This window comes from Paraburkholderia unamae (genome assembly GCF_003268775.1).
GTDB classification, from domain to species: domain Bacteria; phylum Pseudomonadota; class Gammaproteobacteria; order Burkholderiales; family Burkholderiaceae; genus Paraburkholderia; species Paraburkholderia unamae.
In genome coordinates, this window is record NZ_QLSU01000020.1 from 56,103 (window position 1) to 113,198 (window position 57,096).

General features: G+C 66.3%; 49 protein-coding genes and 1 pseudogene (2 of these 50 running past the window's edge). 17 read left to right on the forward strand and 33 right to left on the reverse strand.

The genetic code is table 11. The features are described from left to right. The 3 genes in view from C7401_RS28195 to C7401_RS44540 are tightly spaced (at most 12 nt apart) and all read right to left on the reverse strand, a layout consistent with a single transcriptional unit that may run on beyond the window. Window positions 1-614, reverse strand: partial view of an anti-sigma factor family protein gene (locus C7401_RS28195; RefSeq protein ID WP_181565714.1) — the 5' portion only. Its footprint begins 247 nt before the window's first position; the window shows 614 of its 861 coding nt (coding positions 1-614); the start codon lies at window positions 612-614; the stop codon falls past the left edge of the window. Next, window positions 611-1,162 (reverse strand): sigma-70 family RNA polymerase sigma factor, encoded by a 552-nt coding sequence (locus tag C7401_RS28200; protein WP_373864463.1) that lies wholly within the window; start codon window positions 1,160-1,162, stop codon window positions 611-613. Before C7401_RS28200 ends, C7401_RS28195 begins: the two co-directional genes overlap by 4 nt. A 12-nt stretch (window positions 1,163-1,174) precedes the next feature. Next, window positions 1,175-1,360 carry a hypothetical protein gene (locus C7401_RS44540; protein WP_133254609.1) on the reverse strand — a complete coding sequence of 62 codons (186 nt, stop codon included), beginning with the start codon at window positions 1,358-1,360 and terminating at the stop codon, window positions 1,175-1,177. 669 nt (window positions 1,361-2,029) lie between these two features. On the opposite strand from C7401_RS44540, the gene hfq reads away from it, so the two are divergent. Both hfq and C7401_RS28210 read left to right on the forward strand, forming a co-directional pair. After that, entirely contained in the window at window positions 2,030-2,506 is a 477-nt protein-coding gene (gene hfq / locus C7401_RS28205) for an RNA chaperone Hfq (RefSeq protein ID WP_112174715.1), read from the forward strand. A gap of 194 nt (window positions 2,507-2,700) precedes the next feature. Next, window positions 2,701-2,889, forward strand: a complete 189-nt coding sequence (locus C7401_RS28210; protein ID WP_112174716.1) for a hypothetical protein — start codon at window positions 2,701-2,703, stop codon at window positions 2,887-2,889. A 130-nt stretch (window positions 2,890-3,019) separates the two neighbouring features. Here the strand turns inward: C7401_RS28210 and C7401_RS28215 are convergent, their stop codons facing one another. Beyond that, a complete protein-coding gene (locus C7401_RS28215) occupies window positions 3,020-3,754 on the reverse strand; it encodes a DUF2968 domain-containing protein (RefSeq protein WP_112174717.1) in 735 nt (244 codons plus the stop codon). Window positions 3,755-4,094: 340 nt separating this feature from the next. Here C7401_RS28215 and C7401_RS28220 point away from each other — a divergent pair, with 340 nt between their 5' ends. After that, window positions 4,095-4,559: a DUF2147 domain-containing protein gene (locus C7401_RS28220; RefSeq protein ID WP_224038509.1), complete on the forward strand. Its 465-nt coding sequence runs from the start codon at window positions 4,095-4,097 to the stop codon at window positions 4,557-4,559. A 131-nt stretch (window positions 4,560-4,690) separates the two neighbouring features. Here C7401_RS28220 and C7401_RS28225 read toward each other — a convergent pair whose 3' ends face one another. The 6 genes from C7401_RS28225 to typA form a co-directional block, all read right to left on the reverse strand. Then, window positions 4,691-5,146: a transposase gene (locus C7401_RS28225; RefSeq protein WP_181565715.1), complete on the reverse strand. Its 456-nt coding sequence runs from the start codon at window positions 5,144-5,146 to the stop codon at window positions 4,691-4,693. Between the two features lie 166 nt (window positions 5,147-5,312). Then, window positions 5,313-6,410 (reverse strand): cell division protein ZapE, encoded by a 1,098-nt coding sequence (gene zapE / locus C7401_RS28230; RefSeq protein WP_112174720.1) that lies wholly within the window; start codon window positions 6,408-6,410, stop codon window positions 5,313-5,315. 118 nt (window positions 6,411-6,528) lie between these two features. Beyond that, window positions 6,529-7,959 (reverse strand): dihydrolipoyl dehydrogenase, encoded by a 1,431-nt coding sequence (lpdA, locus tag C7401_RS28235; protein ID WP_112174721.1) that lies wholly within the window; start codon window positions 7,957-7,959, stop codon window positions 6,529-6,531. Window positions 7,960-8,072: 113 nt separating this feature from the next. After that, complete coding sequence (gene odhB, locus C7401_RS28240; RefSeq protein WP_112174722.1) at window positions 8,073-9,344, reverse strand: 2-oxoglutarate dehydrogenase complex dihydrolipoyllysine-residue succinyltransferase; 1,272 nt, start codon at window positions 9,342-9,344, stop codon at window positions 8,073-8,075. 106 nt (window positions 9,345-9,450) lie between these two features. Next, complete coding sequence (locus C7401_RS28245; protein WP_112174723.1) at window positions 9,451-12,315, reverse strand: 2-oxoglutarate dehydrogenase E1 component; 2,865 nt, start codon at window positions 12,313-12,315, stop codon at window positions 9,451-9,453. A 339-nt stretch (window positions 12,316-12,654) separates the two neighbouring features. Beyond that, window positions 12,655-14,481, reverse strand: coding sequence for a translational GTPase TypA (gene typA / locus C7401_RS28250; RefSeq protein ID WP_112174724.1), 1,827 nt, complete (start codon window positions 14,479-14,481; stop codon window positions 12,655-12,657). Window positions 14,482-15,006: 525 nt separating this feature from the next. On the opposite strand from typA, the gene C7401_RS28255 reads away from it, so the two are divergent. The 4 genes from C7401_RS28255 to C7401_RS28270 all read left to right on the forward strand — a co-directional run bounded on the left by C7401_RS28255 (window position 15,007) and on the right by C7401_RS28270 (window position 20,269). Next, window positions 15,007-15,510, forward strand: a complete 504-nt coding sequence (locus tag C7401_RS28255) for a MarR family winged helix-turn-helix transcriptional regulator (RefSeq protein ID WP_112174725.1) — start codon at window positions 15,007-15,009, stop codon at window positions 15,508-15,510. Between the two features lie 89 nt (window positions 15,511-15,599). After that, window positions 15,600-17,189 (forward strand): efflux transporter outer membrane subunit, encoded by a 1,590-nt coding sequence (locus C7401_RS28260; RefSeq protein ID WP_112174726.1) that lies wholly within the window; start codon window positions 15,600-15,602, stop codon window positions 17,187-17,189. Window positions 17,190-17,252: 63 nt separating this feature from the next. Then, complete coding sequence (locus tag C7401_RS28265; protein ID WP_112174727.1) at window positions 17,253-18,521, forward strand: EmrA/EmrK family multidrug efflux transporter periplasmic adaptor subunit; 1,269 nt, start codon at window positions 17,253-17,255, stop codon at window positions 18,519-18,521. A gap of 179 nt (window positions 18,522-18,700) precedes the next feature. Beyond that, window positions 18,701-20,269, forward strand: coding sequence for a DHA2 family efflux MFS transporter permease subunit (locus C7401_RS28270; RefSeq protein WP_112174728.1), 1,569 nt, complete (start codon window positions 18,701-18,703; stop codon window positions 20,267-20,269). A gap of 111 nt (window positions 20,270-20,380) precedes the next feature. On the opposite strand, the gene truB is transcribed toward C7401_RS28270, so the two are convergent. The 9 genes from truB to C7401_RS28315 form a co-directional block, all read right to left on the reverse strand. Continuing rightward, the gene (gene truB, locus C7401_RS28275) at window positions 20,381-21,349 is read right to left on the reverse strand and encodes a tRNA pseudouridine(55) synthase TruB (RefSeq protein WP_112174729.1); all 969 of its coding nucleotides are present in this window, start codon (window positions 21,347-21,349) and stop codon (window positions 20,381-20,383) included. An 8-nt stretch (window positions 21,350-21,357) separates the two neighbouring features. Next, window positions 21,358-21,723, reverse strand: coding sequence for a 30S ribosome-binding factor RbfA (gene rbfA, locus C7401_RS28280; RefSeq protein WP_112174730.1), 366 nt, complete (start codon window positions 21,721-21,723; stop codon window positions 21,358-21,360). A 179-nt stretch (window positions 21,724-21,902) separates the two neighbouring features. Further along, on the reverse strand, window positions 21,903-24,860 hold the full coding sequence (infB, locus tag C7401_RS28285; RefSeq protein WP_112174731.1) for a translation initiation factor IF-2: 2,958 nt from the start codon (window positions 24,858-24,860) through the stop codon (window positions 21,903-21,905). A gap of 155 nt (window positions 24,861-25,015) precedes the next feature. Further along, window positions 25,016-26,491, reverse strand: coding sequence for a transcription termination factor NusA (gene nusA, locus C7401_RS28290; RefSeq protein ID WP_069267875.1), 1,476 nt, complete (start codon window positions 26,489-26,491; stop codon window positions 25,016-25,018). Further along, a complete protein-coding gene (rimP, locus tag C7401_RS28295; protein WP_112174795.1) occupies window positions 26,488-26,946 on the reverse strand; it encodes a ribosome maturation factor RimP in 459 nt (152 codons plus the stop codon). The genes nusA and rimP overlap by 4 nt, the downstream gene beginning before the upstream one ends. 531 nt (window positions 26,947-27,477) lie before the next feature. Beyond that, window positions 27,478-29,307 carry a 23S rRNA pseudouridine(2605) synthase RluB gene (gene rluB / locus C7401_RS28300; RefSeq protein WP_112174732.1) on the reverse strand — a complete coding sequence of 610 codons (1,830 nt, stop codon included), beginning with the start codon at window positions 29,305-29,307 and terminating at the stop codon, window positions 27,478-27,480. Window positions 29,308-29,369: 62 nt separating this feature from the next. Continuing rightward, on the reverse strand, window positions 29,370-30,359 hold the full coding sequence (gene scpB, locus C7401_RS28305; RefSeq protein WP_112174733.1) for an SMC-Scp complex subunit ScpB: 990 nt from the start codon (window positions 30,357-30,359) through the stop codon (window positions 29,370-29,372). A 382-nt stretch (window positions 30,360-30,741) separates the two neighbouring features. Continuing rightward, the gene (locus C7401_RS28310) at window positions 30,742-31,941 is read right to left on the reverse strand and encodes a pyridoxal phosphate-dependent aminotransferase (RefSeq protein WP_112174734.1); all 1,200 of its coding nucleotides are present in this window, start codon (window positions 31,939-31,941) and stop codon (window positions 30,742-30,744) included. A 109-nt stretch (window positions 31,942-32,050) separates the two neighbouring features. Further along, window positions 32,051-32,953: a LysR family transcriptional regulator gene (locus tag C7401_RS28315; RefSeq protein ID WP_112174735.1), complete on the reverse strand. Its 903-nt coding sequence runs from the start codon at window positions 32,951-32,953 to the stop codon at window positions 32,051-32,053. A 425-nt stretch (window positions 32,954-33,378) separates the two neighbouring features. Between C7401_RS28315 and C7401_RS28320 the strand changes: the two are divergent. Both C7401_RS28320 and C7401_RS44545 read left to right on the forward strand, forming a co-directional pair. Next, a pseudogene (locus C7401_RS28320) lies at window positions 33,379-33,774 on the forward strand (transposase); the annotation flags it as partial. 432 nt (window positions 33,775-34,206) lie between these two features. Continuing rightward, window positions 34,207-34,494: a hypothetical protein gene (locus C7401_RS44545; protein WP_133254608.1), complete on the forward strand. Its 288-nt coding sequence runs from the start codon at window positions 34,207-34,209 to the stop codon at window positions 34,492-34,494. A gap of 323 nt (window positions 34,495-34,817) precedes the next feature. Here the strand turns inward: C7401_RS44545 and C7401_RS28330 are convergent, their stop codons facing one another. Beyond that, window positions 34,818-35,132, reverse strand: coding sequence for a hypothetical protein (locus C7401_RS28330; protein ID WP_069267881.1), 315 nt, complete (start codon window positions 35,130-35,132; stop codon window positions 34,818-34,820). Window positions 35,133-35,481: 349 nt separating this feature from the next. Between C7401_RS28330 and C7401_RS28335 the strand changes: the two genes are divergently transcribed. From C7401_RS28335 to C7401_RS28350, 4 genes are all read left to right on the forward strand, one after another. Then, window positions 35,482-36,177 (forward strand): YdcF family protein, encoded by a 696-nt coding sequence (locus tag C7401_RS28335; RefSeq protein ID WP_112174738.1) that lies wholly within the window; start codon window positions 35,482-35,484, stop codon window positions 36,175-36,177. Window positions 36,178-36,336: 159 nt separating this feature from the next. Then, on the forward strand, window positions 36,337-36,573 hold the full coding sequence (locus C7401_RS28340) for a hypothetical protein (protein ID WP_112174739.1): 237 nt from the start codon (window positions 36,337-36,339) through the stop codon (window positions 36,571-36,573). Between the two features lie 281 nt (window positions 36,574-36,854). Next, entirely contained in the window at window positions 36,855-37,115 is a 261-nt protein-coding gene (locus C7401_RS28345) for a DNA-binding protein (RefSeq protein ID WP_112174740.1), read from the forward strand. A gap of 239 nt (window positions 37,116-37,354) precedes the next feature. Next, complete coding sequence (locus C7401_RS28350; RefSeq protein ID WP_112174741.1) at window positions 37,355-38,671, forward strand: sensor domain-containing phosphodiesterase; 1,317 nt, start codon at window positions 37,355-37,357, stop codon at window positions 38,669-38,671. Between the two features lie 6 nt (window positions 38,672-38,677). Here C7401_RS28350 and arfB read toward each other — a convergent pair whose 3' ends face one another. Continuing rightward, window positions 38,678-39,082 (reverse strand): alternative ribosome rescue aminoacyl-tRNA hydrolase ArfB, encoded by a 405-nt coding sequence (gene arfB, locus C7401_RS28355; protein ID WP_112174742.1) that lies wholly within the window; start codon window positions 39,080-39,082, stop codon window positions 38,678-38,680. A 202-nt stretch (window positions 39,083-39,284) separates the two neighbouring features. Here arfB and C7401_RS28360 point away from each other — a divergent pair, with 202 nt between their 5' ends. Together C7401_RS28360 and C7401_RS28365 are read left to right on the forward strand one after the other, a co-directional pair. Then, entirely contained in the window at window positions 39,285-39,938 is a 654-nt protein-coding gene (locus tag C7401_RS28360; protein WP_112174743.1) for a VC0807 family protein, read from the forward strand. Window positions 39,939-40,048: 110 nt separating this feature from the next. Continuing rightward, entirely contained in the window at window positions 40,049-42,559 is a 2,511-nt protein-coding gene (locus tag C7401_RS28365; RefSeq protein WP_112174744.1) for an FUSC family protein, read from the forward strand. 24 nt (window positions 42,560-42,583) lie between these two features. On the opposite strand, the gene C7401_RS28370 is transcribed toward C7401_RS28365, so the two are convergent. Together C7401_RS28370 and C7401_RS28375 are read right to left on the reverse strand one after the other, a co-directional pair. After that, a complete protein-coding gene (locus C7401_RS28370) occupies window positions 42,584-42,796 on the reverse strand; it encodes a hypothetical protein (RefSeq protein WP_112174745.1) in 213 nt (70 codons plus the stop codon). A 127-nt stretch (window positions 42,797-42,923) separates the two neighbouring features. Further along, window positions 42,924-43,385, reverse strand: a complete 462-nt coding sequence (locus C7401_RS28375; RefSeq protein WP_112174746.1) for an Lrp/AsnC family transcriptional regulator — start codon at window positions 43,383-43,385, stop codon at window positions 42,924-42,926. Window positions 43,386-43,510: 125 nt separating this feature from the next. Between C7401_RS28375 and C7401_RS28380 the strand changes: the two genes are divergently transcribed. Next, window positions 43,511-44,125, forward strand: coding sequence for a cysteine dioxygenase family protein (locus C7401_RS28380; RefSeq protein ID WP_112174747.1), 615 nt, complete (start codon window positions 43,511-43,513; stop codon window positions 44,123-44,125). 27 nt (window positions 44,126-44,152) lie between these two features. On the opposite strand, the gene C7401_RS28385 is transcribed toward C7401_RS28380, so the two are convergent. The 4 genes from C7401_RS28385 to C7401_RS28400 are packed head-to-tail and all read right to left on the reverse strand — an operon-like array spanning window position 44,153 to window position 48,911. Further along, window positions 44,153-45,517, reverse strand: a complete 1,365-nt coding sequence (locus tag C7401_RS28385; RefSeq protein ID WP_165842060.1) for an MFS transporter — start codon at window positions 45,515-45,517, stop codon at window positions 44,153-44,155. Window positions 45,518-45,571: 54 nt separating this feature from the next. Next, window positions 45,572-46,672 carry an NAD(P)H-dependent flavin oxidoreductase gene (locus C7401_RS28390; protein ID WP_224038643.1) on the reverse strand — a complete coding sequence of 367 codons (1,101 nt, stop codon included), beginning with the start codon at window positions 46,670-46,672 and terminating at the stop codon, window positions 45,572-45,574. Window positions 46,673-46,703: 31 nt separating this feature from the next. After that, entirely contained in the window at window positions 46,704-47,894 is a 1,191-nt protein-coding gene (locus C7401_RS28395; protein ID WP_112174749.1) for an acyl-CoA dehydrogenase family protein, read from the reverse strand. A 42-nt stretch (window positions 47,895-47,936) separates the two neighbouring features. Beyond that, window positions 47,937-48,911 carry an IclR family transcriptional regulator gene (locus C7401_RS28400; protein WP_112174750.1) on the reverse strand — a complete coding sequence of 325 codons (975 nt, stop codon included), beginning with the start codon at window positions 48,909-48,911 and terminating at the stop codon, window positions 47,937-47,939. 177 nt (window positions 48,912-49,088) lie between these two features. Here C7401_RS28400 and C7401_RS28405 point away from each other — a divergent pair, with 177 nt between their 5' ends. Beyond that, on the forward strand, window positions 49,089-50,312 hold the full coding sequence (locus C7401_RS28405) for a CaiB/BaiF CoA transferase family protein (protein WP_112174751.1): 1,224 nt from the start codon (window positions 49,089-49,091) through the stop codon (window positions 50,310-50,312). Window positions 50,313-50,392: 80 nt separating this feature from the next. On the opposite strand, the gene C7401_RS28410 is transcribed toward C7401_RS28405, so the two are convergent. The 6 genes from C7401_RS28410 to C7401_RS28435 all read right to left on the reverse strand — a co-directional run. Continuing rightward, window positions 50,393-51,634 (reverse strand): acyl-CoA dehydrogenase family protein, encoded by a 1,242-nt coding sequence (locus C7401_RS28410; RefSeq protein WP_112174752.1) that lies wholly within the window; start codon window positions 51,632-51,634, stop codon window positions 50,393-50,395. Between the two features lie 26 nt (window positions 51,635-51,660). Next, on the reverse strand, window positions 51,661-52,695 hold the full coding sequence (locus tag C7401_RS28415; RefSeq protein WP_181565716.1) for an acrylyl-CoA reductase family protein: 1,035 nt from the start codon (window positions 52,693-52,695) through the stop codon (window positions 51,661-51,663). 121 nt (window positions 52,696-52,816) lie between these two features. Then, complete coding sequence (locus C7401_RS28420; RefSeq protein ID WP_373864464.1) at window positions 52,817-55,198, reverse strand: mechanosensitive ion channel family protein; 2,382 nt, start codon at window positions 55,196-55,198, stop codon at window positions 52,817-52,819. A gap of 285 nt (window positions 55,199-55,483) precedes the next feature. Next, entirely contained in the window at window positions 55,484-56,128 is a 645-nt protein-coding gene (locus tag C7401_RS28425; RefSeq protein WP_112174754.1) for an NAD(P)-dependent oxidoreductase, read from the reverse strand. Window positions 56,129-56,234: 106 nt separating this feature from the next. Further along, entirely contained in the window at window positions 56,235-56,690 is a 456-nt protein-coding gene (locus tag C7401_RS28430; protein WP_112174755.1) for an Rrf2 family transcriptional regulator, read from the reverse strand. 119 nt (window positions 56,691-56,809) lie between these two features. Continuing rightward, on the reverse strand, window positions 56,810-57,096 hold the 3' portion of the coding sequence (locus tag C7401_RS28435) for a BCAL1086 family glycoprotein (protein WP_112174756.1). It continues 178 nt past the right edge of the window; the window shows 287 of its 465 coding nt (coding positions 179-465); the start codon falls outside the window, past its right edge — the gene reads right to left on this strand; the stop codon is at window positions 56,810-56,812.

Here is a 57,096-nt window from a genome sequence, read left to right on the forward strand (position 1 = left end):
CCGGGCAGCAGACGGCCGCCCACCAATGCGTAGCCGTACTCCGCCAGCGACGGCGCGGTGAGCGGCTTGCCGAGCCGTTTCGAGAGCCACGCGATCAGATGCGCTTCGTCGGCCGCGCCCACTTCGACGGGATGGCGCTGCTCCGGCGAATAGACCGCGTAGGCCACGTCGGCGCGGCGCGCGAAGGCTTCGGGAGACTCGGACGTTTCGATGCGCGCGATCACGCCCGGCGCGAGATCCGGCGCGAGCCGGGGCGCAAGCGCCATCACGGCCGCCGTGAGCCCCGCGCCCACGCACACCCAGGCCGCCGCGATGCCCGCGCGCCACCACCACGGCGCTCGCGCCCGCAGTACCAGCACGGCGGGCGCGGCATCGGGGGCATTGGGCGCATCGGGCCCGGCGCGCTCGCCCGCGCATAAGGCCTGGAGCGCGGCCTTTTGCGCCCGATAGGCGGCGACGCGCGCCGCCGCCTGCGGGTCGGCCGCAAGGCGCGCCTCCAGCGCCGCACGGTCGCCCGGCGGCAATTCTCCGTCGACGAAAGCACCCAGCATCGAAATCGCCTCTTCCTGCGGCGTCGCGCCTTCGTGCTCGTGGCCGAGATCGTCGTCGTTCATCGCATCGTCCCCACCACCCTGAGCGACGCCGTGTGTTTTGCGCCGTCCTGCGCCGGCCCTGTATCGAGCAGCGCGCGCAGATGTTCGCGCGCCCGCGAAAGGCGCGACATCACCGTACCCGGCGGCACGCCGAGCACTGCCGACGCCTCGCCGTAACTCAACTCCTCCACGCACACGAGCAGCAGCACCTCGCGCTGTGCCGCGGGCAACGCGTAGAGCGCGCGTTGCAGGTCACGCAGCACGAGGCCGTCCACCTCGCCGTGCGGCGCTTCGAGCGCGCGCCACGGCGCCGCTTCGTCGTCGACGGCGATCTCGCGGCGTCCGCGCAACTGGTCGATATAGAGATGCCGCAGGATCGTGAACAGCCATGCGCGCAAGTTGCTTTGCGGGCGAAATGACGTCCAGCGCGAGAGAGCGCGCTCGGCGGCGTCCTGCATGAGATCGTCGGCCCAGGCGGCATCGCCGGTCAACGCGCGCGCATAGCGGCGCATGGGCGCAAGCTGCGCCACGACCTGCGCTTCGAATTCGGGCGACGGATGGCGCAACACGCCGCGCGCCGCTCAGTAGCCGCCGCCGCTTGCCGAACCGCTCGAGCCGCTTGATCCGCTCGACGACCCGCCCGAGTTCATGTCGCTGCACGCGGCAAGCCCGGCTCCCGATATCCCGGCCAGCGCCGCACACATGAGACATGCAAGAAACATGCGAAACCGCTTCATGATCGCCTCCACCGGGGTTGCGTCGGGCATGCGGCCCATTTGCCTGGGAGAGCTTGAGAAACGACGGCCGCGCGCCGCACCGGCGCGCGCTCCCGAGGCAGGGTCGATATCGTGTTAAACGTCGCTGAGGGCGTGCTTATTCCGTGCAAGCGGAGATTTCGCAGGCGCGAACGGACCGCACGGCAACGGTGCGCATTGCGTTGCGCGCCGTTACGCAACGTTGCATGCCGCCACGTGCGCCGCCGCACGGAACGCAATGCGCACGAACCGTGAAAATCATCCGACGATGATCAAGGCGCCTGGCACTCGAATCCGTTGAGCATGCTGCGTCTTCATGAACTACGCTGTCTGAATAGGCGGATGAGCAGGCAAATCAGTGGGCAAATGGGCAGGCGGATGTGCGGCGTTATGTCACGATGTCACACGCGGCACAATCGTTGATCGTCGCCGCGCGCGCCCTTGAAAATGCCGTCGCCGCGTAGCGAAACCTGTCATCGGGACGCGCCCGCTTTGCGGCGGCCAACGACAAGGGACGCAACGCTGCATTTTTCGTGAATCTGCGGCTGCGGCCGCCAGCCGGTATAGTTGTGCAGTAAGCTTACTCCCCTGCACGCGCGCTTCGCCGACACAAGGTAGAATCGCGGCGAGCAAACGTTTCCAACTGATTGCGGCATTGCGCCGCCTGGCCAAATCTAGTCCATGCCTTCCGCAGAATCGCACCCGCAAAACGACTTCATGAACGCCGCGCGAAAGGAAAGAAAGCGCGTCGAAATTTATCTGGTCAACGGCATTCGCCTGACCGGATGCATCGAGTCGTTCGATCAGTACCTGGTGATGCTGCGCACGCCCGTCGGCCTGCAAGGCATCTACAAGCGCGCCATCTCCACTATCCAGCTCGACACCGGCACCCGTCCGGGTCCGCGCCCCGGCGGCGCTCGCAGCTCGCACGGCGAGCATACGAGCCGCGGCCCTCACGGCAGCCATGGCGGCCACGGTCCGCGCGAGCAAAGAGAGCCGCGTGAACCCCGTGAACCGCGCGAGAACTGGTCGGCGCCGTCCGGCGGCGACCGCCCGGCTCAAGACGGCCCGGTCGTCGTCACGCGCCGCCGCCGGCTGTATGGCGCCGTGAACAACGGCGGCAACGGCAACGGCGGCGAAGGCTCCGGCAACAGCTAAGCCTGCGCGCCGACTGGCGCGCTAACAGTCGCCACCGGCCGGATTTCAACAGAATGGGCGCGCCTCGGCGCGCCCGCTTGCTTGCGCGCGGCGCAAGCGCTTTCGCCTCCTCCCCGCCTCCGCAAGCTCCTTGCCATCATGGTTCCGGCCTTTGCGTTATTCTGAGCGTGACGCATCTCGCTACGGAGACCACCATGAGCGCTTCCAAGCCGAAGACCCCGCAACCCTCGCAGGACGATCCGCTCGACGAGGCCCTCGAAGAAACCTTCCCGGCAAGCGACCCCGTCGCCATCGATCCGAAGCCGGCCGCCTCGCAGCCCAAACCGCAATCTTCCGACAAATCCCACAAAGGGCACGACAGCCATCGTCACGGCAAGCACTGAGCGCCGGACGCGCGCGTTGGCGCGCTGCGTTGCGCACGGAAATCGCCCATGAAAAAAAGGCGGTGCGCCCTGATGAACGCTCCGCCTTTTTGTTTGACTCCTTGCGCCCTCGCGCCGACAGCAAGACCGATCAGCGGATCGGCAAGCCGCCTTCCACCTGCTGCTGAAGCTCGCGCACCTGGCGCTGCACCGTGCGCAGCTGCGCCTGGGCCGCCGACTTCTGGGCCTGAAGCGAATTGGCCTGATCGCGGGTCTGCTTCTGCTGGTCGGCGACGAGCGCCTGCTGCTCGCGTGCCACGGCCAGATCGGCCTGGAGCCGGTTCGCGTGGTCCTGGGTGAGCGCGATCATGCGGTCGGTGAACGCTTTCTGCGCTTCGAGGCGCGTGCGGCGGATCTCCACTTCGGCAAGTTGCGCGGTCTTCTGCGCGAAGTCGCGATAGATCCCTTCGGCGCGCGTCTCGTCACTCGTCTTGATCACGCGCCAGAACGTCTTGTTCTGGAACAGCGTGACGTAGTACGTCATTTCCTTGCCGTAGAACAGCAGGCTCGCCCCATATGAGCCGTTGTAGGTCGTGCGCAGTTCGCTGAGTTCCGAATTGCGCAGCATCTGCTGCAACTCGGCCACGTTGCCCGCCGCATTCTGCTTCGCTTCCTCGGGCGTGAGCGTGGTTGCCTGGCTCGCGGCCTGCACCTGCGCAGGTGCCGCTGCCTGCTCGTCCTGCGCCACCGGCGCGCCGCTGGTTTGCGCCACGGGCGCTGCTGTTGCTGAATTGTCAGGTGGCGTCTGTGCGCAACCCGTACCCATTCCCCCGATCAACACCAGTGCGGCCAAGGCGATGCGACGCACTCTCCACTTGTAGTCCATGTAGTAACCTGCTTTGAACAGTTCTAATTTTTACAAATCGGCACAATTATTACTCACTTTCACGGATTTCGGGATCCTCGTCGAAAATTTGGCGCTTGCGTATCTTTTCCTACAACACTTTGCGGGAATTTCCGAAGAATTGCGCCGTGTCCTTGCGTCTCCAGCCGTTTTGATCCAGCGCGGCAAGCAGGCGGCTGCGCGCACAGATGCGCCCGCTCAAACTAGAGTTCCTACTCTCAAACGCACACGGTGCTTTCCAGTATCCTGCCCTGACCCTCGGCGCACCACACGCGCCGCGCGGGCTGTATCGACATCACAAACAACATCAGTGGAGGAAGACATGAACCGATTCATGGGTCGCGCCGCGCGCCATTTCGCGCTGGCGAGCGCCCTGCTGTGCGGCGCCCTCGCCGCACATGCGCAAACGGACTCGCCGGTGGGCGTCTGGCAGACCATCGACGACCATACCGGCCAACCGAAGGCGCTCGTGCAGATCAGCGCGGACGCCAACGGCGAGCTGAGCGGCAAGGTCATCAAGGGGCTAAGCGCCAACGATCAGCCTGAGCGCCGCTGCACGGCGTGCACCGACTCGCGCAAGGATCAGTTGATCCTCGGCATGACGATCATCGACAGCATGAAGAAGACCAGCGAAGGTTGGGATGGCGGCCACATTCTCGACCCCGAGAACGGCAAGGTGTACCGCTGCAAGATGCACACCGAGGACGGCGGCCAGAAACTCGTGGTGCGCGGCTATATGGGCATTTCGCTGCTCGGCCGTTCGCAGACCTGGGTGCGTCAGCAGTAAGACCGGTGGGATCCGTGGCGTGAATGGCCCGCAAGCCGGTGCGCAAACCGGCAAGGGACCCTGAGAGACGAAGCGTGTACGGATGAATGCGAGGCGCGACGCGTCACCACGCGCCGTGCCTCGCGGCGGCATTACGCCGTATGGCGATACACCGAGCGATAGTTGAACGGCTGCAACGGCGAGGCCGCCGGCGCAGTCGGCACGAACGGAGAATTGCGGGGCACGTTGCGCGCCGCCTCCTGACGACGTGCGGCCTTTTCGTCACGGGTCGCGTGGCGGCGCATGCGCGTTTCAATGGTGTCGCACAATGTCTCGCCCTCTTCGCCGAAAAGCTCGCCCATCACGCGCTTGAGCACGCCTTCGTCGTGCCAGGCCTTGAAACGCCGATGGCAGGTTTGATACGACGGGTAGCGGCGCGGCATGGCCGACCAGGTCGCCCCGCTATACATGACCCACAGTACGCCGTTGAGTACCGAGCGCGTGTTGGCGAGCGGGCGGCCGCGCAATTCGGTGCGCGGGCGCAGTTCGGGCAGGAGCAGCATCACGCGCTGCCATTCGTCGTCGGTAATATCGCGATGCGGAGTCATGGAAGGTCCTTTGTCAGAAGCTGTACTGACAAACGATATCCACTCGCCCCCGCCGTCCATATCAGACGAGTCCGAATCTTGAAAAAGGTGCGGCAACGCTTTATTGCGACAGGCGCATCGCAACGGATGCGCCCTGGCTGCCCACCTCAATTGCGTTCTTTTACAGTCAGGTCAGGGCCGTATCGACGATACGACGCGGCGTTTCGAGATATTCCTTCGACTGCATTTCGACGATGCGCGACACCGTGCGCGTGAACTCGTTGGCCATCGGGCCTTCCACATAAAGCTCCTCCGGCGGCACCGCGGCCGACATCAGCAGCTTGACCTTGTGGTCGTAGAACACGTCGATGAGCCAGGTGAAGCGGCGCGCTTCGGACTGCATGCGCGGCGTCATCTGCGGCACGCCGGAGAGGATCACGGCGTGGAAGCGGCTTGCCAGTTCCAGGTAGTCGTTCTGCGAGCGCGGCCCGCCGCACAGCGTGGCGAAATCGAACCACACGACGCCATCGGCCTTGCGCAACGCCTTGAGTTCGCGCTTCTCGATGCGCAGCAACGGGCTTTCGTCGGGCACCGCGGCCAGCTCCGCGAACGAGTGACGCAGCGCCTTGTCCGCCGCCGCGCCCAGCGGTGTGTGATAGACCTCGACCTGCGCGAGCGTGCGCTGCCGGTAGTCGATGCCCGCATCGACGTTCAGCACGTCGAGCTTGCTCTTGAGCAACTCGATGGCGGGCAGCATGCGGTCGCGATGCAAGCCGTCGGGATAAAGCAGATCGGGATCGTAGTTGGACGTCATCACGAACTGCACGCCGTTCTTGAACAGACCGTCCAGCAGGCGATAGAGGATCATCGCGTCGGCGATATCCGAGACGTGGAATTCGTCGAAGCAGATCAGGCGATACCGCTTCGCAATGCGGCGCGCGAGTTCGTCGAGCGGATCGGCCGTGCCCTTGAGCTCTTCGAGCTCACGGTGCACCTCGCGCATGAATTCGTGAAAGTGCAAACGCGTCTTGCGCTGTAGCGGCACGACGGCATAGAAGCTGTCCATCAGGAAGCTCTTGCCGCGCCCCACGCCGCCCCACATGTAGACGCCGCGCGGCAGATCCGGATGGTTGATGAGCTTCCAGAACGCATTCGAGCGGCGCGACTTGTATGCAGCCCATTCGTCGTAGCACCGTTGCAGCCGGTCGATCGCGACACGTTGCGCCGTATCGGGCTTGTATCCCCGTTTCTGCAATTCGTTTTCGTAGTATTCGGTGACGTTCATTTTCTGGGCCGCAAATGAGGAAAGGCGGGAGGGCTAAAGCCCACCCGCCTCCGTACGTGATGCAAGGTACTTCGAGGCCAAGCGGTCGTCGATAAAACGGCCGCCCTGCCTCTCGCGCTTACATGTTGAGTGCGCGCTTGTCAGTGGCGAGTGCAGCTTCGCGCATGACTTCGGACAGCGACGGGTGCGGATGGCAGATGCGGCCGATATCTTCGGCGGCGGCCTTGAATTCCATCGCCACCACGGCTTCCGCGATCAGGTCCGATGCGTTGGCCGAAATGATGTGCACGCCGAGCAGCTCGTCGGTCTTCGCGTCGGCGATCATCTTCACAAAGCCGTCGGCCTTGTTGATGCCGAGTGCGCGGCCGTTCGCCATAAACGGGAACTGGCCCGTCTTGATGTCGCGGCCTTCGGCCTTGAGTTGCTGTTCCGTCTTGCCGACCCATGCGATTTCCGGTTCGGTGTAGATCACCCACGGAATGCAGTTGTAGTCGATGTGCGGCTTCTGGCCGTCGATGATTTCGGCAACCAGCACGCCTTCGTCTTCGGCCTTGTGCGCGAGCATCGGGCCACGCACCACGTCGCCGATCGCGTACACGTTCGGCACCGCCGTTGCGCAGTGGTCATCGATGTCGATGAAGCCGCGCTCGTTGGCCTTCAGGCCGATCGCTTCGAGACCGAGGTTGTCGGTGTTCGGCACGCGGCCAACCGACACGATCAGGCGGTCGGCTTCGAGCACTTGCGCGTTGCCGTCCTTGTCCGTGTAGTTGATCGTGACGTTGTTGTCGGTGGCCTTCACTTCGCCCACCTTCACACCGACGTGAATGTCGAGACCCTGCTTCTTGAAGAGCTTCGCAGCTTCCTTCGAGAGCGCCTGGTCAGCGGCGCCGAGGAATTCCGGCAGCGCTTCGAGCACGGTCACTTCCGCGCCCAGACGGCGCCACACCGAACCCAGTTCCAGACCGATCACGCCGGCACCGATCACGGCCAGCTTCTTCGGCACGGTGTCGAACGAGAGTGCGCCTTCGTTGTCGGCGATGATCTTGTTGTCGACCGGCATGCCCGGCAGATGGCGCGCCTTCGAGCCCGTCGCGATGATGACGTTCTTCGCCGTCACGACTTCGGTTTCGCCTTCGCCGCTCACTTCGATCTGCACGCCGGCGTCGTTCTTGCCGGTGAACTTGCCGTGGCCCTTGAGCCACGTGATCTTGTTCTTGCGGAACAGGAACTCGATACCCTTCGTCATCTTCTCGACGATGGCTTCCTTGCGGCCGAGCATCTTCGTAACGTCGATGCTCACGTCGCCCACGCTGATGCCGTGGTCGGCCAGGTGGTGCTGGGCGTTCTCGAACTCTTCCGACGAAGCGAGCAGCGCCTTCGACGGAATGCAGCCCACATTCAGGCAGGTGCCGCCGAGCTTCAGCGCGCCGGCCGGGTTCTTCCACTTTTCGATACACGCAACCGACTTGCCGAGCTGCGCGGCGCGGATCGCCGCGATATAGCCGCCGGGGCCGGCGCCGATCACGACGACGTCAAATTCTTTGGACATGGTCATCCTTTCGATACGTGAGCGCGGCGCGCGGACCCCGGCTTCCGGAGTCCGCGCGCGCAGCGCTCAGTGTGAGACTGGATGCGCGAGCGAGGCTCGCGCTACAACGCGTTTTACAGATCGAGCAGCAGGCGAGCCGGATCTTCCAGCGCGTCCTTCATCGCGACCAGCGACAGGACGGCTTCGCGGCCGTCGATGATGCGGTGGTCGTACGACATCGCGAGGTAGTTCATCGGACGGATGACGATCTGGCCGTTCTCCACCACGGCGCGTTCCTTGGTCGCGTGCACGCCCAGGATCGCCGACTGCGGCGGGTTGATGATCGGGGTCGACAGCATCGAGCCGAACACGCCGCCGTTCGAGATCGAGAACGTACCACCCGTCATTTCTTCGATCGAGAGCTTGCCGTCCTTGGCCTTCTGGCCGAATTCGGCGATCTTCTTCTCGATGTCGGCGAGGCTCATCTGGTCTGCGTTACGCAGGATGGGCACCACCAGACCGCGCGGCGAGCCGACAGCGATACCGATGTCGAAGTAGCCGTGGTAGACGATGTCGTTGCCGTCGATCGACGCGTTGACGAGCGGGAACTTCTTCAGCGCGTGAACCGCCGCCTTCACGAAGAACGACATGAAGCCGAGCTTCACGCCATGTTCCTTCTCGAACTTGTCCTTGTACTTGTTGCGCAGGTCCATGACCGGCGCCATGTTCACTTCGTTGAACGTCGTGAGGATGGCGTTGGTTTGCTGCGACTCGAGCAGACGCTCGGCGATACGCGCGCGCAGACGCGACATCGGCACGCGCTGCTCCGGACGGTCGTTGAGCCAGTTCGCAGCCGAAGCCGGCGCGCTGACTTGCGGCAGCGACGGCTTGGCGGCAGCAGCCGACTTCGCAGCCGGTGCGACTGCGGGAGCGGCCTTCGGTGCGCCTGCGCCGAGCACGTCCTGCTTCGTGATGCGGCCGTCACGGCCCGTGCCGGCGACGTCGCCGCCGGACAGACCCTTCTCCGCCATCAGCTTGGTCGCTGCGGGCGATGCCACGTTGCTGCTTGCCGTCGATGCGGCGGCTGCGGCGGCCGGTGCTGCGGGAGCCGCGGCAGCAGCCGGAGCGGCGGCGGCTGCGGGAGCCGCAGCGGCGCCAGCCTTGGCTTCCGTGTCGATCTTCGCGATCAACTGCTCGCTCGTGACGGTTGCGCCGTCGCCCACCAGGATCTCGGCCATCACGCCGGCTGACGGTGCGGGCACTTCGAGCACGACCTTATCGGTTTCGATCTCGATGACGACTTCGTCCTGGGCAACAGCTTCGCCCGGCTTCTTCTTCCACTGGAGCATCGTGCCTTCCGACACCGACTCCGAAAACTGCGGGACCTTGACTTCTACGATAGCCATGTGATTTTCCTGAATACTTTATCGGGGACTTCCCCGTAAGACGAACCGGGTCGCGCACGTGAGCGCGGGAAAGCACAAGGCTTTCCCGGTTCGGTTGCTCTAGTGCTTACTTCGCGACCTGCGCGCCCTTCAGGCGGCCGAACGCACCTTCGATCAGCGCCTTCTGCTGCTCGTAGTGCTTCGCGTAGTAGCCGACGGCCGGCGAGGCGGAAGCAGGACGGCCGCTGTACGCGAGCTTCATGCCTTCCTTCATGCCTTCCTTCAGGTGGTGCTCGATGTAGAACCACGGGCCTTGATTCTGCGGCTCGTCCTGCACCCACACCACTTCGGTCGCGTTGTCGTACTTCTTCAGCTCCGCTTCGAACTGCTTGTGCGCGAACGGATAGAGCTGTTCGATACGGATGATCGCGACGTCGTTCGCCTTTGCTTCGCGGCGGTGTGCGACGAGGTCGAAGTACACGCGGCCCGAGCAGGCGACCACGCGCTTGACCTTCTTCGCGTCGATCGACTCGTCCACTTCACCGATGACCGGCTGGAACGTGCCCTTCGCGAGTTCGGACAGGTCCGACACGGCTTCCTTGTGACGCAGCAGCGACTTCGGCGTGAAGATGATGAGCGGCTTGCGGAACAGGCGGATCATCTGGCGACGCAGCACGTGGAAGATCTGAGCCGGCGTGGTCGGCTGAACGACCTGCATGTTGTGCTCGGCGCACAGTTGCAGGAAACGCTCGATACGTGCCGACGAGTGCTCCGGACCCTGACCTTCATAGCCGTGCGGCAGCAGCATCGTGAGACCCGACACGCGGCCCCACTTCACTTCGCCCGACGAGATGAACTGGTCGATCACGACCTGCGCACCGTTGACGAAGTCGCCGAACTGGCCTTCCCACGCGACGAGCGTGTTCGGCTCGGCGGTCGAGTAGCCGTATTCGAAGCCGAGCACGGCCTCTTCCGACAGCACCGAGTCGATCACCGTGAACTGCGCCTGGTTCTCGCCGATGTTTTGCAGCGGCACGTACGTGCCGTCGTCCCAACGCTCGCGGTTCTGGTCGTGCAAAACGGCGTGACGGTGCGTGAACGTGCCACGGCCCGAATCCTGGCCCGTCAGGCGAACAGCGTAGCCCGAAGCGACCAGCGACGCGAACGCGAGGTGCTCGCCCATGCCCCAGTCGAGCTTCGCTTCACCCTTGCCCATCGCGCGGCGGTCGTTGATGACGCGCTCGACCAGCGGGTGAACCTTGAAGTTCTCAGGGACCGTGGTGATGCGCTCAGCCAGACGCTTGAGTTCGGCGAGCGGCACGGCCGTGTCGGCGGCGTCGGTCCACTTGCGGTTCAGGAACGGAACCCAGTCCACCGCGTACTTGCTCTTGTAGTTCGAGAGCACGGGGTCGACCGTGTGGTGGCCTTCGTCCATCGCGGCGCGGTAGGCCTTGACGTAGTTATCACCGTCTTCAGCCGTGATCACGCCCTGCTGCACGAGCTTCTCGGCGTACAGCGCACGGGTGCCCGGGTGCTTCGCGATCGTCTTGTACATGAGCGGCTGCGTGACCGCCGGCGTGTCCTGCTCGTTGTGGCCGAGCTTGCGGAAGCAGATGATGTCGACCACGACATCCTTGTGGAACTGCGTGCGGAAGTCGACTGCGAGCTGGATAGCCAGCACGACCGCTTCCGGATCGTCGCCGTTCACGTGCAGCACCGGCGCTTCGATCATCTTGACCACGTCGGTACAGTAGAGCGTCGAGCGCGCATCGCGCGGGTCCGACGTCGTGAAGCCGATCTGGTTGTTGATGACGATGTGCAGCGTGCCGTGCGTGCCGTAACCGCGCGTTTGCGCGAGGTTCAGCGTTTCCATCACGACGCCCTGGCCTGCGAAGGCGGCGTCGCCGTGGATCTGCACCGGCAGCACTTGCAGGCCGTTGTCGTCGCCGCGGCGATCCATACGGGCCTTCGCCGAACCTTCGACCACCGGGTTGACGATTTCGAGGTGCGACGGGTTGAACGCGAGCGACAGGTGGACCGGGCCGCCTTCGGTTGCGACGTCCGACGAGAAGCCCTTGTGGTACTTCACGTCGCCTGCCGGCAGGTCGTCGACGTGCTTGCCTTCGAATTCGGCAAACAGGTCAGCCGGCATCTTGCCGAGCGTGTTGACCAGCACGTTCAGACGGCCACGGTGGGCCATGCCGATGACGATTTCCTGCACGCCCTTCGCGCCTGCGTGACGGACGACTTCGTCCATCGCGGCGATGAAGGACTCGCCGCCTTCGAGCGAGAAGCGCTTCTGGCCGACGTACTTGGTGTGCAGGAAGCGCTCGAGACCTTCAGCAGCCGTCAGGCGCTGGAGGATGTGCTTCTTCTTGTCGTTCGCGAAATTCGGCGTCGAGCGGATCGACTCGAGGCGTTCCTTCCACCAGCGCTTTTGTTCCGGATCGCTGATGTACATGTACTCGGCGCCGATCGTGCCGCAGTACGTGTCGCGCAGGGCCTTGACGATCTCGCGCAGCGACGCGCGCTCGAAACCGAAATACAGGTTCGTGGCGCTGAACGTCTGGTCCATATCGGCTTCAGTGAAGTCGTAGAACGCAGGTTCGAGTTCGGGGATAGGCGGGCGCTCGCGACGCTTGAGCGGATCCAGGTTCGCCCATTGCGAACCGAGGAATCGATACGCGCCAATCAGGGACTGAACGTAGACTTGCTTGCGCGCCGTGGCGAGGTCTTCGCCGCCGCCGCGCGGCACAAAGGCGTTAGCCTTCGCGCGTTGAGCGAAGGATTCGACGATCGGCCCGTGGGCGATGTCATTGTCGGCAGTGCCACTCGACGACGGCACGTTTTGCAGTGCGTCGAAGTATTCACGCCATGTGTCCGGAACGGACGCGGGGTTGTCAAGATATGCTTCGTATAGCTCTTCGACATACGGAGCATTGCCGCCGAACAAATAGGAGTTCAGCTGGAACTGCTTCATCGTTTCCGACATTTACGCTCACCTTTCTTCGAGTTTCTCGAGAAATAGCGGGTTACTCAACCTTCCGCGCCACGGCCTGACCGTTTAGCGGATTGCGAATCAAGTCTGCTTGGAAGGACCTAAATCATGCATCCGCGGAGTATAGCGCATATGCGCATCTCACCACAGGTTGCAATGCGACCGAACACCACGCTGGAAGCCCTTTCCTATGGGCTTTTGCGGCGTTCGCAACACTCTCTTCCTGCACCGCAATGCAATCCCCGCCAGACGCAAAAAAGCCGCCCGTAAAGCGGCGGCTTTCCTGTGAGTCCGTTTGCATTGCAGTGCGGAAAAAAGCGATACGACTGCTAATTACTCGGCAGCGCCTTCGCGGCTTGCGCGACGACGCTCGTGCTCTTTCAGATGACGCTTGCGCAGGCGGATCGACTGCGGCGTGACTTCCACGAGTTCGTCGTCGTCGATGAATTCGACTGCGTATTCGAGCGACATCTGGATCGGCGGAACGAGACGCACAGCTTCGTCGGTGCCCGAGGCGCGCACGTTGGTGAGCTGCTTGCCCTTGATCGGGTTCACGACGAGGTCGTTGTCGCGGCTATGGATGCCGATGATCATGCCTTCATACAGCGCGTCGCCCGGCTTCACGAACATGCGGCCGCGGTCTTGCAGCTTCCACAGCGCGTAGGCGACGGCGGCGCCGTCGTCCTGCGAGATCAGCACGCCGTTGCGGCGCTCGCCGAGCGTACCGTCCTTGACCGGACCGTAAGCGTCGAACACGTGACTCATCAGGCCCGTGCCACGCGTGAGCGTCATGAACTCGCCCTGGAAGCCGATCAGGCCACGTGCCGGGATGCGGTACTCGAGACGCGTGCGGCCACGGCCGTCCGACGCCATGTCGAGCATTTCGCCCTTACGGCGGCCCAGTTCTTCCATCACGCCGCCCTGGTGGCCGTCTTCGACGTCCACGGTCAGCATTTCGTACGGCTCCTGCTTCACGCCGTCGACTTCGTGCAGCACGACGCGCGGACGCGACACGGCCAGCTCGTAGCCTTCACGGCGCATGTTTTCGATCAGGATGGTCAGGTGCAGTTCGCCGCGGCCCGACACTTCGAACGTGGTTTCGTCGCCCGTGTCCTTCACGCGCAGCGCCACGTTGTGGTTCAGCTCCTTCGTCAGACGGTCGCGGATCTGGCGGCTCGTCACGAACTTGCCTTCCTTGCCGGCGAGCGGCGAGGAGTTCACGAGGAAGTTCATCGTGAGCGTCGGCTCGTCCACCGTGATCATCGGCAGCGCTTCGGGGTTGTCCACCGCGCAGATGGTCGCGCCGATACCGATGTCTTCGATACCGTTGATCAGCACGATGTCGCCGGCTTCAGCCGCTTCGACCTGCACGCGCTCCAGGCCGCTGAACGCCAGCACCTGGTTGATCTTGCGGTTCATGACCTGGCCTTCCGGGCCAAAGCGCAGCGCCACCGGCTGACCCGGCTTGATACGGCCACGCTTGATACGGCCCACGCCGATACGGCCAACATACGCCGAGTAGTCGAGCGAGGTGATCTGGAGCTGGAGCGAGCCCTCCGGATCCGCGTCGCGAACCGGCACGTGTTCCAGCACGGCGTCGAACAGGGGACGCATGTCGCCGTCGCGCGCATCCGGCGACAGCGAAGCGTAGCCGTTCAGGCCCGAAGCGTAGACCACCGGGAAATCGAGCTGTTCTTCGGTCGCGCCGAGCTTGTCGAACAGGTCGAACGTCTGGTTGATCACCCAGTCGATACGCGCGCCCGGACGGTCGATCTTGTTGACGACGACGATCGGCTTGAGGCCGAGCGCCAGCGCCTTCTTGGTCACGAAGCGCGTTTGCGGCATCGGGCCTTCGACGGCGTCGACCAGCAGCAGCACCGAGTCGACCATCGACAGCACACGCTCCACTTCACCGCCGAAGTCGGCGTGGCCCGGGGTGTCGACGATGTTGATGTGGGTGCCTTCGTACTCGACCGCGCAGTTCTTCGAAAGAATCGTGATACCACGCTCTTTTTCGATGTCGTTCGAGTCCATCACGCGCTCGGCGACCTGCTGGTTGTCACGGAACGTGGCGGTCTGACGGAGGAGCTGGTCGACGAGCGTGGTCTTGCCGTGGTCGACGTGGGCAATGATGGCGATATTGCGAAGGGCGCGGGACATAGGAACCTGGGTACAGTTGAGTGCGCCGCGCATGCCCTGCTGGCAGGCCCGGCAAGGACACGCGGCAGCCGCTCCGATCCGCTTTTGCCCGGCTTCAGGCCTGCTTTCAGCCTGCTTCCGGCGAATCAGTTCAGCATCGCTGCGATGACGCACTTTTGGGAACCTGAAAGTATAGCACGCGCAGATGAAATGATCCTGCGCAAATCAGGGGCCACCCTGGATGGGTACGATCGACGCATGCGGCACGGCGGGTGCAAGCGGCCGGGTCGCAGCCCGAATCTCCACGCTTGACGCCGCTCAGCCAGATCGGTCGACGACACACCCCGGCGCAGCCCGGTCGGCGTAATCTAAGAAAAATCTTGGTTCAGCGCGCCGCACACCGCGCATTTTCTCATGCGCTCCCGGCCCGGATTAAGCCCCTGCCCTGCAAAGGTTTCTCGGCAAAGACAGAATAAAGCTTGCCGCGTCAATTAACCGCCCCTATAATCCCTGCCTGGTCAACCATTGCAGTCGCAGCAGAATCTCATGACGGATCCGACTCCCACGCCCCCGCCCGAAGTCCGCGATTACGACCTCGGCGAGAGCGTCGGCTACCTGATTTCGCGGGTGAAATCGACGATGTCGAACATGGTCACCCAGCGCGCCGTCGCCGAACTCGGCGTGACGAGCCAGCAGGCCAGCATCCTTTTCATGGTGGCAAGCGGCAAGTGCCTGCTCGCGGCGGAACTGGCGCGCGAGTACGGGATCGACGCGAGCGCGGTCACGCGCCTCGTCGACCGGCTCGAAAAACGCGGCCTCCTCCAGCGCGTGCGCAGCTCCGAGGACCGCCGCGCGGTGCACCTCGCGCTCACGCCCGAAGGCCTCGCCATCGCGGCACGCATGCCCGCGATCTTCCGCAGCGTCACGGAGCATCTGTCCACCGGCTTCACGCCGGAGGAAGTCGGGTTCCTGAAGAGCATGTTGCGGCGGATTCTCGCGAATAGCTGCGAAGCTAACCAGAACGCGAACCCGAATCCGCCCGCGAATTGATGACGGGGCAAGCAAATTTGAAAACAAGAGACAAGAGAATAGCTGCATCGTCCAGTATCACATCACCTTCTCACGCATCGAGACGAGCAATGACTTCCCAAACCGAGTTTGCGCCAGTTCCGGCCGTGCGGGCATTGTCCGGCCGGGCGGCGGTCGCCGCCGCGGTCGCGGCGCTCGCCCTTTCGGGTTGCGCGAACTACATCGGCATCAAGAGCGACAAGACCATCGACCAGCCGCAGCAGTTCGAGACGTCGCAGAGCATTCCGGAGCAAGGCGGCCAGTGGCCGACGCTCGACTGGGCGAGCCAGTTCGGCGACCCGCAACTGCCGAAGCTGATCGACGAAGCGCTCGAAGGCAGCCCGAGCATCGCCCAGGCGCAGGCGCGCATCGCCAAGGCGTCGTCGTACATCGAAACCTCGAAGTCGGCGCTCTATCCGAAGGCCAACCTGAGCTACTCCTGGACTCGCGAGCTGTATTCGGAAAACGCGCTCTTCCCGCCCCCGTACGGCGGCAGCTGGTACAGCGAGAACAATGTGCTCGCGAGCGCCTCGTGGGATCTGGACCTTTGGGGCAAGAACCGTCAGCGCCTCGCGCAAGCCGTTTCCTCGCAGCGCGCCGCGCTCGCCGACATGCAGCAGGCGCGCGTGACGCTCGCCTCCTCGGTCGCACGCACCTATAACCAGCTCGCCCAGCTCTACGCGTTGCGCGACATCGCGGTGCACGAGATCGACAACCGCAAGACCATCGGGACGATCACGAACGGCCGCGTGGTGGCGGGCCTCGACACCAACGTCGAGAAACAGACGGCGAACGGCAACATCGCGACGAGCCAGGCCAACCTCTCGCAGATCGACGGCCAGATCGAGTCCGTGCGCTACCAGCTGGGCGCGTTGCTCGGCAAGGGTCCGGACCGCGGCCTGCAAATCGCGCAGCCGGTGCTCAACCCGGTTGCGAACGTGGCGCTGCCCAACAACCTGCCCGCCGACCTCGTCGCGCGCCGCCCCGACATCGTCGCCGCGCGCTGGCAGGTGGAAGCCGCCATGCACGACGTGAAGGAAGCGAAGGCCGAGTTCTATCCCGACGTGAACCTCGCGGCCGGTTTCGGCTTCGATGCGTTCGGCTGGGGCAAATTCCTCAACTTCACGAGCCGCCAGATGAACATCGGGCCGGCCGTGCATCTGCCGCTCTTCGACGCGGGCGCCCTGCGCGCGCAGTTGAAGGGCCGCTATGCCGACTTCGAGCTCGACGTGGCGAACTACAACCAGACGCTCATCGGCGCGTTCCAGGATGTGGCCACGGGCGTTTCGTCGATCCGCTCGGCGGACAAACAGCTCGTCGACGCCCAGCGTGCGCTCGACGCGTCGACCAATGCCTGGCAGCTCGCCGTGATCCGCTACAAGGCGGGTCTGTCCGAGCAGCTTCAGGTGCTCAACGCCGACCAGAACCGCCTCGCGGCGGAGCAGACGGTGACGAACCTGAAGGCGCAGCGCCGCGACCAGCAGATGGCGCTCATCAAGTCGCTTGGCGGCGGCTTCGAAGCGCAAGCCGCGGACATCACGCCGCCCGCCGACGTCGGCAGCGAAGCCGGTAGCCAGGCACGCGGCCAGAGCGACGTGAACGGCGCGCCGTGGCGCGGCGCGCGCGCGCCGGCGCAGAGCGCGTCGACTGCGGCGAACTGAGCGCCTGGCGGCACACACATCAAAAACTGAACGAACAGCACGCAAGCATCCGGAGATCCTTCCATGAGCACCCCCCAGCAACCGGCGGCCAATCAGCAGCCGAACGCGAACAGCGGCAAGCGCAAGCGCATGATGACGCTGCTTGTCCTCGTGATCGTGATTGCAGCCATTGCCTACGGCCTCTACTACTTCCTCGTCGCGCGCTTCACGGAAAGCACCGACGACGCCTACGTGAACGGCAACGTCGTGCAGATCACGCCGCAGGTCACCGGCACGGTGATCGCGCTGAAAGCGGACGACACGCAAACCGTGAATGTGGGCGACCCGCTCGTGCTGCTCGACCCGGCCGACGCGCGCGTCACGCTTGAGCAGACTGAGGCGCAGCTCGCGCAAACGGTGCGCCAGGTGCGCGGCCTTTTCGCCGACGACAGCCAGTACGAAGCACAAGTCGCCCAGCGTCAGTCCGACCTCTCGCGCGCACAGGACGACCTGCGCCGCCGCATGCAGGTCGCGCAAACGGGCGCCGTCTCGCAGGAAGAAATCTCCCACGCCCGCGACGCCGTGCGCAGCGCCGAAGCCGCGCTCGAAGCCTCACAGCAGCAACTCGCCGCGAACCGCGCGCTGACCGCGAACACGACCATCGCCAATCACCCGAACGTGGAAGCCGCCGCCGCGAAGGTGCGCGACGCCTATCTGGCGAACGCCCGCAACACGCTGCCCGCGCCGGTCACGGGCTACGTGGCCAAGCGCTCGGTGCAGGTGGGCCAGCGCGTCTCGCCGGGCAATCCGCTCATGTCGGTGGTGCCGCTGAACTCGCTGTGGATCGACGCCAACTTCAAGGAAGTGCAACTGAAGCACATGCGCATCGGCCAGCCGGTCGAGATGACGGCCGACGTGTATGGCTCGTCGGTGGTCTATCACGGCAAGGTGGTGGGCTTCTCGGCGGGCACGGGCTCGGCCTTCTCGCTGTTGCCCGCGCAGAACGCCACGGGTAACTGGATCAAGGTGGTGCAGCGCCTGCCGGTGCGTATCTCGCTCGATCCGGAAGACCTCCTGAAGCACCCGCTGCGCATCGGCCTGTCGATGCAGGTGGACGTGAACATCCGCAACGACTCGGGCACGCAGCTCGGCAACGCGCAGAACACCGTGTACGAGACCGACGTGTTCGCCAAGTACGGCGCGGAAGCCGACGCGGAAATCGCACGCATCATCGCCGAGAACGCCGGCCCGAGCGCGCACAAGGCAGCCAGCAACGCGGCGAGCGGCGCTACCGCAAACGCGCAGACGTCGCCGGCGAGCGAGCACGCCGCCAAGGCTGGCGCAAAAGGCTGATTGCGAAGCCAATTTCGCGCCAACCACGCGCCAACTTTGCGTTGAGTTAGCGTCGCGTCGGCGTGAACAGCGCTCCGCTATTGCACTGATCCCTCGCTGACTCGCGAAGGCGCGGGCTGATCATCGTCAGCCCGCGCCTTCGTCGTGCGGCGCGAGGCAAGTCAACCACCAAGGACTCCATGGCAGCAGCACAACAACCCGTAGTCCACCCACCGCTCAAGGGCGCGCAACTCGTGATCGGCACCATCGCGGTGTCGCTCGCGGTGTTCATGAACGTGCTCGACACCTCGATCGCGAACGTCTCGATCCCGTCGATCTCGGGCGACCTCGGCGTGGCGTCGGACCAGGGCACCTGGGTCATTACCTCGTTCGCGGTGGCCAACGCCATCTCGGTGCCGCTCACCGGCTGGCTCACCGAGCGCATCGGCCAGGTTCGCCTCTTCATGGCGTCGATCATCCTGTTCGTGATCTCGTCGTGGCTATGCGGCCTCGCGCCCACGCTGCCCTTCCTGCTCGCCTCGCGCGTGCTGCAAGGCGCCGTGGCCGGCCCGATGATCCCGCTCTCGCAAACGCTGCTGCTCGCGAGCTACCCGCGCGCGAAGGCACCCATGGCGCTCTCGATGTGGTCGATGACCACGCTCATCGCGCCGGTGGCGGGTCCGATTCTCGGCGGCTGGATCTCCGACAACATCTCGTGGCCGTGGATCTTCTACGTGAACATCCCCGTGGGCATCGCCGCGGCGCTCGCCACGTGGGCGATCTTCCGCAACCGCGATTCGGTCGTGAAGAAGGCGCCGATCGACGGCGTGGGCCTCGCGCTCCTCATCATCTGGGTCGGCTCGCTTCAGGTGATGCTCGACAAGGGCAAGGACCTCGACTGGTTCTCGTCCACCACGATCGTCGTGCTCGCGCTCACGGCCGTGGTCGCGTTCGCGTTCTTCGTGGTGTGGGAGCTGACCGCCGATCACCCGGTGGTCGATCTGTCGCTGTTCGCCCGGCGCAATTTCACGGGAGCGACGATCGCGCTCTCGGTGGGCTACGGGCTCTACTTCGGCAATCTCGTGCTGCTGCCGCTATGGCTGCAAACCACGCTCGGCTACACGGCGACCGACGCGGGCATCGTGATGGCGCCCGTGGGCGTCTTCGCGATCATGCTCTCGCCGATCACGGGCAAGATCCTGCCGCGCACCGACCCGCGTTATATCGCGACGACGGCCTTCATCGTGTTCGCACTGTGCTTCTGGATGCGCTCGCAGTACACCACGGGCGTGGACACCTGGGCGCTCACGCTGCCGACGCTCATTCAGGGCATCGGCATGGCGGGCCTCTTCATTCCGCTCGTGTCGATCACGCTCTCTGGCTTGCCGGGGCATCGGATTCCGGCGGCCTCGGGCCTGTCGAACTTCGTGCGGATCATGTGCGGCGGCATCGGCACCTCGATCTTCGAAACCGCGTGGGATCACCGCACGACGTTCCACCACGCGCGCCTGACCGAAGTGGCGACGCCGACCAACCCGGTGTTCAACCAGTCGATGCAGCAGTTCCAGAACGGCGTGGGGCTCGATCCATCGCAGGCGCACGGCCTGTTCGACCGGATGCTCTCGCAGCAGGCGGCGCAGCTCGGCGTGAACGACCTGTTCTGGATTTCGTCGATGATCTTCATCGTGCTGATCACGCTCATCTGGATCACGCGGCCCGAGCGGGCTGGTGGTGCCGATGCAGGCGCGGCGGCATCGGCGGCGCATTGAGGCTCGCGCATTGAAGCGACAGACACCGCCAACAAGCCAATAATAAAAAAGGCACGCCCGGTTTTCACCGGCGTGCCTTTTTTTCGCTGCGTGCGCGGCGTAGCGCTTCGCTCAGACCGCGCCGCTCACCACCAGCCGCTCGGGCGCGAGCACGCCGTTTGCGGCCTTCGCCACGCCGAGCAAGCGCCCGCCTTCGTCATACACACGCACACGTTCGGCCGCCTCGCAGACCGCACGGTCCAGCACGAGCTCGTTGAGCGGCAAACGCTGACCATGCGTGAAGCGGCGCGCCGCGTCGGCATTCAACGTCACGCTGGGAAACGTCGAGAGCAACGCATCGACGGGGCGCAGCCACGCGTCGCGCGCCGGCTCGTCGGCGGCGGTGAGCGCGTCGAGCGTCACCGCATGGTCGAGCGTGAGCGCGCCCACGCCCGTGCGCCGCAACATCACGAGATGCGCGCCACAGCCAAGCGCCTCGCCGATATCCTCGGCGAGCGTGCGGATGTACGTGCCCTTGCTGCACGTCACGCGGAACGTCACCTCGGGAACGGCAGGCAGCGCGCAGCCGATCATCTCCAGCGCGAGGATCGTCACCTGGCGCCCTTCACGCTCGACCGTCTGGCCCGCGCGCGCGTATTCGTAGAGCGGCTTGCCATCGCGCTTGAGCGCCGAATACATCGGCGGCACCTGCACGATCTCGCCGACGAATTGCGCCATCGCTTCGCGCACCGCGGCTTCGTCGCACGCGACGTCGCGCGTTTCGATCGCCTCGCCTTCGGCGTCGCCGGTGGCGGTGCGAATGCCGAGGCGCATGGTCGCCTCATAGGTCTTGTCGGCTTCGAGCAGATCCTGCGAGAACTTGGTCGCTTCGCCGAAGCACAGCGGCAGCAGACCCGACGCCAGCGGATCGAGCGTGCCCGTGTGCCCCGCCTTCTTCACGCGGTAAAGACGCTTCGCGCGAATCAGCGCGTCGTTGCTGGACAGGCCAACGGGCTTGTCCAGCAGGAGCACGCCGTCCAGCAGGCGGCGCGGGATCTTCGGACGCGGCTCGCCTTGATGCTTTTTCGATGATGCCGTCATTGCCCGCGTCAGTCGTCCTTCGCGCGGGTGGCGTTCGCCTCGTCGATCAGGCGCGACATCTCGACGCCCCGCTCGATCGACTGGTCGTAATGGAAGTGCAGCGTCGGCACGGTGTGGATATGCAGGCGCTTGAAAAGCTGGTTGTGCAGGTGCCCGGCCGCGTGGTTGAGCGCTTCCTGCGTGGCTTTCGGGTCGCCCGTGAGCGTCGTGAAATAGACCTTCGCGTGGGCGTAGTCAGGCGTGAGCTCCACGCTCTGGATCGTCACGAGACCGATGCGCGGATCCTTCACTTCGCGCATCAGCTCGGACAGATCGCGCTGGATCTGATCGGCGATCTGCACGTTGCGATTCGGAGAAGTACGTTTTTTCGGCATGATGGTTCCACCTCTTTATCTACGAGGCATACAGGCGGCGTTGCGTCCATGAAGGCGCACACGGCCGCGCAAAAACAAAACGGGCGGGGCCGGCCAGTGCCCGCCCCGCCCGTTATCGGGAAATCCCGCGCATCGCTCCGCGAGCGGCCGATGACGGCCTGCCCGCGGGCGCCGCCGTATTACAGCGTACGCGCGACTTCGGTGATCTCGAACACTTCGAACTGATCGCCTTCGACGATGTCGCTGAAGTTCTTGATCGACATACCGCACTCGAAGCCTTGCTTGACTTCCTTGACGTCGTCCTTGAAGCGCTTGAGCGAGTCGAGTTCGCCGGTATGGATGACCACGTTGTTGCGGATCACGCGCACCGACGACGAACGCTTGACGAAACCGTCCGTGACCATACAACCCGCGATCAGGCCGACCTTCGGCACGCGGATCACCTGGCGCACTTCCGCCATACCCGTGACCGTCTCGCGCTTCTCCGGCGCCAGCATGCCCGACATCGCCGCCTTCACCTCATCCACAGCGTCATAGATGATGTTGTAGTAGCGGATGTCGATGCCGTTCGCCTCGGCCACCTTACGCGCCTGTGCATCCGCACGCGTATTGAAGCCGATGATGACCGCCTTCGAAGCCGTTGCCAGGTTGACGTCCGACTCGCTGATCGCGCCGACGGCGCTGTGCACGATCTGCACGCGCACTTCGCTGGTCGACAGTTTGACCAGCGATTGCACCAGCGCTTCCTGCGAACCCTGCACGTCGGCCTTGACGATGAGCGGCAGGTTCTGCACTTCGCCTTCGCCCATCTGCTCGAGCATGTTTTCGAGCTTCGCGGCCTGCTGCTTCGCGAGCTTGACGTCGCGGAACTTGCCTTGACGGAACATCGCGATTTCGCGCGCCTTGCGCTCGTCCGGCAGCACGATGACTTCTTCGCCCGCGCCCGGCACTTCCGACAGACCCTGGATTTCGACCGGGATCGACGGACCCGCTTCCTTCGTGGGCTTGCCCGTTTCGTCGAGCATGGCGCGCACGCGGCCGTAGGCGCTACCGGCCAGCACGACGTCGCCACGGTTCAGCGTACCCGACTGGACGAGGATCGTTGCAACCGGACCCTTACCCTTGTCGAGCTTCGCTTCGATGACGATGCCCTTGGCCGGCGCTTCGACCGGCGCCTTCAGTTCCAGCACTTCGGCTTGCAGCAGCACGTTTTCGAGCAGATCGTCGATGCCCGCGCCCGTCTTTGCCGACACCGGCACGAACGGCGAGTCGCCGCCGTACTCTTCCGGCACGACGCCTTCCGCGACGAGCTCCTGCTTGACGCGATCGAGGTTCGCATCCGGCTTGTCGATCTTGTTGATCGCCACGACGAGCGGCACGCCCGCAGCCTTCGCGTGCGAGATCGCTTCCTTCGTCTGCGGCATCACGCCGTCGTCGGCCGCGACCACCAGAATAACGATGTCGGTTGCCTTCGCACCGCGAGCACGCATGGCCGTGAAGGCCTCGTGACCCGGCGTGTCGAGGAACGTGATGACGCCACGCGGCGTTTCGACGTGGTAAGCGCCGATGTGCTGCGTAATGCCGCCCGCTTCGCCCGCTGCGACCTTGGCGCGGCGGATGTAGTCGAGCAGCGAGGTCTTGCCGTGGTCGACGTGACCCATGACGGTGACGACCGGCGGACGCGGCAGTTGCTCGGCGTCCGTGGCCGTGGCCTGGCCTTCGACCAGCAGCGCTTCCGGATCGTCGAGCTTCGCGGCAACCGCACGGTGGCCGAGTTCCTCGACGATGATCATCGCCGTTTCCTGGTCGAGCATCTGGTTGATGGTGACCATCTGGCCCATCTTCATCATCACCTTGATGACTTCCGACGCCTTCACGGACATCTTGTGGGCGAGGTCGGCCACGGTGATGGTTTCCGGCACGTGCACTTCACGCACGATCGGCTCGGTCGGCGCCTGGAACGTCGAAGCGTCCTGGTGACGGCCACGGCCCTTCGGGCCGCCGCGCCAGCCGCGATCCACGCCGCCCGACGAATCGCCGCGCGTCTTGATGCCGCGGCGCTTCGCTGCGTCGTCCTGCCAGCCGCCCTTGCCTGCGCCCGGCTTCTTGTTGCGGTCGCCCGCGCCCGCACCCGGCGCGCTCGTCGAGGGCGCGGCCGTCGTGGCGGGCTTCTTCGCACCGGCGCCTGCACCGCCTGCCGGACGCGCTGCCGCGCCTTCCGGACGGGCCGGCTTGTGCAGCGTGCCCTTGGCTTCGGCAGCCTTGGGCGGCTCGACCGGCTTGGGCGGCTCGGGCGCCTTCACCTGCGCCTTGCGCGGCGTGTTCATCATCTCGCGGATCGCCCGCGCTTCGGCCTCGGCGGCCGCGCGGCGGCGAGCGATCTCGTCCTGTTCCTTTTGCGCCTTCTCGGCGGCTTCGCGTGCGGCGACCTCGGCCTTCTGGGCTGCTTCGCGCTGCGCGGCGCGCTCGGCGGCGGCGCGCTGCTCGTCTTGCTGATCCTGCTGTTGCTTCACTTCCTTGGCCTGCTCTTCGGCGTTGCGCTGCGCGGCCACGGCCTGGGCGGCCAGTTCGCGAGCGGCGGCTTCGGCCGCTACCTTCTTCTTCGCTGCTTCTTCCTCGGCGCGGCGGCGCTCGGCTTCGGCAGCCTCTTCGCGCGCACGGCGCTCGGACTCTTCACGCGCCAGAAGATCCTGGCGCTCCTTGAGCTCCTGAGCCTGACGCTCCAGCAACTCCGCCTCGCGGCGTGCTTCTTCCTCGCGGCGCTGCAATTCCGCCTCTTCGGCGGCCACTGCTGCGTCGGCGGCATGATTCGATGCGTCCGCCTCACCGGCGGACTCGTCGCGGCGGACGAACGTGCGCTTCTTGCGCACCTCGACCTGAATGGTGCGTGCCTTACCCGTCGAATCGGACTGCTTGATTTCCGACGTATGCCGTTTCGTCAGCGTGATCTTGCGCTTGTCTGCATCAGTCGAGCCGTGAGACTTGCGCAAGTGATCGAGCAGACGCGCCTTGTCGGTTTCCGACAAAGCGTCGCTCTCGCTCGCTTTCGTCACACCCGCCGCCTGCAGCTGCTCGAGCAGCACGCCGGCAGGCATTTTCAGTTCCGCGGCAAATTGGGCTACGTTGTTACTCGCCATTCATTCCTCTTAATGCAAGGACCGATTCCTTGCGGTTGACATCGGGTCATGCGGCCTTAGGCGCCTCGCGTCCTGCAAGGCTCCGCCGCGTTCAGTTCAGTGGGTCATGGTCGCTTCCTGCTCGTCGCGCCCTGATGCAGTTTCCCGTTACCGGGTCACTGGAACCAGTGCTCACGTGCCTTCATGATCAACGCCTTGGCGGCGTCCTCTTCCATTCCCGTCATTTCGACCAGCTCGTCCACGGCCAGCTCGGCGAGCTCGTCGCGGGTGTGAACTTCATGCTGCGCCAGTTTCGCGAGCAGGTCCGGGTCGATGCCGTCCAGACTCTTCAGGTCCAGGGCGGCGCTTTCCACCTTCTCCTCGTTCGCGATGGCTTGCGTGAGCAGCGCATCGCGCGCGCGGTTGCGCAGTTCGTGCACGGTGTCCTCGTCGAACGCCTCGATTTCCAGCATTTCGTTGAGCGGCACGTAGGCGATCTCTTCGAGGCTCGTGAAGCCTTCGTCGATCAGGATGTCGGCGACTTCTTCGTCCACGTCGAGGCGCGCCATGAACAGGTCGCGCAGCACCGTGCGCTCCTGGTTCTGCTTCTGCGCGGATTCGTCCGGCGTCATGATGTTGATCTGCCAGCCGGTCAGTTCGCTGGCCAGACGCACGTTCTGGCCGCTACGGCCGATCGCGACCGCGAGTTCGCTCTCGTCGACCACGACGTCCATCGAGTGCTTCTCTTCGTCGACGACGATCGACTGCACGGCAGCCGGCGCGAGCGCGCCGATCACGAACTGGGCGGGATCCTCCGACCATAGCACGATGTCGACGTTTTCGCCACCGAGCTCGTTGCGCACGGCCTGCACGCGCGAACCGCGAATGCCGACACAGGTGCCGATCGGGTCGATGCGCTTGTCGTAAGCCACCACGCCGATCTTGGCGCGCACGCCGGGGTCGCGGGCCGCCGCCTTGATCTCCAGAAGACCCTGTTCGATTTCGGGCACTTCCATCTCGAACAGCTTCATCAGGAACTCGGGCGCCGTGCGCGAGAGTTCGATCTGCGGGCCGCGCGCGGTGCGGTCGACCTTGCCGATCCACGCGCGCACGCGGTCGCCCACGCGCAGGTTTTCCTTCGGAATCAACTGGTCGCGGCGCAGCAGCGCTTCCACACGGCCGGATTCGACGATGAAGTTGCCCTTGTCCATGCGCTTGACCGTGCCGGTCATGATGCTTTCGCCGCGCTCGAGGAAGTCGTTCAGGATCTGCTCGCGCTCGGCATCGCGCACCTTTTGCAGGATGACCTGCTTGGCGGCCTGCGCGCCGATACGGCCGAACTCGACCGACGGCACCGGCTGCTCGACGAAACCGTCGATCTGCGCCTCGGGGTCTTGCTCGCGTGCTTCGAACAGCAGGATTTCCTGGTCCGGCTCCTGCAAGCCCGCCTCGTCCGGCACGACGCGCCAGCGGCGGAACGTTTCGTGCTCGCCGCTTTCGCGGTCGATATGCACGCGGATATCCGCATCTTCGTCGAAGAGTTTCTTGGAGGCCGACGCAAGCGCCGCTTCAAGGGCGGCGAACACCACGTCCTTGTCGACATTCTTCTCGCGTGCCAGCGCATCCACCAGCATCAACACTTCGCGACTCATTGTTTGCGGCTCCTAAAGTCAACTTTGGGGACAAGGCGTGCTTTATCGATGTCCGCGAGCGTGAAATCAAGCATCGCGGGCCCCGCCTTCCCTTCGAATTCCAGACCGATGGTCTCGCCTTCGGGAGCATGCACGATGCCCCGGTACGATTTCCGTCCGTCCAATGGCTTTTTCAACGTGATTACCGCCTCGCAGCCTGCGAAGCGTTCGAAGTCCGCCAGTTTTTTCAGCGGACGGTCGAGACCGGGCGACGAGACCTCGAGTCGCTCATAGTCGATGTTCTCGACCGTCAGAACGTGCTGCAGCTGACGCGTGACCTTCTCGCAGTCCTCGATCGCGATCCCCGCGGGCTGATCGATGAAAATGGTCAGCATGCCGCGCCCGGTGCGCTCGAGGTCGACCAGCTCGTAACCGAGTCCGGTGACCGTGGTTTCAATCAGTTCCGTCAGTTGCACAATGCCCACTCCAGATGTTCTGCGCAGCGGGCCGGCAACTTCCTTAGCTTTATTTCTTGCTTCGCCAGGGATTCGCGGGCCGCGCGCCAGGTGAGCGCGCGCGCTTCTCACCTACCTGCCCCACGATGACGAACGACCCAGCCGATTGATTGGCGGCCCCAGAATTGACAATGCCGAGCGTCAAACGTCGGCATATTTCGGGATCCCTGGCGGGATTCCATCATCCCTACCGGGATTCCTCATCCCTACCGGGATTCCATTTGGGGCGGACCAAAAAAAAATGGGCGAAACGCCCATCCTCTCACTTAGCCAGGTGGTCGCACCTGGGGCGCGTATTACAGCGCAGATAAAACAGCCGCACGCCCAGCGACTCCGTGATTCTAGCCTTTTTTGGCCACTTACGCAAATCGCCCGGCAAGCCCGGACAGCCTTTTGCGGCTGTTTGCGGACTAACCGGGGCGATTTTCAGGCGTTTTTCGCGCGTGATGCGCTTGCGAGCGCAGCGGCCTTGCGGCTGCGCGTCGCGCCTCGTCAATGACCGCGCGTGCGATTGCGCGGCGTGCCGCGCTGACCGCCGCGATTGTTGCCCCCGGCGTTGCCGCCGGCGCGATTGCCGCTGGCGTTGTTGCCGGGGCCGCCGCGGCGGTTGCCGTTGGGGTTGGCGTTAGCATTGCCGCCTGCGCGCTTGCCGGCGCCCTGCGCACGGTTGCCGTCCACGTCGCGGCCGCCCGCGCGGTTGCCGCCGCGAGCGCCGAAGCCTTGACCCGCGCCGAAGCCCGAGCCCGCCCCGGCGCCGCCGCCGAAACCACCGGCTGCGCCGCGCCGACCCTGGCCCTGACGCGGCTGGTTCATCGCACCGTGCGAGCTGAGCACCGGCTCGCGGTTGATGAAGCCCATCGACGTCTGCATCGGATCGGGCTGACGGCGCTCCTGCTCCTTGCCGCGCCCGTTGCCCTTCTCCTCGCTCGGCGCCTTCAGACCGACCGCCGCCATCAGGCTGCGGACCTCGTTGTCTTCGAGCTCTTCCCAGCGGCCGCGCTTCAGACCCTTGGGCAGTGCGATCGGGCCGTGACGCGTGCGGATCAGGCGACTCACCATCAGGCCGGCCGCCTCGAACATGCGGCGCACTTCACGGTTGCGGCCTTCGGCCAGCGCGACGTGATACCAGTGATTCGTGCCCTCGCCGCCGCCGTCGCGGATGCGCAGGAAGTTTGCCGGACCGTCTTCAAGCTCGACGCCCTTGAGCAGCTTCTGGCGATTGCCCTCCGTGAGCTCGCCCACCACGCGCACCGCGTACTCGCGCTCCACGCTGTAACGCGGGTGCATGAAGCGGTTTGCCAGGTCGCCCGAGGTCGTGAGCATCAGCAGACCTTCGGTGTTGAAGTCGAGGCGGCCGACGGCCAGCCATTTCGCCGTTTTCATGGGCGGCAGGCGATCGAACACGGAAGGACGCCCTTCCGGATCGGCATGGCTCACGATCTCGCCGGTCGGCTTGTGATAGATCAGCACGCGCGGCGGCTTGTTTTGCAGCTTGCGCTTGATCGGCTTGCCATTCACGCGGACCTGGTCGGTCGGCAGGATGCGCTGGCCGATGTGGGCGGGCTCGCCGTTCACCGAGACGCGCCCGGCGATGATCAGCTCTTCCATATCGCGGCGCGAACCCATGCCGGCGTCCGCGAGCACCTTGTGCAGCTTCGGCGCGTCGTCGTCCGGGCTCAGCACGCGCTTGGGCTGCTGGGCGCGGCCACCACGGCGCAGCATCGGCGCGTGCACGCCCGAGCCGGCGCCGTTGTCGGCGTCGAATGCGGGCGAAGTGACGTAAAGGAACAGATCGTCCTGATTGCCCGGATTCGCCTCGCCTGCAACAACCGCGGCCTGCTGACCTTCCCCGCGACCCGGGCGCTTCTGGCCCTTTTGGCCCTTCTGGCGGTTGCCCGCGCCCTGCTGGCGCTCACCGCGATTTTCGCCTTGGCGTTCGCCTTGCCGCTCGCCTTGATTGGCGCCACCTTCCGCACTCTGGCGGCGCGGCTTCTTCGCGCCCGCGTCCTTGCGCGGTGCGCGCGCCGGCGCGCCGTCCTGCGGCGCTTGCGTCGCGGCGGGGGCTGCGGACGCTTCCGCACCCTCGGCGGGCACGCCTTCGCCGGACTTCGCCTTGGCGCCCGCGCGGCGGCGCGCAATCAAGCTGCGCGGCCCGCGGCGCAGGCCGCGGCGCGGACGCTCTTCGCCCTCGCCGCCCTGGGCTTCGGCGCCAGGCGCGTTGCCTTCGGCCTGCGAGGCGCGCGAGTCGTCGTCGCGTGCGGACGACGTGCGGCGCGCGGATTCGGACGCATCGGTCGAATCGGTGTCGTGGATATCAGTCAAAACAACCTCAAAATGTCAGGTTGCGCGCCCGCTTGCGGGGCGCGTCAAAAATGCTTGTTGCTTCAGATGCCGCGGCGAGCGGCTTCGTCGTCCGTCGTCGAGACGGGGTCGTCCTGCGCCGCGTCGCGGCGGTCTTCGTGTTCTGCGCCGGCCGCATCAGGTTCATGCGCGGCTGCCTGCGCGTGAGCGTCCGGGGTGGCCCCTTGCTCCGCGAGGTGTGCATCGTGTTGCGCGGCGGTTTCGGCGACGCTTGCCACTGCGTTCACGTCGGCCCCTTCGTCCGCTTCGTCCGCCTTGCCTGCTTCTTGCGCTGCATGTGCGGCGTATGCGCCCGGCGCCTCGTTCGTCTCACTGGCGAGCGGCCCGGCGGCTTCGTCCTGCTGTGCGGACACCGGCGCATCTTCCGCGCCCGGCGCTCCGGCCTGGGTCGCCACTTCCGCCCCGGCCGTCTCGGGCGGACCGTCCGCCACGAATTGCGCCGCGGCGCTATCGGGAAACTCGATGGCGTGCTGCGCGAGCAGTTGCTCGCCAAGCTGATTCGACGGATCGTCGAGCGACGGAAGTTCGTCGAGCGACTTCAGGCCGAGATCATCGAGGAACTGCCGGGTCGTCGCATAGAGCGCCGGGCGGCCCGGCACGTCGCGATGACCGATCACTTCGATCCAGTTGCGGTCTTCGAGCTGCTTGACGACCTGCGTGTTGACCGTGACGCCGCGAATTTCCTCGATGTCGCCGCGCGTGACCGGCTGCCGGTACGCGATGATCGCAAGCGTTTCGAGGACCGCGCGCGAATAGCGCGGCGGCTTTTCGGGGTGTAACCGGTCGAGGTACGTCCGCATGGCCGGCTTGCTCTGAAAGCGCCAGCCCGACGCGAGCCCCACCAGCTCGACGCCGCGCCCGGACCATTGGTGCCGCAGGTCTTCGAGCAGGTTACGGACCGTGTCGACCGAGATGTCGTCGGCAAACAGTTTGCGCAGTTCGCCGATCTTCAGCGGCTCCTGCGTGCAGATCAATGCAGTCTCGAGGACGATTTTCGCCTCTTGGGTATTCATGCAGCCAGGTCAGACCCTAAGTAAGGTAAATCAGGTTCAAGGAACCGGATCAGACAGACGAAAGACGATATGGAACTGGAGACGCGCTCGCCCGATTCTGATCGGTCATATTGATGGGAGCACGCACCGGGGGGCCGCTAAACGACGCACAAGCAGGCAAAGTGCCAGACCCAGCCGGAGGGAGCCGCGAATTTCCCGCAGGGAATCGCTAGACTGAGCGCCATATTACGCAAAAACGCCGGGTGCGTAAAGACGCTTTCCAGCACGTAAGGCCACGTTTTACCGCGACCTCCCCGCCAGGCGCGCCGCGCCTTCGCGGTGCGCGCGCAGCAGCCGTGCACCACCTCGATGCGCGTCGATGCACGGCGCATTCACCGCACGCTCAGCGTGCTCCAACCGCCTCCAGGTAGCGCGCGAGACGCTCGACGCCCGCGTCGAGCCGCGCCGGGTCGCACGCATAGCACCAGCGCACGAAGCCCTCGCCCTGCGGCCCGAACGCACTGCCAGGCGCGAGCCCGAGACCCGCGTCGCGCACCAGCGACTTGCACAGCTCGAGACTGTTCTGCGCGCCCGGCAGGCGGAAGAACAGGTACATGGCGCCATGCGGCACTTTCACGTCGACGCCGGGCAACCTGGCGAGCGCCGCCGCGAGATGGTCGCGCGAGGCGCGCAGATCGGCGACGAGCTCACGCGTGAAAGTCTCGCCGTGCTGCACCGCCGCGATGCCGGCCTGCTGCACGAACGACGGCGCACACGAGGTGTTGTACTCGACCAGCTTGCCGAGGTCGTCGGTCAAGGTGGGCGGCACGACCATCCAGCCGAGCCGCCAGCCGGTCATGAGCCAGGCTTTCGAGAACGAATTGACGCATATCAATCGTTCTTCGCGCGACGCGATATCGAGGAACGAAGGCGCCGTGCGCTCTCCGGTGTCACCGTAGTAGAGGCGTTCGTACACCTCGTCGGCGACGATCCAGATGCCGTGGCGACGGCAGTGTTCGAGCACCGCGCGCTGCTCGTCGCGCGTCATCACCCAGCCGGTCGGGTTATTCGGCGAGTTGATCATCAGCAGGCGCGTCTCGGGCGTAAGCGCCGCCAGCAGCCGGTCGAGGTCGAGCGTCCAGCCGCGCTCGCCGTAGCTGAGCGAGACGGTTTCGACCGCCGCGCCAAGAATCTTCGGAATCTCAACCAGGTTCGGCCATAGCGGCGTTACCGCCACGGCGCGGTCGCCCGCGCCGACCACGAGCTGCGCGGCAAGCATCAACGCGTTCACCCCGGCGCTCGTCACCGCGATGTTGTCCACCGGCGTAGCGCCGTGCAACGCGCTCACGTAACGCGAAAGCGCTTCGCGCAGCGGTGCGATGCCCAGGTTGTGCGTGTAGAACGTGTCGCCGCGGCCAAGCGCCTCGGCGGCTGCCTCGCGGATGAACGGCGGTGTCACGCGGTCGGACTCGCCGAACCAGAACGGCAGCACGTCGGGCACGCCAAAACCGGCATTCGCCACTTCGCGGATCTGCGAGGAGCGCAGCGCACGCACCGCTTCACGCGGCAGGGAGACGGAGGACGACGGATCGAGATCGCTCATCGGAATTTCCGGATCACACACATTGTGGGAAAACGTGAAGTGTAGCGCGCGGCCCGGCGTAACGAGGGCCAGTTCCGCGCGTAACGGCACGATACGTTCGAGGTTGTGATCAGGACTGTGCCCCGGACTGGCCGGAGCGTTGCCGGATCAGCGACCAGACCGCCTCGGCCGCGGGCGAGAGCGAGCGGTCGCGCCTGCGCACGAGCTCGACGGTGCGCTCGGCGCGCGGCACGAGCGGGCGCGCGAGCAACGACGCGCCGGCCGGCACGGGTAGCGCAAGCCACGGCAGCACGCTGATGCCCACGCCCGCCTCGACGAGACCGAACACGGTAGCCGGATGCCCCAGCTCCTGCACCACGGGTGCGTGCACGCCCTGCTCGCTCATGACGGCGTCGATGAGCGGGCGGCTGCCCGAGGCGTAGTCGAGCATCACGAGCCGCTCGCCGTCGAGTTCCTTCCACGACACCTCCTGGCTCATCGCAAGCGCGTGGTCGCCGCGCACGACCACGCAGAACGAATCGGTGGTCAGGCACTGCGTTTCGAGATCCTCCGCCGCAAAGGGCCCGATGATCACGCCGAAGTCGACCTCGCCCGAGCGGGTCTTGCGCACGACATCGCTCTGCACGTCGTCGCGCAGCCCGAGCGTGATATAGGGAAACTGGCGCCCGCACGCGGCCACGACTTCCGGCATCAGGCGGCACGCGACCGTCGGGCTCGCCGCCACGACCACGCGGCCGCGCCGCTGCTCGCCGATCTCGCGAATCTCGCGCAGCGCGTCGTCGAGATCGTTGAGCAGGCGCGGAATGCTCGCGATCAGGTTCGCCCCGACATCGGTGAGCTGCACCTCCCGCGTGGTCCTGTCCACGAGCTTGACGCCAATCTCGGTCTCCAGCTCGCGCACGCAGCGGCTCACCGCCGACTGCGTGAGGCCGATTTCGTCGCCCGCCCGGCTAAAGCTCTGAAGCCGGGCAACCTCGATGAACACCCGCAACTGCCGCAGCGTCACATTCATCCACTTCCCTCATGAATCATCCGTTTTCATGCGATTTTATGCCGGATACCCATCGTTACGGGTAGAGGAATCGCACGGCCCATTGTTCGCCGCAATGCAGCAATAAGGCGCAAACGCACGCCGGACGGGCCTCTTTGCACAAGATTGGTGATTCTCCCGATTTTCTCGGCAAGTGTTTTCGAGTCTTATACGCCCCTGGCAATCTCCCGCGCGGGCTTGGCGCCACGCGGCTTCAAGACGAGAACGTACGTGCTGGCACGGTTTTCGCATTAAGGCACGCACAGGTTCGATGGACGTACCGGCAGCAAGTAGCCCGGTTCGATCCATCCGGGCCCGCCTGGTACTCCGGCATCCGGTCGGGAGTACATGAAGAGTGCGCAGCGCGGGGCAGCGCACCGGAGATAGCTTCGCTGAGGTGAAACATGATGCTGTTCGACGATTTGAGAGACAACGAATGGGCGCTGGTCGAGGCATTGTTCTGTGCTGAACCGGCACGGAGCGAGCGGCGCGGACGGCCTCGCGTCGAAGCGCGTGCTGTGGTCAACGCGGTGCTCTGGGTGCTGTCGACGGGTGAAGGCTGGTCCAAGCTGCCGGGCCGCTATCCCTCGCCGCCGACCTGCCGCCGCCGTTTCGACGAGTGGCAGGCAGACGGCACGCTTGCGGAGATCGTCAAGCGACTGGGCTCGAACGGGCGCGAGATTTCGCTGCGCGGCCGTATCGGTGCGACGGCCACCAAGCCGCCCGCTCCGCCGAGCCGCGATCGCCTGCGCGGCGCATTCTGGACCAATCCGGAATCGTGGCGCGCGCCGGTCAAGATGGCCTGAGCACGCGCTTGAATCGTTACCCGCCGGGCGCCTCGTGCGCCCGGCGCGTTATCTGGCCACCGATCGGGCTGGCGATCGTGCCGACGGCAGTCGGCGGGTCCGCCAGTCCGCTTTGTGGTTCTCACGGCAACGCCCTTTCGCCCCCATTTTCCCCACCCCGCCATTTCCGGCGCCGCGGGTCGCCCCTTGCGTCTCTCTTGCGACTTCAGGCATCGGGTTTACCCGCCTGATTGATTACCTGCCTGATTACCTGATTGGCTGCTGAGCGGCCACCTGAGCCCTGATCGCCGCCGCATCGCTGCGCGCGCAACGATCGCGCGCGCCCGTGCGATACATCTATTTACGAATATTTACAGCATGCTTTCGCGCGCAACGTTAGCTTAGAGCATGTCCATTAACGTCAAGAATCTGGATTGACGGGAAGCCGCCATGAAATCCATGAACCTGCACATTCGGGGCATCATGGTTTCGCTGTTAGCCCTCGCCCTCTTCACGCCCACGGCGTCGTTCGTGTCGTTGAGTGCCTCGGCCCAGCCGCCGCGCGCCTCTGTACCGAACTGGTCGATCTCCCGCACCGGCGCCCATGCGTGGCCGCCTGCCGCGCCGGGCGAAGAGGCCGGCAACCGGCCCGTGCCGCGTGGAGACCTGCGTGGCGATATTGCCGACAACGCGCGCCGCAGCGCGCCGCCACGGCAGGAGCCGCCACAGCGCCGTTGAAGCGGCCGCAGCGAAATCACTGAAGCACTGCTGAGCGCGTAGCCCCGATCCCGATGCCATGCCGACTCAGCATATACCCTGCCCCTGGGAACCACCTCGCGTTGCGGGCGGTCTACCCTTAGCCATTAAGCACAGCGTGGCAGCAGTAATTCCGGTAAGCCCGTATCTTTCGATGCGGGCTTTTTTTTGGCGACAACGAGGTGGGAGAATACGGGAAGGGAGCGGGAAGTGTCGGGGCAGCCCGGACAAGACAGATGGCTCGGCCGCACGGTGATCGAACGGCAGTCGGACAGCGATCAAACCACAGTGGAGGTGCGGTCGAATTACTGGCTCGCCTCGAGACCGGACTGCGGCACGCGCTCGGCCACGTAGTCGGCCACGCGGTGAGCGCTCCACTGCACAGTGCGCTCGTCGCGGGCAAGACGCGCGAACTCCGCACGCCCGCGATCGGTAAGCACCGCGATGTCGACCGGAGCATGAAAACCCGGCGCCGGCGCAACCGTGCGCTGCCGGACGATATCCATCATGCCGAGATCGCGCAAATACTGGAACACCTCTGGACGACGCGCCCACGGGACCTGCCGATACTGCACCCGCCGCAGCGCTTCGAGTACTGCTTCGTTGGAATACGTGGTCATCTCACTTCTTTCTTAAAATGCAGTCCTGCGATCATCAAGCCCGATTCGAGCCAGACCGGAGCCAGTCCGGCCCCGTCGCGAACCGGCTTCGGCGCAAGTGCCACGGGCTGCGACATCGTGCCCTCGCGTCTCCTCACGGGCGCATGCGCCCTGTCCGTACACTGCGCGGCGGCAGGGACTGCGGTTATCCGGGCCCCCGTGAAAGCGGATTCGCCGCCTTCCGCACGGCCAGCGCCACGCCACGCTCGCGGCGCAAAGGGCGGTTGGACGCACATCTTCCCGAAAACAATACGTTACCTCATCCAAATTGATTCTAATCGTTTTGTTTGCGCTATTTATTGCGCTAGCCATGCTGTGGCGCAGCGCTCGCTGGCGTGTCGCCGCCTGCGCGGTGCTCGTCTTCTGGCTCCTCGCCTCGGGCTGGCTGTCCGGGCTGCTGCTCGATTTCGCACAACCCGAGATGTATCGCACTCCCTACGATCAGGCGACGATCGGCCCGGCGAGCTTTGGGCCGCGTACCGCCATCGTCCTGCTGGGCGGGGGCACCGACGATCGCAACGGGCAACTGGTGCCCAGGCGCGACGTCTATGCGCGCATCGCGCTCGCTGCCTCGCTGCACGCGCAATGCGCCCGAGCGAAGGGCGTGTGCCGGGTGATCGTGAGCGGCGGCAATCCGCAACACCACGCGAGCGCGGAAGCCGACAACTATGCGCCCTACCTGCTGCGCGCCGGCGTGCCGCGCGCCGATCTCGTCCTCGAGAACCAGAGCCTCACGACCTGGCAAAACGCCCGCAACGTCACCCCCATCGTGAGCGCCGAGGACGCCGACACGCTCCTGCTCGTGACCTCCTCGTACCATATGCGACGCGCGATGCTCGATTTCCGGCGCTTCGACATGAAGCCGCTGCCCGCGGTCGCGAGCGTGCGCCGGGTCGAGCGCGGCCTGTTGCCACGCGCGGCCAATCTCGAATCGGCCGAAACCGCGCTCCACGAATTGATTGGGATTGCGCAGTTTTATGTCTATCGGATGATTGGCTGGTTCTAGGGTGACCGATATGCCACACCAGATGTAACCAGATGTAACTCCTGCGCGGACGCCTTACGCGATGTCATCTGGGGCGAGTATTTGCTCGTTAGAATGACATGTCCATCCTGCTTGGACAGGTACCGGCTGGGTCCATAAACCACTCCTTCGGAGGTAGCGATGAAAAAAGTGTCCCTCGCAGTCCTGATTTCGCTTTCCGCGCTGACGGGCGCCGCGTATGCGCAGTCGGACAACGGCATCACGATGAGCACCGATCCGGCAAGGGCTGACGACGTCCTGCAACGCGCGCAAGCCCTGCAACAGCGCCAGGACGCGACCCCGCAACCGGCGGCACCCGCCATGCACCACAAGTCGGGCCATTCGTCGCACCACAAGAAGCCCGCGCAGTCCCAGTAAGCGCGCGGGTCGCGCCGCCCGCCGCACGCGGGCTGCGCTTCCCGAAAATACGAAGCCGATGCCGGTCGTCCCGTCGTCGGCTTTTTTGTTGGCGATTTCCCGTTGGCCCTGCTGGTTGCCGCCTTCGTTTGCGCTCCGGCGGCCGTCCCGATGTTCGCAGCGGCCTCCCACGGCCGTGCGGGCGCGGTATGCTAAAGTCGCGCACCTCGAATCCGGCCCACCGGGACAGCCCCGGCCGGGCCAGGCCCAACCCCTGTGCGCGCCACGCGCGGAGATACACAATGAGCAACATCCAGCTCGACATCGAATGGACCGAAGCGGCTTCCCGCAAGATCGAAAAACTGATGCCGCGCGGCGGCAATCAGGACGCCTATCTCGCACTGCCCCCCATCGAGTGCCTGCCGATGGAAGGCGACGTGCTGTTCCTCGGCCCGGCCGGCAAGCAACAGCCGTTCATCGTCGCGGAACGTCAGTACCATCATGAAGGCGATGCCGACTGGACCATCATCCTGATCCTCGACGTGCCCGGCACGGCGCACTGAGCGGCACAGGGCAAAACACCAGGCAGACCGCGCGCAACACGGCGCGAAAGACCGGTCGACGCACGCGGCGCATCAGGCACGCCGCGTGCGCGCACAATTTTCCGATAGTCCGTACACTTGACGGCAAGACCTACCGCCGCCGGGCGGGCGTCTGCGACATACGGCACACGCCCGGCGCAGTCCACGGGGCCCACCGGTCCCAGCAGGCCAACGCACCGCGCCCCCGCGCGACCCGAGCCATGTCGAACGATACGTCGAACGCAAAGGCGACTCCGGCCACCAGCCTGCTCGCCCAGTTGCAGCCGCGCGCCGGCGGCTGGGGCGCGCAGTGGCGTGGTTGTGCGCTCGACAGCGCGTTCCAGCCCGTGCTTTCGATCACGCATCAGCGCGTAGTGGGATATGAGGCGCTCCTGCGCGTGACCGACGCCACAGGCCACGCCGTCGCCCCGCCCGATCTGTTCGCCAGCGCCGACGGCGCCGAGGCGCAACAACTCGATGAACTCGCCCGCTGCCTGCACCTCGCGAACTTCGTCGAGCAAGGCATCGACACCGGCTGGATCTTCCTGAACACGCTGCCGCGCAGCGCGCGCGCCGCAGACCCCGCGCAGGCGGCCATCGACGGCCTGTGCCGGCATTTCGACTTCCCGCACGAGCGCGTGGTGATCGAGGTACTCGAGCAGCGCGGCGGCGACGAGCACAGCTCCTTCGTCGACGAACGCCCGTCCGCGGGCGGGCGCGACTTTCTCGTTGCGCTCGACGACTTCGGCGCCGGCTTCTCCAATTTCGATCGCGTCTGGCGCTACCGCCCGGACATCGTCAAGCTCGACCGCTCGCTCGTCACGCGCGCGGCGAGCGGCGAGAACCATGTGGCCTTCATCGCGGAACTCATCTCGATCCTGCATCACGCGGGCACGATGGTGCTGGCCGAAGGCGTCGAGACCGAAGCGCAATTGATGGTGCTGATGCAGGCCGACGTCGATCTCGTGCAGGGGTTCTGGTTCGGCGAGCCGCAGGCCTCGGTGCGCGAGGCGGGCGCCGCCGCGCCCGCGCTCGCGCAGTCGATGTGGCAACGCTTCGCGCAGTACCAGCGCAGCACGGAGATCATCGAGCAGATCAACTTCGGCGCGCTCTCGCACACCATGTTGGTCGGCGCACGCGTGCTCACCGGCGGCGGCACGCTCGAAGCGGCCGCCGCGGCGATTTTCGGCGACGGCGGCAGTCACGCGCAGCGCGTGTTCGCCGCCGACGAGCATGGCGAGCAGCACGCGCCCTCGATCGCGGCGCCAGGCGTCGGGCCGCCCGCGCGCCTCGCGCCCTTCTACCCCGACACCGACAGCAACTGGTCGCGCCGCGAATATTTCCGGCGCGCGCTCGCCGCGCCCGGACGCGTGGCGGTGATGGGACCGCACTACTCGCTCAACGACGGCGAGCTCTGCTACACGGCCGCCATCGCCCTCGACTTCGGCGGTGCGACACATGTGCTGTGCGCGGACTTTCCGCCCGAGCACGGGCCGCGCGAGCGGCCGTCGCGTCAGCAAAACGGCCGGCGCGCCTGACGCGGTTCACTCGGCGATGCGCCGCCGCCCGGCCTTCACGTCGCTGTGCCGCGCCTTCGCGTCGAGGCGTCGCTGCTTCGAGGCGCGTGTCGGGCGGGTCGCCACGCGCGCCTTGCGCGTGACGCTCACGCTGTCGACCAGTTCTTCGAGCCGCGCGAGCGCGGCCACGCGGTTCTGGTCCTGGGTGCGGTATTCCTGCGACTTGATGACAACGATGCCCTCGCGCGAGATACGCCGGTCGGCGAGCGCAAGCAGGCGCATCTTCAGCACCTCGGGCAGCGACGAGGCGCGGATGTCGAAGCGCAGATGAATCGCGCTCGACACCTTGTTGACGTTCTGGCCGCCCGCGCCCTGGGCGCGCACGGCAACGAGTTCGATTTCCTGCAACGGGATAGCGGCGCGGTGGGTCATAAGCGAAAGGAAGCCAGGCGGACACGGCACGCGGCAGTGTCGCACAGCGCCGCGCGCGCGGCGAGCCGGGCGCAGTGAAGATGGCAGGTACGCGAAATGCATCAAACGAGACAACCCGCCGCGCTGTGGGTTTGCCGCCGCACGGCGCATGAACCATAATCCGGACATCCTCCCGGTTGAACCCTTCAGGAGCACGCAACCGATGAAGCTGCGTCCTGCATTCGTCGCCGAACTGGCGGTCAACCTGCTGCTTCCCTGGGTCGCTTACCGTCTCGCCCAACCGCATTGGGGCGAGCTTGGCGGCCTCATCGCCTCCGCCGTTCCGCCGCTTGCCTGGAGCATCGTCGAGCTGGTGCGCTTTCGGCGTGTCGACGCGCTTTCGGCCGTCATTCTGCTCGGCATCGCGCTCTCGCTGCTCGCCATGGCGTTCGGCGGCAGCACACGCGTGCTGCTGATGCGCGAGAGCCTCGCCGCGGGCGCGATCGGCGTGACCTTCCTGTGCTCGCTGCTGGGCAAGCGGCCGCTCGTGTTCTATCTCACGCGCGCCACGGTCGCGCGCGAAACGCGCGAGGGCGTCGCGCGGCTCGAACTGCTCTGGGCCGACAACCCCAGTTTCGCCGCCGCCATGCGGCTGCTCACGCTCGTGTGGGGCGTGGGCTTGTGCGCCGACTCGGCGCTGCGCACCTGGCTTGCCGCCACCTGGCCGATCGAGCGCTTTCTCGTCGTCTCGCCCATCATCGGCTACGGCGTGTTCGGCGGCCTGATGGCGTGGACCTTCTGGTATCGCACGCGCATGCGCCGCATACGCGGCACGCATGGCCTGCTCGGCGACGCCAGCACGCTCAGCGTCGATTGACGCGCGCGGGAAAGCCCGCATGCAACGACGGTCAGATCGTGCCCGAAATCAGTTAGACTCAGCGCCACAGTCCGCGGCGTACCGTCCGCTCTCGAACTTCCCGGCAGTCGATGCGCTACTCCGTAGAAATCAGGAAATTCCTCTATAGCCAGTACTTTTACGGCGGCCTGCGCATCGCGATCGGCATCTCGCTTCCCGCCGTCCTCTGCCTGTTCGTGTTCCACCAGAGCGAGCTCGGTTTCACCATCTCGACCGGCGCGCTCGGCGCCTGCGTGGTCGACATGCCGGGGCCGCTCAAGTACAAGCGCAACGAGATGCTCGCGTGCAGCGCGATCGGTTTTCTCTCCGCTTACGCCACCGGCCTCGCCACCTTCAGTCCGATCGCATTGTGGGCCACCGTCGTCCCGCTCACCTTCGTGCTTTCGCTGATCGTGGTCTACGGCAACCGCTGGCCGCAAATCAGCTTCGCCACCCTCTTCATGATGGTGATGACGCTCGAAGAGCATTTCACACCGCACCTCGCGCTCGTCAATGCGCTGTGGATCCTGCTGGGCGGTCTCTGGTACACGGCGTGGTCCACGCTCGTCAGCCAGTTCATGATCAACCGCATCGAGCAGCAGGCGCTCGCGGAAAGCGTGTTCGCGTGCGCCGACTATCTGCTCGCGCGCGCGCAGTTCTTCGACCTCGACAACGATCTCGACGAGTGCTACCGCAACCTGGTCGCGAAACAGATCGCGGCGGTCGAGCGCCAGGACGCCGCGCGCGACATCGTGCTGCGCAACCTGCCCAAGCTCAGGGCGGGCAAGATCGATGCGCGCCGCGCCATGCACTTCAACCTGTTCATCAACACCGTCGACCTTCACGAGCTGTTCGTGGGCGCGCACACCGACTATCCGCTTGTGCGCAACACCTTCGGCGGCTCGGACCTGCTCGTGTTCTATCGCGACCTGATCCGCAAGGCCGCCGCCGATCTCGAAGACATCGGCCTCGCGGTGTTGCAGAACGAAGCGCCGCGCGCAAGCGTGAACGTGAAGGCCGAACTGCGCGCCATCGAGTACGAACTCGAACAACTGAAAAAGCGCGACCTGGCCGCCACCGACCCGGAAGCTTACGCGGCGATCTCGGCATCGTTCCGGCGTATCTGGAGCGCCACCCGACTGATCGACCGCATGCGCCGCAGCCTCGCGAGCGAAGTGCCGACCACCGAGACCGAGCTGCGCATCGACGAGGCGCTCGCGCGCTTCGTGACGAACCGCCGCGTGCCCTACCTGCAAATCTTCTCGAACCTCACGATGGCCTCGCCGAGCTTTCGCCACGCGCTGCGCGTGACGATCGCCGTGGCGGTGGGCTTCTGGCTCGGGCGCCTGTTGCCGCTCACGAACGCCTACTGGATCGTGATGACGAGCATCATCATTCTGAAGCCCGGCTATTCGCTCACGCGCCAGCGCAACGCGCAGCGTATTGTCGGCACGCTGATCGGCTGCATCGCGAGCATTGCGTTGATCCTGCTCGTGAAGCAGCCGCTCGTGCTGCTCGTCTCGATGTTCGCGGCGATGGTGATGAGCTACAGCCTGCTGCTCTTCAACTACACGGCGAGCGTGGTGTTCACCTCGGCCTATGTGCTGCTGATGTTCCATCTGCTCGCGCCCGGCAGCATGCGCATCATCGGCGAGCGCGCGATCGACACGGTGGTGGGCTGCATGATCGCCATCGCCGCGAGCCATCTGTTCCCCTACTGGGAATACCGGCTGATGGGCAAGCTCGTGCACGACATGATCGCCGCGACGCGCAGCTATCTGGAGGCGAGCTGGTGGTGGAGCGGGCGCACCAGCGCGCCGCAGCCCGTGTTCGCGGGCGCCGGAGCGGGCGCGATGGCGGGCGCAGGCAGCGCGGCGAACCTCCTCCCGGGCGAGATGACAGGTGCGGTGCAGAGCGGCATGGCGAGCGCCTCGGCGAATGCGGCGAGCGTGGTGGACGAGCCGGCCGTCGCGCTCGCGGAGGTCGCGCTCGCTGACGGCGCAGGGGCCATGGCACTCGACGACCCGCCGCCGATGGGTGCCGCAGGTGCCACAAGTACGAAAAGCGCGGCCCAGGCCACGCAAAGCGCAAGCGCCGCTGCGCCTTCGCTCGCGCGCGATTTCCGCTACCGGCTCGCGCGCAAGAACGTGCACGTGGCATTCGCGAACCTGGGCCAGGCGTTCCAGCGCATGATGCTCGAACCGAAGGCCGCGCAGAAGTTCGTGCCCGAGCTCAACGACCTGCTCGTGCGCAGCCACGTGCTCGCCTCGCAGATCACGGCCACGGCGCCGCTATTGCGCAGCACCGCGCGCCCCGACCAGCCCGCGATCAAACTCGATGCGCTCGAACGCGCCCTCTCGTGCGTGCGCGAAAACCTCGTCGCCGCCGAAGCGGGCACGCCCTCGCCCGCCGATCAGATCGACATCACGAAGCAGCTCACGCGCGAGCTCGATACGATGGTGGTGGAAGCCGAGCGCACGCTCGGCGCAGCGGCGGAGCTCGCCCAGGAGCTCAAGCTGCTCGCGCATCAATGCAAGCAGATGATTGCGGCGTCGTGGCTCATCCGCAAGGACGCGAGCATCATCCGGCTACCGGACGAATAAGGCGCGCCGCTTCATTGCGCCGCGTCACTGCGTGGCGTTGCCGGCCTGCGAAGCGGCAGTGCTTGCGGTCGCGGTGGCGCTCGCCGCAGCATTGCCTGCGCTCGCGCCAACCGTCTCCTCGTATTCCCGCTTGCTCTTCAACGCGTTGAACAGGACCGTGCCGATCACGAACAGCACCACCACGACAATCAGCACGGCGACGCCAAACGTGGGGCTCTTCTTGCGCGGTTCATTCATCGGTCGTGCCCAGCCTCGAAGAAAGAGGTAAGAGGAACGGGCATTCTACGCCGCGACGCCTTGCAGACGGCTTGCGCCCCGGTCGGCCGCGTGGCCATGCAACCGGTGCGCCTGGGTGCTTACCCACCTATGCACCACTACGCACCGGCAGCGCCGTCGAATACTTGAGCTGCTCCATGGCGAAGCTCGAACTCACGTCGAAGAGCGGCACGGTGCGAATCAGTTGCTTGTAGACGCGGTCGTAGTCGTCGATATCGGAGACGACAACCCGCAGCAGGTAGTCGGTCTCGCCGCTCATGCGATACGCCTCCACGATCTCGGGAATGTCCTGCACCGCGCGCGTGAAGGTCTGCGCCCACGCCTCGGTGTGCTGGTTCGTGCGCACCGCGACGAACACCGTCATCCCCACGCCCAGCTTACGCGCGTCGCACAGCGCGACCTGCGCGCGGATCACGCCGGTCTCCTTCAGGCGCTGCACGCGCTTCCAGCACGGCGTTTGCGAGAGATTGACGCGCTGCGCCAATTCGGCCACCGGCATGGTTGCGTCCTGTTGCAGCAGCTCCACCAGCTTTCTGTCGATGAGATCCATTTTCGCATTCCCCGATGTGTAGAAATTTATTCTACACGAAGCGAAAACGGGAAAAGAATATGAAAACACTTTCTCGGTGCGAACAGCTATAAATTCTTCTATGCAAACCGGGAGAAGAAAACGCCATGAACGCCCCCGCCGAACTCGCCCTGCTCGCCGCCGTCCATACGGCGGAGCAACATGCCGCGGCCGTTGCGCGCCTGTGCGCCGCGCTCGACGCTGCCTTCGAAGCCTGCTCAACGCCGCACGCCCCGTCGCGCTGCGCCCGCTTCGCGCGCGGCGTGCGTGAAGCGCTCGCGCACGCCCTCGCCGACCCGGCGCTCGTCACGCCCGCCCAACGCGAAGGCGCCGCCGACACCTACCGGCGCCATCTGATCGCCACCGACAGCCGCGGCCGCTACACGGTCGCCGCGCTCGTCTGGCAACCGGGCAACGCCAGCCCGATCCACGCGCATCACACCTGGTGTGGTTACGCCGTGCTCGACGGCACGCTGACCGAAACGCTCTACGCCTGGGACGAAACGCGCCAGGGCGCGAGCGTCGTACGCTCGCATGCGCGCGCGGGCGGCGCGGTGGCCTTCGGCGGACCCGGGCGCGCGAATATCCACCGGCTCGCCAACGGCAGCGACAAGGAGGCCGTGTCGCTGCACATCTACGGCGTGCCGGGCGAGCGCATCTCCACGCACGTCAACGACGTGCTGCCGCTCGCGCAGGAAGGCGCCGAAGCGGCGGCGCGCTGAAAGACATCGCGGCACGCGCGCCACGGGTCAGCGCTGCCGCCCGAGATCCATCGAAGACGCGATAGCCCGCTGCTGGGCGCCTTCGTCCACCGAAGCCTGCGCCGCGTCTCGCCGGGCTGCGTCGAGAATGCGCTGGCGCGATTGCTCCGGGTTCAGCAGCACGAGGCCGAGCGCCCCGCTCACGAGCAGCAACGCCCCCACCACGATGAAACCGTGCTCGTAGCCGAGCGCCGGGTTGCCCTGATTGGCCTGCACGATGCCGCCCATCAGCGCGGGGGCGATCAGGCCGGCCAGCGTGCCGATCGAGCTGTTGATGCCGAGCAGCGCGCCGCGCTGCCTCACGGAGACGATGTCGCTGATCATCAGCGGTCCGAACGAAAACACGAGCTGGCTCAGCGCGCCGCCAATCGCGAGGCAAGCGACCTTGAGCGCGGGGCTGAGGCCGCTCGACGTCGCGAGAAAGAGTACGCCGCCGAGCATGGCGAACCCGCTCACCAACACGCCGCGCGCAAGACGCGAACTCACGCCCTTGCGAATGAGCCGCTGCGAGACCCACGCAAGCAACAGCGTGACCGGAATGAACGAACCGACGATGGTCGAGAAGAGCCAGCCCGTCACGATGGGCGCAAAGCCCAGGCCGAGGCGCAGATATACGGGGAACCACGTGAACGCGAGCGAAATGACCGCGTACTCCACGAAATAGATGAACAGCACGCCCATGAACGTCCGGTTGAGCAGCAGGTGGCGATAGGCGATGATTTCGCCCGCGCCGTCATGAGGCACGCCCGCCGCATGGCTTGCCGCGCCCACCGGCCCGTCGCGCCCGATCACGAGCCACAGCGCCGTCCACACGAGGCCGACGATGCCCAGCGCGAGAAACGCCATGTGCCAGTCGTAGCGCACGATGAGGTACGAGAGGATCGGCCCGGCGAGCATGAGGCCCGCGCTCGCGCCCTGCTGCACGATGGTGTTCGGCACGTTGCGCCGCGCGTTGTCGAACCACTTGTAGCAGGCGTGCTGCGCGAGCGGGAACGCGGGCCCTTCGCCCAGGCCGAGCAGCACGCGCGAGGCGATGAGCACCGGCAAGGTCACGCTCGCCGCGACGAGCGGAAACTGGACCGCGCTCCAGATCACCGCGAGCAGCACGAGCAGCCACTTGCTCTGCACGCGGTTGGCGACGAAGCCAAAGCCGATGCCCGAGAGCGAGAACAGCAGAAAGAAGCTGCTGCCCACCAGCCCGAACTCGCGCGGGCTCAGGTTCAGGTCGCGCATCATCGGCACGGCCGCGAGGCCGAACACGGCCTTGTCGGCGAAGTTGATCACCATGAACAGAAACAGCATGGCTACGATCAGCCACGCGCGTATCGATCCGCTTGCTGCCTTTGCATCCATTGTCGTCTCCATGTCGTTTTGTGTTCGTTGGTTTGCGTCTGCGGGCTTGCCTGTCTACCGCGCGGACAGCGTCGTTTCGAGCGCGGCCAGCGCCGCGTTCGCCTGCGCCACGAGTGTCGCCATCTGCGCCGCGACGGTTGTGGGCGCATCGATCGCGAAGACGCTCTGCCCCGCCGCCTCGTAAATCAGATCCGCGCGGTCGTACTCGTGCATCGCGCTGAAGTCGGCGCCCGTGAGCGCCTGCTGCTGCGGCATGGGCAGCGGCGCGGGCGCGCCGCTCGCCTGCCATGCGTCGATCCACGCGCTGCGCACCACGCGGCACGGCTTGCCGCTGTGCGCGCGCGTGACGAGCGTGTCGTCGCTGTTCGCCTCGACGAGTTTTTGCAGCAGCGCGGGCGGCGTATGGTTCTCGGCCGCGCCCAGCCACAGCGTGCCGAGCCACGCGCCCTGCGCGCCCATGGCGAGCGAGGCCGCCACCTGCGCGCCGGTGCCGATGCCGCCCGCCGCCAGCACGGGCCGCCCGGCCGCCGCCGCGACGATCTGCGGCACGAGCGAGAAGGTGCCGATCGGCCCGGTATGACCGCCCGCGTCCGCGCCCTGGGCCACGAGCGCATCGACGCCGAGCGCGAGCGCCTTGTGCGCGTGGCGCGGCGAGCCGACGAGCGAGATCGTGTACTTGCCCGCGGCTTTCGCGCGCGCGATCAGCTCGGGACGAATGCCGATCGCCGTTGCCACGGCGCGCGCGTTCGAGGCGAGCACGGCTTCGCTCTGCGCGTCGAACAGGGCCTCGCTGCGCACCTGGGTCGTAAAGAAACTCGGGCGCGTGGGCGCGGCAAGACCGAAGCGCTCGCGCAATCCTTCGACGAATTCGACGTGCCCCGCCGGCAGCGCCTCGCGCACGCCGCCGATGTCGGCATGCCGCGGCACACCGGCGGGCAGCATGAGGTCGATGCCGTACGGCTTGCCCGCGAGCCGCTTTTCGATCGCGGCGATGATCGGCGCGATGTCCTCGGGCATCTCGCGCGCGAGACCGAGCACGCCGAAGCCGCCCGCCTCGGCAAGCGCCACGATCACGTCGGGCGCATGCGAAAAGCCGAAGATCGGGTAGCGCACGCCGAGCTCGCGGCAAATGGCAGTGGGGCCGAGCTGCATCATGAGGTCTCCTGGGGTCTCGCTCGTTGCGCGCTTACTCGGCGCTCTGGTGCAACTGGTGATGGCGCGCGTCGTGCAGCGGCGCGCGCAACGTGAGCTTCGCGATATTCAGTTCGTGGATCTGCGTGGTGCCCTCGTAGAGGCGGAACAAGCGCACATCGCGATAGAGGCGCTCCACGGGGTTGTCGGCGATATAACCGCCACCGCCATAGACCTGCACCGCGCGATCGGCCACCCGTCCGCACATTTCCGAAGCAAAGAGCTTGCACATCGAGGCGGACATCGTCACGTCCTCGCCGCGGTCGCGGGCACGCGCCGTCTCCAGCACGAGCGCGCGCGCCGCATGAATGTCGGTATTGCTCTGCGCGATCAATTGCTGCATGAGCTGGAACTCGGCGATGGCCTTGCCGAACTGCTCGCGCGATTTCGCGCGCGCCAGCATCTCGTCGAGCAGACGGATCGCCGGGCCCACGCACAGCCCCGCGAGATTGATGCGCTGCTTGTTGAGCGCCTTCATCGCGCTCCTGAAGCCGCGTCCCGGCTCGCCGCCAAGCAGCGCGGACGCGCTCACCCGGCAGCCTTGCAGATGCACCTCGCCCACCGGCGAACCACGCTGCCCCATCATGCGATACGCGCTCGACGTGGAGAGCCCCGGCGTGCCGCGCTCGATCAGGAAGGCCGATACGCCGCTCGCGCCCGGATCGTTCGGGTCGGTGCGCGCGAACACGGTGAACAGGTCGGCGATCGGCGCATTCGTGATGTAGCGCTTGCTGCCGTCCAGCACGTAGTGGTCGCCTTCGCGGCGCGCGGTGGTGGTGAGCGCCGTCGCGTCGGAACCCGCTGCGGGCTCGGTCAGCGCGAAGCAGCCCGTGATCTCGCCGCTCGCGAGGCGCGGCAGGTAGCGGCGCTTTTGTTCTTCGGTGCCGTCCGCGATCAGCGCCTCCGAGCCAATGCCCGTGTTGCCGCCAAAGCGCGCGCGGAAGGTCGGCGCGGCCTGCGAGACCACCATGTTCACGCACGCCAGTTCCTCGGTCGTGAGGCCCGCGCCGCCGTAAGCCTCGGGAATGCTGTGGCCGAACAGGCCCAGCTCGCGCATGCGCGCGACGAGCGGCTCGGGCAGCACGTCGGTGCGGTCGATTTCCGCTTCGAGCGGAATGCACTCGTCCTGCACAAAACGGTAGAGCTGGGTGAGCAGGCGGTTAAGGCGTGCGGCGTCGCGAATCATGGTTTCTCCAGTTTCTGTTGCTTCGGTTGTTTCTGTGGGTTATCAGGGCCCCGCCGCCGGGCTCGCGTCGTGCATGTCGCTCATGTCGCTCACCTCGGTCATGCCGCACGCGCGCTCGATGCGCAGCGCCGCTTCGAGCAAGAGCGGCGCGACCGTGCGCTCGATCCAGTCGTCGGCGAGACGGCGGCTCACGATCGTGCAGTTCAGCGCGATACGCTCCTCGTCGGGCGGCTGGCGCACCGGCACCGCGATGGCGTGGATGTCGCGGATCCAGTCGCCGCGGCTCAGCGTGAAGCCGCGCCCGGCGAAGGCGGCGCAGTCGGCTTCCCAGAGCGGCAGGTCGGCGGCGTAGCGCTCGGGGTCGTTCAGGCGCAGCCGGTTCAGCACGGCCTGGCGCTCCTTCGCGCTCTCGCCGATCAGCAGCGCACGCCCGATCGAGGTGGCGAGCAGCGGCCGCGTGCTGCCGATGTCGGGCTGCGCGCTGTTGTCGCGTCCCGGCCGGCAGGTATCGACATAAACCACGTTGAGCCGGTCGCGCATGCCGAGATTCACGGAGCAGCGCGTTTCGCGTGCGAGCTTCTCCATGTAGGGCCGCGCGATCTGGCGGATCTGCATGGCGGCGAGCATCGGATAGCCGAGCGTGAGCACGCCCGCGCCAAGCCGGTAGCGCTGGTACTTCTCGCTGCGGTTCAGGTAGCCGAGCAGCGTCAGCGTGTAGGTGAGCCGCGAGATGGTGGCCTTGGGCAGCCCGGTGCGGTCGGCCAGTTCGCGGTTGCCGAGCATCGGCTCGGCTGGCGTGAACGCGCGCAGGACCTGCAAGCCGCGCGCGAGGTTGATGGCGAACTGGCGGTCGGTCGAATCGGCGTCGGGCGGCGCGGGCAAAAGCGGCTCGCCGATGCGCCCGGCGCGCGCCCGCTCCACGCCTTGCGTGGCGTCGGCGGCATCGGTTGCCCCGCGCCGCGCCGCGCCAGTACGCGCGGCGCTTTTCCCGGTGACGGATGAAGTGGGCGTTTGCATCTGCGTGGCTGGGCGTCGAGGCCTTTTGGGAATGGACGAACTCATGGTCGATAAACGCCTTTGGGTGGTCAAGAAAATCAGCATAGTGTTTCGCTCTGCGGTACGCCAGTTGAGCCTGGACGCCGCTCTCGCCTACTGTTGCTGGCAGACAAACTTCTTCTGGCACGAGGAGACACGATGGTCACGCCCCCCCTCACCGACACTCCGCCGGCCGGCCCGCTCGCGGGCGTGCGCATTCTCGACCTGTCCACCGTGGTGGCCGGCCCGTTCGGCGCGACGCTATGCGCCGATCTCGGCGCCGAGGTGACGAAGATCGAGTTGCCCGACGGCAGCGACGCGCTGCGCAAGCTGCAACCCGTGAAGGACGATCTTTCGCTCTACTGGAAGGTGACGAACCGCGGCAAGCGCGGCATCACGCTCGACGTGCGCAAGGCCGAGGGCCGCGCACTGCTGCTGCGGCTCGCGGCGCAGGCCGACGTGCTCGTCGAGAACTTTCGCGCGGGCAAGCTGGAGGAATGGGGGCTCGATTTCGACACGCTGCACGCGGTGAATCCGCGCCTCGTCGTGCTGCGGCTCACGGGTTTCGGGCAGACCGGCCCGTACCGCCAGCGCGGCGGCTTCGCGCGCATCTTCGAGGCGATGAGCGGCCTCACGCAGCTCACCGGCGAGCCGAACGGCGCGCCGCTGCACATGAACTTTCCGATGGGCGACACGGTGGCGGGCCTGTTCGCCGCGTTCTCGATCGCGGCCGAGATGGTGCGCATGCGCTCGGACCCGGATGCGCGCGGCGTGGAGATCGATCTTTCGGCAACCGAAGCGCTCTTTCGCATGCTGGAGCCGCTCGCGGTGGAGCGCGAACAGCTCGGGCTCGTGCGCGGCCATCACGGCAACCGCGCGACCTACACCGCACCGTCGAACATGTATCGCAGCGCCGACGGCGTGATGTTCTCGCTCGTCGCCTCGTCGCAACCGATCTTCCGGCGGCTGTGCGCGGCGCTCGAACACAACGACGTGCCCGACGACCCGCGTTTCGCCGACAACGTGAACCGCGTGGCCAACGCGCAGGCGCTCGACGCGCTGCTCGAAAGCGCCTTCGCCGCGCTGCCGTTCGCGCGGCTCACCGCGCGCCTCACCGAAGCCGGCGTGCCGCACACGAAGATCTACACGATCGACGACATCGCCGCCGATCCGCATTTCATCGCGCGCGAAACGATCATCCGCCTGCCCGATCCCGACCTGGGCTCGGTGCCCGCGCCCTGCGTGGTGCCGCGCGTGAAGGGACGGCCCGCCGCCGTGCCGCGCAGCGGGCCCGCGCTCGGTGAGCATAACGAGGTGGTGTACGGCGCGCTGGGGCTGGGCGAGCAGGCGCTCGAACAACTGCGGCGCGATAAGGTGATTTGAGCGTGAATTGAGGGCGAACTGAAGGTGAACCGCGCGCCGCGAATAAAGCGGCGCGCAGCTTTCGTCAGAGGTTCATTCGCTTAGTAGTCCGTGGTGAGCTTGCCGGGCGCGAGGCATGGATGCCGCTCGATCGACGCCTCGCCTGCCCGTCTCACGGCGTCGCGCCCGATCACCGTGCGATGCACTTCGCTCGACCCCTCGCCGATCTGGTTGAGCTTCGCATCGCGGAAGAAGCGCTCCAGCGGAAACGCCTTCAGATACCCGCGCCCGCCCGTAAGTTGCAAGGCGTCGGTGCACACCTTCATGCCGAGGTCGGTGGCGTGCATCTTGGCCATCGAAGCCTGCACGGCCGCATCGGCGTCGCCGCGATCGTAGCTCGCCGCTGCGGCATCCACGAGCGCGCGCGAAGCTTCGATCTGCGTGATGGCGTCGGCGAGCATCCACTGCACGCCCTGATGCGCGCCGAGCGCCTTGCCGAACACGTCGCGCTCGCAGCAATAGGCCGCGGCGATCTCCACGGCGCCCATCGCGCGGCCAAGGGCCATCGAGGCGTGGCCAAGGCGCGCGCGCACCAGCGCATCCTGCGCGAGCGCGAAGCCCTCGCCTTCGGCGCCCAGACGCCAGCGCGCGTCCACCGCCACGCGATCGAACGCCAGTTCCGCGATCGGCACACCGAACCAGCCGAGCTTGTCCACGGCCGGCCCCGCCGTGAGGCCAGGCGCGTCGCGTGAAATGAGCAGCGCGACGAAGGGATCGTCCTCGCTTGCGCTCGCCCCTTCGTCCACGCAGCGCGCGACGACCACGTACCAGTCGGCGACATTCGCGCGCGTGATGAACTTCTTGCGCCCGCTCACGCGATAGCCCTCGCGCGTGCGCTCGGCGCGCGTCGCAAGCGCGCGCACGTCGGACCCGGCGCCCGGCTCCGTCAACGCGAACGCCGCTTGAATGCGGCCTTCGCAAAGCGCGGGCAAAAGCTGATCCTGCACGGCGTCGGATGCGCCCGCAACGATCGCGCGGCACGACAAGTCCGCGCCCGTCACGAGCGAAGCCGCCGCGCTGCATACGCGGCCCAGCTCCTCGATCAGACGGATGCGCAAACGCTGACGCGCCTCGCTGCCGCCGAAGCGGCGCGGAAACGCCGTCGCGATGATCCGATGCTCGACGAGCAGCGCAAACGTGTCGGCGGCAAACACGTCCTCGCGCGCCACGGCTTGTGCATTCGGGCCGATCGTCTCGCGGCATAGGCTGCGCGTGGTCTCGAGCAAGGCGAGTTCGTCCGCTTCCAGGGCGTGCAGGAAGCGCTCGCTGAAGAGGCGAGTCATCGGGTTGTCTCCTTGGGTTCGGCATTTCAGTCGAAACGGATCACCGCGCGGCCGCGCGTTTGTCCGCGCACTTGACGCTCGCAGTGTTCGGGCACGTCTTCCAGACGAATCGTGGTGGCAAAGCGTTCGAGCCCGCGCGGACGCCAGACGCCTGCCATGCGCGCCCACACCTCGCGGCGCAGCGGCATCGGCGGGTTGGCGTTGATGCCGAGCAGTTGCACGCCGCGCAGAATAAAGGGCAGCACGCTGCCGTCGAAGGTATTGCCGCCCGCATTGCCGAACGCGGCAATCGGCGCGCCCTCGCGCATGGTCGAGGCGAGCCACGCGAGCGTCTCGCCGCCCACCGAGTCAAGCGCACCGGCCCAACGCGCGGAGCGCAGCGGCTTGCCTGGCGGCTCGATCGCGCTGCGCGGCAACACCGTCGCAGCGCCGATGGCTTGCAGCCACGCAGCGGCGTCGGCTTTTCCCGTGATGGCGACGACCTCGTAACCCGCCGCAGCGAGCATGGCGATGCCGAGGCTCGCCACGCCGCCCGTCGCGCCCGTCACGACAACGGGGCCCGCGCCCGGCGTAAGCCCGTTGTGCTCCATGCGGTGGAGTGCGAGCGCGGCCGTAAAGCCGGCCACGCCCAGCGTGGCGGCGCAGAAGAAATCGAGCCCGTCGGGCAGCGGCATGACCCAGTCGGCGCTCGCGCGCACGCGGCTCGCGAAGCCGCCGTCATGCTCGACGCCGATGCCGAAACCGTGCACGGCGACGGCGTCGCCGGGACGGAAGCGCACATCTGCGGAACGCTCCACGGTGCCGTACGCCTCGATGCCCGCGATGCACGGCAAGCGCCGCATGATCGGCGCGCGCCCGGTTACGGCGAGCGCGTCCTTGTAGTTGACGGCGCTGTGAACGGTGCGGATCACGACTTCGCCGGGACCTGGCGCAGCGTCCGCATCGTGGGGGAGATCGACGAGAACGCCACCTACACGCGCCTGCGCGCGCTCGTTGGCGTTGTCATTGGCGTCGTCAGCTTCGAGCTTGTCTACGCGAATCGCGCGCAAGGGGGATGTCACGGCCTCGCCTCCGGCAATTGAATATTTGCCGGCCATGTTCGCACAGGCCTTTACGGCCTCGAACAGAATGCCGCGATTGTTTCGCTCTGCAAAACGGGAGGGCGAAGGTCCGGCCGCGCGCTCAGCCGCGTCCGCCTGCGGTGGGAATCTGTGGTGGCGCGCCTTCGGGTCCGGCGGTCGGCGGCGGCGCAGGCCGCGGCTCGTGAGAGGCGTCGCCGCTCGCGCGCGCCTGGCCATGCGCCGCTTGCGGCCCATGGGTTGCATCGTGCCGCGCCGCGACGTCGCCGCTGTGCGACGACATGTGCACCTGCATCTGCGGCACCGGCATGTCGATACCGGCTTCGTCCATGTGGCGCTTCAGGCGTGCGTTGAACGCGCGCGCCACGCTCCATTGCTGCAACGGCCGCGTCTTGATCTGCCCTTTCACGACCATCCAGTTCGGGTCGAACCGGTCGAGCCCCCACACCTCCACGGGCCCAAGTATCTCGCGGCGGTAACGGAAGTCGGCCACCAGCTCCGCGCCCGTCTCGCGAATCATGCGCGTGACCGTGTCGAGATCGACCGAAAACGGCACGCGCACCTCGAACACGGCGAACGCGAAATCGCGCGACAGGTTCTTCACGATCTTGATCTGCGAAAACGGGATCGCGTGAATGGCGCCCTGCCCGTCGCGCAGCCGCACGGTGCGGATCGACAGGTGCTCCACGGTGCCCGCGTGGCCGTTGTCGATGTCGATCCAGTCGCCCACCGAAATGGTCTCCTCGATGATGATGAAGAGGCCCGTGATGAGGTCGGCCACGAGCGACTGCGCGCCAAAGCCGATAGCCAGGCCGATCACGCCCGCGCCCGCGAGCAGCGGCGTCACGTTGATGCCGAGATTCGCGGCGGTGACGATGCCCGTGATGGTGAGAATCGTCACGAGCACCGCATTGCGCACGAGCGGCAGCATGGTGCGCGCCCGCGTGCTGGGCGCGCGGCCCTTGGTGCGCGGGCCGCTCGGATTGAGCGCTTCGAGTATCGCCGTGTCGAGCACGATCCACACGAGCCACGCGAGAAACACGGTGGTGACGATCGCGAAGATGGCGTGGGCGATGCCGCGCGCGGCCACGTTCGCTTCGATGATGGCCGCGAGCGAAATGTCCCACAGGCGCGCGCACGACTCGAAATACGCGAACCAGATGAACACCACGAGCAGCGTGCCCGCGAAGCGCAGCAGCCGCCGCAGATACGGCGAGCGCCGCCGCACGCGCGCGGGGTCCGGACGCGTGATGCGCAGCACGACCGCCGAAAGGAAGAACGCGAGCACGAGCAGGAGCGCGGAGACCACGGAAATCTGCAACACGTCGTCGCGGCTGCCGATGCCGCCAAACGTCGCGACGATCGAAGCGACGGCGAGCAGCAGCATGGGCAGTTGCCAGAGCGAGGCGAGCACGTCGAAGACTTCGGTGAGCGCCTTGTGGCCTTGGCGCAGCGTATAGCTGCGGTTGCGGATAAGGTGCGCGACCGGCCGCCGGAACCCGACGGCGAACACGACCGTGAGCACGGCGGCCGCCATGTTCGCGGCCGTGCTCACCAGCGCGGCCAGGTTCACGCCCAGTTGGTGCGCGACCTCGAAGTTGGTCGCCGCGTCGCCGAGCGCGGCCAGCACGCCGATGGCGAATAGCAGCCGCCGCGAGCGCACGATCAGCACGTGCACGGCCACCCGGCGGTGCCCCGAGCCGAACAGCGAAAACATGATGAGACAGATCGACGAGAACACCGCGCCCGCGACGATCGCATAGGCGATCACGAGCGCCAGCGTGCGCCCGAGCGCCTCGGGCATCGAGCGCTCGACCACGAGCGCGCCGACGAACGCCACGATCCAGGGCGCCGCGCGATGCACGACGAAGATGAGCAGGTCGGTGGTGCGCGGATTGGGCCGCAGTCCCGTTTCGACATCGAAGCGCCTGAGCAGGCGCCGCTCGAGCCAGCGCAGCGCCGCCGCGCATGCGCCCCAGCCCGCCAGCATGGCGATCAGGTCGAATACGATGCGGCCGACGCTTTCCCCTTCACCGCCCGAGGCAATCATGTAAAGCTCGTTGCCGGCCGCGCTGAAGCGCCCCGCCCAGTAGTGAAGAGGGCTGCGGCCGCGGCGCGCGTCCGCTTCGATCGAGGCAAGGCCCGAGGCGATCGCGCCGAGCAGCCCCGACGTCCCCGCCACGCCCGATGCGGGCGCGGGCGCGACGTTCTGCGAGGCGCTGCGCAGTTTCTTGAGCTGGTTGAGAAGCGCGGTGCGCTGGCGCTCGTTGTCGAGCGTCGCGATCACGCTGTCGAGCGAGCGCGTGAACTCGGCCTGGCTTGCCGGCGACGGCGCCGATGCCGCTTCGGCCGCCGACGCACCCGAGGCCGTCGCCGGCGCACCAGTAATGATGCTCTTGAGCACCGGCAGCACGGGCGCCGTGGCGCCCTGCGCGGCGGCCGTCATCGGCGCGCCCAGCCCCGCCGCGAGCCATGCGAGGAGCATGAGCGCGCGCACGAAAAGGGGCAGAAGGCGCGCCGGCGCGGCGCGGGAAACACGTGCACGATCCGCCGGCTCGCCGCGCATGCACGGCGGCCCGGCGCCCGCGCCATCGCGTCCGATGCTGGGATTCATGGCGGAGGGGCTAAAACAGGACGTTCCAGTTTAGCCGCACTCCGCCCGGGCACGCCTCGCGCGTGCGTAACAGTTTGTCAGCGGTCGTGTTGGCGCGTGAACGTGTCCCTCGACGGGCCGCCCATGAATCCGCCCGACCAACGCTTCACTAGCGCCTCAGTAAGCCACGGTGGCGATCTGGCGAATGAAGCGGCCCTGCTCCAGTTCGTCCACGAAGGCGATCGCGTAGTCCTCGGCCGAAATGCGGCTTTCGCCCTTCGCGTCGGCGATCAGCGTGGCCGCGCCGGTGCGGAACGCGCCCGTGCGCTCGCCGGGGGCGATGATCGCGGCCGGCGCGAAGAAGGTCCAGTCGATGTCGGCCACAGTGCGGTAGTAGCCGAACGCGTCGCGGTGCGCGAGGGCGATCGGCTTGTAGGCGTCGGGGAAGCCTTCCGTGTCGACGAGTTGCTTGCCAGGCGCCACTTCGAGCGAACCCGCGCCGCCCACCACCACGAGGCGCTTGAGGCCCGCCGCGCGCACGCCTTCCACGAGCGCGCGGCTCGCGATCAGCAGGTCGGCGAGCTTGTCCTTCGGCGGCGCGTAGGCGCTCGCGACCACGTCGTGGCCCTGCACCGCAGCGCCAATGCTCGCGGCGTCGAGCAAATCGGCCTTCGCCGCGTGAACGTTGGGCGCAGCCGCCACACGCTCGGGCTGGCGCACCAGCGCGCTCACCTGGTGACCGCGCCGTGCGGCTTCGGCCGCAATGCGCGAACCGACCATACCCGTTGCGCCAAAGAGGGCGATTTTCAGCGTCTTGCTCATGGACTGACTCCTGTCTTCCGTGTTTATGTAACCAACTAAGTTACATTTAAGGGGCGAAAAAACGGGGCGATGCCCCGCTGTTGAATCTTCCGATGGCGCGCGCCGCTCATGCACGCCGCGCCCGCGCGCGCTCCAGCTTGCGCTCGCTGCGCGTCATGTCGTCGACCACGTCGGCGAGCGTGCGCGTGGCGAGCGACGCCTCCATCGCGCGCTGTGCGTCGTCGATCACCCCGCGCAGCGTCTGCTGGATATGCCGCCCGACCATGCAGGCCGGGTTCGGCTCCTCGCGGTGCATGGCGAACAACTGCGCGTCGTCCACCGCCCGATAGGCATCGAGCAGCGTGATCGCCTGCGGTTCGCGCGCCAGCAGCGCCCCGCCGCCCGCGCCGAGTTGCGATGTGGTCAGGCCCGCATTGGCAAGCATCGACAGCAAACGGCGGATGAGCGCGGGATTCGTGTTCACGCTGCCCGCGATGATCTCCGACGACAGCGGCACGCCCTCGCGCTGCGCCAGCAGCGCGAGCACGTGAACCGCGAATGCGAAACGGCTGCTCGTATTCACGACGAACCTGCCACGTTCGAGCGGCGCACCAGCGCGCCAAAAAGTGTAACCATGATAATTACATTAATCCGTAGCGTCAACCCATCGGGCCTGGACACGCGCCGCGCCCCGGCACGGCCTTACTTTGAAGCATCCGAAGCCGGCGCCGATGCGGCCGCCGCCGCGTTGCTCGCCCAACGCTGCAACGAATGCCCGGCGCTCGTGAGGCCCGTACCGGTGGCCGCGGCGGCCTGCCCGAGCAAGGCCTGCGCCGTGCTCGCGGCGCCGTGCAGTTGCCCCTGGGCCGCGGAAGCCAGTTCGGCCGTGGACGCGCTCGCCGCCTGGCCCTGCGAGGCGGCCGAATCGAGCTTCTGCTGCGCCGCACCGAGTTGCTGGTTCACGAAGCTCGCCGCCTTGTCGAGCGTTT

Excerpts from the sequence above, each read along its gene's own strand:
- C7401_RS28245 (WP_112174723.1), bottom strand. The coding sequence starts at position 12,315 with ATGTCGGAAACGATGAAGCAGTTCCAGCTGAACTCCTATTTGTTCGGC.
- C7401_RS28340 (WP_112174739.1), top strand. The coding sequence starts at position 36,337 with ATGAAAAAAGTGTCCCTCGCAGTCCTGATTTCGCTTTCCGCGCTGACG.
- C7401_RS28410 (WP_112174752.1), bottom strand. The coding sequence starts at position 51,634 with ATGACTCGCCTCTTCAGCGAGCGCTTCCTGCACGCCCTGGAAGCGGAC.
- C7401_RS28370 (WP_112174745.1), bottom strand. The coding sequence starts at position 42,796 with ATGAATGAACCGCGCAAGAAGAGCCCCACGTTTGGCGTCGCCGTGCTG.
- typA (WP_112174724.1), bottom strand. The coding sequence starts at position 14,481 with ATGTCCCGCGCCCTTCGCAATATCGCCATCATTGCCCACGTCGACCAC.
- C7401_RS28380 (WP_112174747.1), top strand. The coding sequence starts at position 43,511 with ATGAACGCCCCCGCCGAACTCGCCCTGCTCGCCGCCGTCCATACGGCG.
- C7401_RS28420 (WP_373864464.1), bottom strand. The coding sequence starts at position 55,198 with ATGCTCCTCGCATGGCTCGCGGCGGGGCTGGGCGCGCCGATGACGGCC.
- C7401_RS28315 (WP_112174735.1), bottom strand. The coding sequence starts at position 32,953 with ATGAATGTGACGCTGCGGCAGTTGCGGGTGTTCATCGAGGTTGCCCGG.
- C7401_RS28375 (WP_112174746.1), bottom strand. The coding sequence starts at position 43,385 with ATGGATCTCATCGACAGAAAGCTGGTGGAGCTGCTGCAACAGGACGCA.
- zapE (WP_112174720.1), bottom strand. The coding sequence starts at position 6,410 with ATGAACGTCACCGAATACTACGAAAACGAATTGCAGAAACGGGGATAC.
- C7401_RS28345 (WP_112174740.1), top strand. The coding sequence starts at position 36,855 with ATGAGCAACATCCAGCTCGACATCGAATGGACCGAAGCGGCTTCCCGC.
- C7401_RS28385 (WP_165842060.1), bottom strand. The coding sequence starts at position 45,517 with ATGGATGCAAAGGCAGCAAGCGGATCGATACGCGCGTGGCTGATCGTA.
- C7401_RS28310 (WP_112174734.1), bottom strand. The coding sequence starts at position 31,941 with ATGAGCGATCTCGATCCGTCGTCCTCCGTCTCCCTGCCGCGTGAAGCG.
- C7401_RS28265 (WP_112174727.1), top strand. The coding sequence starts at position 17,253 with ATGAGCACCCCCCAGCAACCGGCGGCCAATCAGCAGCCGAACGCGAAC.
- C7401_RS28395 (WP_112174749.1), bottom strand. The coding sequence starts at position 47,894 with ATGATTCGCGACGCCGCACGCCTTAACCGCCTGCTCACCCAGCTCTAC.
- C7401_RS28255 (WP_112174725.1), top strand. The coding sequence starts at position 15,007 with ATGACGGATCCGACTCCCACGCCCCCGCCCGAAGTCCGCGATTACGAC.
- C7401_RS28210 (WP_112174716.1), top strand. The coding sequence starts at position 2,701 with ATGAGCGCTTCCAAGCCGAAGACCCCGCAACCCTCGCAGGACGATCCG.
- lpdA (WP_112174721.1), bottom strand. The coding sequence starts at position 7,959 with ATGTCCAAAGAATTTGACGTCGTCGTGATCGGCGCCGGCCCCGGCGGC.
- C7401_RS28330 (WP_069267881.1), bottom strand. The coding sequence starts at position 35,132 with ATGACCACGTATTCCAACGAAGCAGTACTCGAAGCGCTGCGGCGGGTG.
- C7401_RS28335 (WP_112174738.1), top strand. The coding sequence starts at position 35,482 with ATGCTGTGGCGCAGCGCTCGCTGGCGTGTCGCCGCCTGCGCGGTGCTC.
- scpB (WP_112174733.1), bottom strand. The coding sequence starts at position 30,359 with ATGAATACCCAAGAGGCGAAAATCGTCCTCGAGACTGCATTGATCTGC.
- hfq (WP_112174715.1), top strand. The coding sequence starts at position 2,030 with ATGCCTTCCGCAGAATCGCACCCGCAAAACGACTTCATGAACGCCGCG.
- infB (WP_112174731.1), bottom strand. The coding sequence starts at position 24,860 with ATGGCGAGTAACAACGTAGCCCAATTTGCCGCGGAACTGAAAATGCCT.
- C7401_RS28215 (WP_112174717.1), bottom strand. The coding sequence starts at position 3,754 with ATGGACTACAAGTGGAGAGTGCGTCGCATCGCCTTGGCCGCACTGGTG.
- rbfA (WP_112174730.1), bottom strand. The coding sequence starts at position 21,723 with ATGCCGAAAAAACGTACTTCTCCGAATCGCAACGTGCAGATCGCCGAT.
- C7401_RS28360 (WP_112174743.1), top strand. The coding sequence starts at position 39,285 with ATGAAGCTGCGTCCTGCATTCGTCGCCGAACTGGCGGTCAACCTGCTG.
- C7401_RS44540 (WP_133254609.1), bottom strand. The coding sequence starts at position 1,360 with ATGCCCGACGCAACCCCGGTGGAGGCGATCATGAAGCGGTTTCGCATG.
- C7401_RS28390 (WP_224038643.1), bottom strand. The coding sequence starts at position 46,672 with ATGATGCAGCTCGGCCCCACTGCCATTTGCCGCGAGCTCGGCGTGCGC.
- arfB (WP_112174742.1), bottom strand. The coding sequence starts at position 39,082 with ATGACCCACCGCGCCGCTATCCCGTTGCAGGAAATCGAACTCGTTGCC.
- nusA (WP_069267875.1), bottom strand. The coding sequence starts at position 26,491 with ATGAGTCGCGAAGTGTTGATGCTGGTGGATGCGCTGGCACGCGAGAAG.
- C7401_RS28220 (WP_224038509.1), top strand. The coding sequence starts at position 4,095 with ATGAACCGATTCATGGGTCGCGCCGCGCGCCATTTCGCGCTGGCGAGC.
- C7401_RS28350 (WP_112174741.1), top strand. The coding sequence starts at position 37,355 with ATGTCGAACGATACGTCGAACGCAAAGGCGACTCCGGCCACCAGCCTG.
- C7401_RS28405 (WP_112174751.1), top strand. The coding sequence starts at position 49,089 with ATGGTCACGCCCCCCCTCACCGACACTCCGCCGGCCGGCCCGCTCGCG.
- C7401_RS28365 (WP_112174744.1), top strand. The coding sequence starts at position 40,049 with ATGCGCTACTCCGTAGAAATCAGGAAATTCCTCTATAGCCAGTACTTT.
- truB (WP_112174729.1), bottom strand. The coding sequence starts at position 21,349 with ATGACGGCATCATCGAAAAAGCATCAAGGCGAGCCGCGTCCGAAGATC.
- C7401_RS28260 (WP_112174726.1), top strand. The coding sequence starts at position 15,600 with ATGACTTCCCAAACCGAGTTTGCGCCAGTTCCGGCCGTGCGGGCATTG.
- C7401_RS28225 (WP_181565715.1), bottom strand. The coding sequence starts at position 5,146 with ATGACTCCGCATCGCGATATTACCGACGACGAATGGCAGCGCGTGATG.
- C7401_RS28400 (WP_112174750.1), bottom strand. The coding sequence starts at position 48,911 with ATGCAAACGCCCACTTCATCCGTCACCGGGAAAAGCGCCGCGCGTACT.
- C7401_RS28425 (WP_112174754.1), bottom strand. The coding sequence starts at position 56,128 with ATGAGCAAGACGCTGAAAATCGCCCTCTTTGGCGCAACGGGTATGGTC.
- odhB (WP_112174722.1), bottom strand. The coding sequence starts at position 9,344 with ATGGCTATCGTAGAAGTCAAGGTCCCGCAGTTTTCGGAGTCGGTGTCG.
- C7401_RS28270 (WP_112174728.1), top strand. The coding sequence starts at position 18,701 with ATGGCAGCAGCACAACAACCCGTAGTCCACCCACCGCTCAAGGGCGCG.
- C7401_RS44545 (WP_133254608.1), top strand. The coding sequence starts at position 34,207 with ATGAAATCCATGAACCTGCACATTCGGGGCATCATGGTTTCGCTGTTA.